This window comes from Myxococcales bacterium, assembly GCA_016717005.1.
In the GTDB taxonomy this organism is placed as follows: Bacteria; Myxococcota_A; Polyangia; order Haliangiales; family Haliangiaceae; genus UBA2376.
In genome coordinates, this window is record JADJUF010000049.1 from 1 (window position 1) to 56,287 (window position 56,287).

Genomic DNA, 56,287 nt, shown 5'->3' on the forward strand with positions numbered 1-56,287 from the left:
GCTTGCTCATCTCCTCCATCATTCTCCTCGCCCGAGCGTCGCCCACCGGTCGCATCCCACCAGCCTCGCACCCCTGGGTGCAGGCTGCGCAGGCCGGCGAGTCACGCCTTCGAGGATGGGGCGATGTAACTGTCGTCGCTGGGGAGATGTAATTGTCGCTCAACAGCATGGTTGGTGATATCCGTGGAACAGGTTCGAGGGAGGATGAGATGGACCCCAGCGCTCGCCTGGTGTGCCCACGACGAGGGTGTTCACCGAAGCCGAGTAACGCGCCGACGCCGGCATGGTGATCGCGCACACGCGGTGGCGACGGGTAGCGCGATGGTCACGCGTGACGACGGCACCCCTGCTTCACGATCGCGATCCGCCGGCCGAGCCGACCGGCGCGAACGACTGAGAACAGCGCCCGACCGGGCCGTCGCGGAGGAGGAGGGCGTGTGAAGGAGGCGGTCGACGCTTCTCGTCGTGGCTCCCGCAGGTCGACTCAGTGCCGGTTCGCCGCGCATCTGGTGGCGGCCGGACAGGGTCGCCACAGGCCGCGCACGTCGATGTCCCCAACGTCGACGACCTCAACACCGGCCCGACGTCCACGGCGCCGGGGCGCGTTCCGCGATCATGCTTGCCGGGCCTCTTCGCGAGCGAGGCCGCACCCGTCGAGGTGCGACCGCGCTGCAGGCCGGATCACCACGATGGCGCGGTCGCGACCGCGGCCGGTCGCCGCAGGGTGCGTCCTCGTCGGCCTCGACTGGACGACGTCGACGGCAACGCGAGCGACGCCATGGGCTTCGGCCCCCTGCCATCGATGCCGGTTCCACGGGCGCGCCATACTTCGCGATCCGCTGTGGGCCCGGCGGGCGACCCAATCCTGAGCGCGGGGATCCCGCCCACGCCCAGGTCTCGACCACTGGTGTCCTTCCTCGACGCCGATCACGCGGTCGATCACGACCTACGTGAAGCTGTGGGCACAGACCGAGGAGACCGTCGCGGGTCTGATGGTCGCACCGCCGGACGACGCGAAGGTCCACCGCAAGGTCGCGTCCGTGCTGAGCGAAAGCTTCGGCGAGCGCGATCACATCCGCCGCGCCGTGAGGTGATGCGCCTGGTCACGAGCCGGCCGGCGATGTTCGTGTCCCGCATCGGCGTAGGCGGCTCGAGCAGCGGCGCCACGGCCTCGCCCGAGTGTGATCGGCGCGTCGGCGTCGTTCGGTTCTCCGCCCGGGGATGACGCCTTCTGGGCACACCCGCGCGCGGTCCCTCATGACCCATGCCAGTCGCGCGCGGGCCTGGTCCAGCTCGCGCGCGACGCGCTTCGGCGATCGATCGGCGCTTCTCCCGAACACGGCGTCCATCCGGCGCACGACCACCGAGGCGACCGCGTGGATCGCCCTCGTGACGAGTCGTGCCCGCGCTGACGAGGCGGCGGACGTCGCCGCCGTCTCTTCCGGGCTCGCCGGCGGCGACACGGTTCTCGACGATCACGTGCAGGGGCGGTGTAGAGGCCGGGCCGCGCCACCGTGTGCGTGATCGGTGAGCCCGGCATGGTATTGCGGGCCGCCTGTTCGCGCCGACGTCCTCGGCGGCGCTAACTAGGTGCGACGGCGCCGGCGCCTCGTCGGCGTCGTACACCAGGGCCGTCCTGGGCGCCTCGCGGACCGGCAGCCCGAGCTCGCGCCGGCCAATCGAAGAACCCGGGGGACGGCTCGGCATAGCGCGTGACAACCGCTCGCGTCATCACCAGCGCCGCGACGCGCCGCTTGCCGGCCGCGGTCCGCGTCGCTGCTGCAGGGGGCTTGCCATCGAGCGCCGGCACCGGCTCGTCCATCCAGCGGTGTAGTGGTCGCGCAGGCACGGTGACCGACGATCTCGGCCGCGACCTCGGGGGTACCCCCGCCGAGGTCGGCGCGGACGGCGATGTTGCGCGTCGGTCGCGCAGCGCCGCTCTCCGGGTCCTGGAACGTGTCGGCGCGGTGCGCCGCCAGCTCCCCGAGCGTCTCGATCAGGCGCGACAGGCGCGAGCCGCGCGCGCGAGTTCGTCTGAGCACCAGCTCGCCATCGGCGACGCGCAGCTGGCCCAGGACGGTCGGTCCGTGGGCGAGCGGGGGTTCGGCTCGCGATCGAAACCACGTCATCGAGAGATCGCAGCCGTCAGGTCGTCGTCGTCGATCTCAGCGACGACCAGCCGCGCCTGGACGGCCGCGCCGTCGCCGACCGTGTGAGTGCGCGGCGCAGAAGACGAGCGGCTCGCCGTGCGTCGTCACCAGGGGCTGGCGCTCGCAAGAATCGCGACGGCCTCCGCGAGCGCGTCGAGCGCGACGTCGGCGACTTCGGCAACATCGGCGGCCTGCGCTTCACCGCGCAGCGCGTCCAGTTCGTCGGCGAGCGCGGTCGCGACCGCGGCGACGTGCGCCGGCGGCACGCGCATCGACGCGCCGGTCAACTCGAGGTGGTCGCCCACCGCCATGACCCACGCGAAGATGACGTCCTCGCCGGGCCGGAGCGTGCTCGCCGTCAGCTCGCGCACCATGATCTCGCCGTCGCCGAGTCGATCGCGCGGGTAGGGCCAGCGCCGACTCCACCGCCACGACCTCCGAACAGGACGCCCGCGCCTGCCGGGAGCGCACCGAGTGCGGCGACCTCGCCGGAGGAGAGATCGCGCCCCGTGCGGCGATCAAGCGATCGACCGCACGCCGGCGGTCGCGATCGCGCGCGCCGTACCCGACGAAGCCATCGAGCACTGGGCCCATCCACTCCGGGATCCGCCGTCGTCGCGCGCGCCCCACCCTCCCGACTCCCGCGATCATGTCGCGCAGGAAGGCGAGCGACCCGCCGGGCCTCGAACTCGCGTGGCGCATGACGAACGCCATCAGCTTGTCGGTCGCCGCGGCGTAGTCGTCCGCGCGTGAAGGCGCGCGCTTGGTTCGCGCGCACCACCGCCAGCCCGCCGAGCCAACGGCAACCGGGTGGGCACGCGATCTCGCCGAGTCGGTGCCGGCCGCAACAGGGCGGGCAGATCATCCGCCGAGCGCTGGACAGTCGCGCTTGCCCTTCGCTCTGCGTCACAGTGGAGGCAGCTCGCCATCGCGGTGGCGTATGCCGGGACGGCAGGGACGTCAACACCGCCGGGATCGGCTCGCGGCCGGATCGTCGACGCCTTCGCGGCGGGGCTGGCGACGACGTGGTGCTGTTCGCGCCGCGCCTCCGCCGTGCGCGCCATCACGACCGTGGGAACTGCACAGCGCGCCATCGATGAGCCGTCACCACCGGCGCCCCTCCGTGCCCGCCTCCGCCGCGCGGCGGCCCACGGTCGCGGGGCACAGGCGTTGCACGTCCTCAGGCACCGCGCCTGTTCGACCGCGAACTGGACTCGATGATGGACCTGCGGAGCACCAACCGATGCTGGGCAGGCCAACCCGCCGCGATCGGTGGGCGACGTCCGCGTCGCGGTCCTGCATCGTAGCCGCTACCTCGTCGCCTACCGAGTCCACGAGGCCGAGCGAGAGGTCTGGATCGTCCGCGTCCGCCACGCGAGCCGCCGGCCACTCGCGCGGCGATAGGGTCGAGCGAACCGAGGTGGCAGCGGCGGAATGGCGGACGTCGCGCATCGCGGGCGGCACCCTCGGCCCGACGGGCGCGGCGACGCCGGCGGGCGGACGGCGCCGCGGTTCGCGACCGCGTGCGGCGCCACGGTCATGGGCCTGGGGGCGGACGGCCCGGTTACCCAGTGGGTAACCGCGCCTGTGTCCAGTCGCGGCCTTGCGCGCGCGCGTTTACCCAGTGGGTAACAACGGTGCGCGCATCCGCTCGACTTCGTTGACCGGCCCTTACCCACTGGGTAACGGCGCCGCGTGAGAACTGGCGCTCCGGACCGGGACCGTCCCGGACGGATCGTCGACGCGTCCACGGTGCCCGCCCCTCGGCCCGCCGGCCCACGCAACCGCCGGCGACAGCGGTCGATACCTGCGTCACGATGCCCACGGACTCCCGACGCCCGCCGCCCACCGGCTCGATCGCGCGGTTCGCCGACGCGTCCCGTCCATCACCACCGCCGCCTGTGGATGCAGGCGCCGCCGCCCCGAAGACGGGAGGATCGATGCTGCTGATCGCCGCGCTGATGGCCATCTTCACCGCGCTGTTCGTCACGTCGCTGGGACGGACGCGGCCGTGGAATTCGGTGGTGCTCGGCGTGCTGGCGCTCGGGTGCGTCGGGTGGACGGTGGCGGCGGTGATCGCCAGCCACGAGCCCTCGCCGTCGAGGCGGCCGAGCTGGGAGCCGCCCGCGTACCGGTCGCCGCCCCCCGGCGCGCAGCCCGCGCGCGACGACGCCCCGCTGATCGGGGCCTCGAACCAAGCCCGGCGCCGACCGAACCCGCGGATCGCGACGAGCTCGAGGCGGCGGATCCCGGGGACGTCACCGACCTCGGGCCGGCGAGCGCGGGCTGGGCCATGGCCCTCCCGGCACGGGCGACTGACGACGTCGCGGTCGCGGTCGCCGCCGATGGGCGCGTCGGCGTCGCGGTGGCGTTCGCCGCGAGCGACGTCGGGTGTCGCCGCTGGGCGCGGGGCCCGCCGAGCCGGCCAACGGCGACGGGCCGCTGTTCGCGGTCGTGGTCGGTGGCCCGGCGGCGCCGCCGGCCGTCGGCGTCGGCGCCGGCCTGACCACCATCCGCGGCGCCACCTTCGTCGGCGACGGATTCGTGCTCGGCGTCGGTGGCGCCGCGCGCGTGCGCTGGGCGGGCCGTGCGGTCCGGCTGCCACCGCAGACCCTCGCGGTGCGCGTCGATCCCGCCGGCGCCCGGCCGCTGGCCGCCGCCCCGCTCAACGACGCTCGGGTGGTCGGCGCCGTCGGGGACGTGCTCGTCGTCGCGGGTCGCCACGAGGCGCGACCACGGCTGATCGGCGCGCGCGGGCGCGCCGTGGCGTGGCACGTCGACGCCGACGTCGACACCGACACCGACACCGACACCGACACCGACACCGACACCGACACCGACGCCGACACCGACACCGACGCCGACACCGACACCGACGCCGACACCGTCGACCTCGCCGCCGCGCAGGTGTCAGCGGGGCAGCTCGTCGCCTGCCTGGTCGCGCGCGGCCCGACGCTGCGGCTCGGCGGGGCGCCGGCGATGGCGCTCGCCGACGCGGCGCCGCAGGAGGTGGCCGCGTGGATCGACGGCGCCAGCGGTGCGGTGGTCGCGACCCACCGGCTGGGCGCCGCCGGTGCCCAGCCGTGCGCTGGCTTCACCGCCGGGAGCGGGGGCGCGACGCGCCTCACGCGCGGCGACCACCTGCTCGAGGCCGTCGCGGCCACGGGCACCCGCGCGTCGATGGTCGAGCGGTTCTCGCTGTTCGAGTTGATCGGCGTGAGCTCCGATGGGGCCGGCGCGATCGCCGTGGTGACCCACGAGCGCCGCGCGGCCGTGCGCGTCGTCGACGTCACCCGTGGCGTGGTCGGTGGCGCTACCGGCTGCCTGACGGCGTCCGCGTCGATCGCGCCCTGCTGGCCGGGACCAGCGTCGTGCTGCTCGGCCGGTACCGCGGCGCGGTCACCCTCGCGACCGACGTCGCGCTGCCCGCGACCGCGGACGGGACCGCCTTCGTCGCCACCTTCACCGTGCCGTGAGCGGCCGCGACGCGCCGGCGAGGTCGAGCGTGGTCGACTGCGCCTTGCCCGTGGTGGACTTCAGGCGCTTGGCGTGGCGCGCCTGGATCTTGCTCAGCGTCTCCGGGTCCGGCATCGCGGTGCTGTTCGCGCCGCGCCTCCGCCGTGCGCCATCACGGCAGTGGGAACTGCACAGCGCGCCATCGATGAGCCTTCACCACCGGCGCCCCTCCGGCGCCGCCTCCGCCGCGTGGCGGCCCACCGTCGCGGGGCACAGGCGTTGCTACGGCCACCATGCGCGCCTCGTCCCCGCCTCCGCCCCCGCGCCTCCGCCTCCGCCCCCGTCCCCGCCCCCGTCCCCGCCTCCGCCCCCGCCTCCGCCTCCGCCCCCACCGCTGCCCTCGCCGCCCTCGCCCTCGCCGCCCTCGCCCTCGCCGCCCTCGCCCTCGCCGCCTGCGGCGAGGACCCGCTCGAGCCGCCCGAGCCGGCCCCGGCCCCGGCGCACTGCGTCCAGCCGGACGTCCGGCGCGCGATCACGGTGGAGGTCAGCGGGACGATCGTCGACTTCACGACCAGCCAGGCGGTGCCCGGCGCGACGGTCGCCATCACGACGGCGTGGGACACCGACGGCGACATCCCCGCGGACGACTGTCCGCTGCTGGCGACCGCGACGACCGACGCGGAGGGCCGGTTCGGGCCGGTCGCCGTCTACGCGGGGGCCGGGACGTTCTTCCCGATCATGCTGTTCCGCGTCGAGGGCGGCGGCCGCGCGCTGACCCTGTCGGACAACCGCGCGTGCTCCAACGGCGCGTCCGACCCCTGCCGCCTCGATCACACGATCGTCGCGCCGGCGGCGACGCTCGCCGCAGTGGCGCGCCGAGCTGGCCAGCGCGTTCATCACCCTGCGCCCCGGCGCCGACGTGCGCTTCGTCGACGCCAGCCGCGGCGGACTCACGCCGGCGACCGACCTGGTGACCAGCGCCGCCGGCGTCGCGGTCATCGGCACGATGGCGCTCGGGCCGGCCGGGCCGGCGACCGGGACGATCGGGATCGGTGGGGTGCGCGCCGCCGAGCAGTGGGTGTCCACCGGCTCGCTGATCGTGCCGGACGCCATCTTCGTCGAGGACCGGACCGCCTCGCCGCCGATGTGATGCGGCGCGGCGGCGCCGGGCCGGCAAGTACGTCACCGCGGCGGCGACCTGCCCGCGCGCCCAACCACGCCCTTGGCTCGCGCTTGGCCGTGCTGCCGTCGTCCCATGCACTCGGTGAGCGCCAAGGTGGTGGAGGGAAGGTGGTGACGCGCGCCAAGCTGCCGGAAGGCGCGAGGCTGACGGTGGTCGTCCGGGTCCGCCACGCGAGCCGCCGGCCACTCGCGCGGCGATAGGGTCGAGCGACCCGAGGTGGCCAGCGGCGGAATGGGGGACGTCGCGCATCGCGGGCGGCACCCTCGGCCGATGGGCGCGGCGACGCCGGCGGCGGACGGCGCCGCGGTTCGCGACCGCGTGCGGCGCCACGGTCATGGGCCTGGGGGCGGACGGCCCGGTTACCCAGTGGGTAACCGCGCCTGTGTCCAGTCGCGGCCTTGCGCGCGCGCGCGTACCCAGTGGGTAACAACGGTGCGCGCATCCGCTCGACTTCGTTGACCGGCGCTTACCCACTGGGTAACGACGCCGCGTGAACAGGGCCCTCTCCGGCCCAGGACCGCCCCAGCTCCGCCGATCAGCGCGGCGCTCGGGCGGCGGCGGCGCTGGAGCGCTCGCAAGCGGCGCAGGTGGACGCGCACGGTCTCACGGGCGATGCCGAGCCGCGCCGCCGTCTCGTCGAGCGTGGCGCCGTCTCGGAGGCACAGCGCGGCGACCGCGCGCAGCCGCGCGGGCAGCCGGGCCGCGCGCTCGACGAAGGCGAGGGCTCCGCGGTGTCGCGGCGGTTCGGCCGCACGGCGGGCGGCGTGGCCCCGACGTCGAGCATGCGCTCGCCGATGACGGCGATCACCTCGCGGTACCGGAGCTGGTGCTGACGGAGCCAGGCCTCCAACGCCTCGGGGTCATCGAAGAGCGCACGAGCCTGCCTGGGTGCCAACGCCGCCAACGCCGGATGCATGCACCCACCCTGGCATGGGGTCGCGGCGCGCGCCCGTCTCGAGGCGGCGCGGCGACCGGTCCACGCAGCGACGCGCGCCGCCTCAGGGTCCGCGCGGGGGCGCGCCCCGCACCATCGTGAAGCGGCCCTGCCACGGCGGCCCCTGGCGCAGGATGGGGCCGTGCGCGGTGAGCGTGGCGGTGCCGATCACCTGTCCGCCCTGCTCGTCACCCTCGAGCGTCAGGAACTCGTCGCCGCCCGCGCTGCGCCACGGCGAGCTGCACGTGCGCCCCGGTGCGCTTACCGGCCAGCGTCGCGCTGGCGCGCATGAACGTGTCGCCGTAGGCCCAGGTGCAGGTCCCGACGAGCTCGGCGGCGCTCAGATCGATCGCCACGTCCATGACGACCTCGGTCCAGACGAGGCCGTGCTGGCCCAGGCCACCCTCGGTCTCGAGCGGTGGATCGAACCGGAGGGTCCACGCCTCGGCGTGCGGGGCCGGCGGGCTCGACGGTTCGGTCGCGCGCGGCGCGTCGGCGCGCGACGCGCACGCGGCGAGCGTCACCAGGGCCGTGAGGAGCAGCGTGCGCATGATGGTTGGACACTACCGCACGCGTCGGCCATGGGGCGATCACGCGCGTGCACGCGACGCCCCCCGATCAAGGTCGTGGGGAGCAGGGGCTCAGCGCGGCCTCGACGTCGGCGACCCGCGCCTCGGCGACGAGCTCGCTCCAGCCCGCGCGCTCGGCGGGCGCGACGCCGGTCCTCGCCTGGGCGCGCTGGGCCTCGGGGCCGAGCTCCTCGCCGGTCCTCGCCCGGGCGCGCTGGGCCTCGGGGCCGAGCTCCTCGCCGACGCAGCGCACGTAGCGCTCGCCGCCTCGGCGGCGCCGGCGGTACCTCCAGATCCCAGCGTCCCGCCCAACGGCGGCGCTGGCGCGGTTCCGGAGCGGCACGGTGGTTGCTCTAGCCACGCAGGATGAACCTTCACATCTACCGGCTGCTGGTCCCGGCGGCGTTGCTCGGGGCGTGCGTGACCTCCGATGAGCTCGCGACGGACACCCTGTCCTCGGCCATCGTGGTCGCGCCCCTGTGCGCGGCGCCCTGCACGGTCACCGTCAACCTGGACGGCTCCTTCACGCCGCCCAACGTGACGGTCAATGAAGGCGAGAGCGTGACCTTCGTCGCGGCGAGCGGCACGCTGCGGACGACCGACGCGGTGGTGCGGGTGTCGCTCGCGGAGATCCTGGCGGCGACGACGACGGCGTGCTTGCAGACGAACCGAGCCTACGACATCTCGCACGTCCTGCCGGGCGACGACAACGAGCTGACGGGGCCACTTCGTCGCGGGACGTCTGGCATCTATGCGCTCGGTCCGGAAGAGGCCGAAGGTACTACGAAGGCACGACCGCGCAGACGTGCGATGACATCGCGCTGGCCGCCGGTGGCACGCTCCCCTCAGCCATCGAGACCTGGGATCAGGACGGCGACGGACTCGAAGACCCGGTCATCGTCGGCACCGGGAAGTTGTGCCGCAAGTTCCTCCGGCGCAACGGCAAGGTCGCGAGCTCCAACTCCCCCTACATCCTGCAGAGCACGTGGGACAACCCGGACGTGACCGGCGGCGTGGTCCGCATCAACTGGCGAGATCTCTACAAGGAGACGGCGCCGGGCCCTGGCGTCTACGTTCACGACTACACCAAGCTCGACACCGAGCTCGAGAATGCCGCCCAGCGCGGCAAGCTCGTCTTCCTCGAGCTGCTCGCCGGCGCCGGCACCCCTGACTGGCTGTTCAGCGAGACGCCGTCACAGGTGGCCGGCTCGCTGCCGACCATCGACAGCTCGCAGACCGAGCTGGTCGCGCGCTCGGTGCTCCCGATCGAGACCCAGGACTTCGGCACCTCGGGCAGCTACGTCGTCGACGCGACGCATTGTGGCTACCCGAAGACGATGGGCTCGCCGGGCGACGCGAACTACCAGGCCGCGATGATCGCCACCATCGACGACGTCACCGCGCACATCCGCGCCAGCGCGACGCACTTCCAGGCGCTCGGCAGCCTCAAGGTCACCGGCCTCAACTTCCTCACCGGCGAGATGCGGCTGCCCAAGCGGTGCCTCAGCCACGCCGACCCGGTCAACGCGAGCTGCTACTGCAATACGCGCATCTGGGCCACGCCCCAGGACTGGGCGAGCGCCGTCAAGACCACCGTCGACAACTACCGCTACGTCGGCAACGGCGACGCGCCGGCGACGCCGGTCTGGGCCGGCGGCTACACCGAGGCCAACGCGCAGGCGTTCATGACCGCGGTCGAGAACGCCATCTTCATCGGGCTCGGCCGCCGCACGACGATGCACTACATGTTGATCCAGGATGGGTTCCCGAAGGTCACCGATGCCACCCACTACGAGGAAGAAGACCCGCTCGCGCCGGTCGCCCCCAACCTGGGCTATCTCGAAGACTTCGACCACCAGACCAACCTCGCGCTCGAGAACGGACGAAACGGCCTCTTCCGCACCGGCGTCGACCCCGACGCGCCATCGCTCTTCTCGGCGATGAACGCCTCCCCTCGGGCCGCTGCCCGTCGACCCCATCACGGGGCTGCCCGACCCGTACAACCTGGCGACGGTCGGGTGCAAGCAGATGCTGGCGACCGCGCTCGTCAACAGCAAGCGCCGGGGCGTGCTCGCGGCGCCGGTCGCGAACCCGTCGCTGGGCGCCTTCAGCGGCGCCGCGGTGGGTGCCCGAACAAGTGGGCCAACGTCGAAGGTCGCCGCGGCGCAATCACGGGGTACCAGACGAAGAACGACATCGCGAACTCCGACGAGCTCTCCTCCGCGCTGTGGAACGAGACCCTCGACACCAACGCGGTGTTCCTCGAGGTCTACGAGCTCGCCCTCTGGCGCGCGCTCCAGGAGCGGGTCTCGCTGGGCCAGACCTACCTGAGCACGTCCGCGGCTGGATATGCCGACATCCCCGAACGGCAGAAGAGCCTCGCCGATTGGACCGCCGAGCTTCACGCGCGTCGGCGCACGATCGCCAACGACGTCAGCAACGCGAACAATCGCCACATGAAGGATCCGTTCCCCGACAGCTACACCTTCCACTTCAAGAAGAACCTGAACCCGGCGACGGTGCTCGCGGAGAGCTACTTCTTCATCAACCCGGCGGGACGCTGCACCCATCCCGGCGCGCCGCGAAGCGGCAATCTCAACTACGGCCAGGTGACGGTCCTGGCGCAATAGCCACGCCGCGCCGTGGGCGCCAGGCTCACCATGGCACCGCGCCGGCGTCGTCGAAAAGCCGCCCGTCGGGCCGCCGGCGGGCAGCGTCGCGAGCCGCGCGATGATGGCGGCGCCCTGCGCGACGGTGCGGAGGCCCTGGTAGGCGTTGAGGTCGGTGGCGACGTAGCCGTTCTGCGACCAGAGCCCGCTGCACCGGCACGTCGTGCGCGTGGTGGGCTGCACGCCGGGGACGTACGCCGGCAGCCGACGGCGCGCGCGCGGCCCGCGGGCGCTGCGCGACGGCACCACTGGCGCGGCCTGACGATCGTGATTACTGAGGCCGCATGTCCATCCTCTGGGTCCTGTTCATCGGTGTCATCGTGGGCGCGTTCGCGCGCCTGCTGATGCCGGGGCGTGGTCCGGCTGGCCTGCTGGTCACGTCGCTGCTCGGCGTGCTCGGCGCGGTGACCGCGCGCCTCATCGGCGTCGCGGGCGGCTGGTATCGCACGAACGAGACGGCGGGCTTCGTCGCCTCGGTGCTCGGCGCGATGCTGCTGCTGTGGATCTACCGCGGGTACGCGCGGCGCCGGGCTGCGCGAGAAGCGCGCGAAGCCCAGCGCGCCTGAGCGCGAGCAGCGCCGCGCGACGCGGGGCGAGGATCCGCGGCGCCGGCGCACCCATCGATCGTGCGTGAGCAAGCGAGCGTGTCGGTGGGCACGTAGATCCGCGTGAACCTGGACCGGGTGACCGGTGCCAAGACACTGGCTCAGGCCCGGCTGCGCGATCGGGGGGCCCGTAGCCACTCCTCAGCCCCCTGCCCCCCGCCGCGCCTCCAGCAGCGCCTCGAGGATCTCGGTACCGTGCGTCCATAGCACCGAGCCGCCGGCGCCCGCCACGACGGTGCGCGCGGCGCCGGGGATGCGGCGCGCGAGCGAGGCGCCGAAGTCCAGCGAGTGGAAGGGACTCGTATCGCAGCTGCCGTACCAGAGGTGCACGGGCTGGCGGAGCTCGTCCGGGTCGAACGGCCAGCGCTGCATCGCCAGGAGCGTGTCGCGCGCGTAGCCGTCCGGCCCTTGGGCGAAGCCCTCGTCGAGGGCGGACGCGAAGGCGGCGGCGAACGTCGGCTCGAGGTAGACCGCGCGGTCCACCTCGGGGCTGCGGCTGCTGACCATCTCCTGCAGCGTCGCCGGCGTCATCATGCCGCGGAACAGCGCCTCGGCGGCGAGTGGGTCCGCCTCCGCAAGCTCCACGAGCTGCCGGACCTCGGGCGGGAGCATGCCGCGCAGCACCGGCCCCGCCAGCTCGTCGGTCCCCGAGACCACCGCCACCGCCGAGACGGCGTCGGCCGCGGCGCACGCGAGCGCGAGCGGCGCGCCCTGCGAGAACCCGATGATCGCCGGCCGCGCGAGCGCGAGCGCCGCGGCGAGCGCGCGGACGTCCGCGGCGGTGTCGAGCAGCGTGCGGCCCGGGTCCGGATCCGAGCCGCCGAGGCCCGGGCCGGTCGAAGGCGATCAGCCGACACCCAGACGCTCGACCGCGCCGGCGGCAGCCTGAGCAACTGCTCGTGGCCGCGCCCGGTGAGAACAGCACCGGCGCGCCGTCCGCAGGGCCCCACTCAGACCACGCCATCTTCCGCTCCGGCGCCACACGAGCCGCGCCGCGCCGGGCCGGTGCGCTCGGGCTGCCAGGATCTTGCTCGGCCATGCGATGAGCCTAGCTTCGGGCGGGGCACGGTCGTCGCACGCGCGCACGAGATCGCCTACGCTGCCGCGATGCTCCGCTGCTCGATGCCGTTGTTCATGTTGCTGTTCGCCTGCGGCGGCGCTTCGTCGCCCGCGTCGTCGCCCGCCGCCAAGGCCCCGGAGGCCCCCACCGCGTCGCCCGCGGCAGCGCGCCCCGCCGCCAAGGCCCCGGAGGCTCCCGATCGCGACTATCAGGAGGCGCTGCGCTGCGACGAGGAGTGCGAGACCACGGAGGAAGGCGACGCCGACACCGTCGAGGCGTACTGCCGCGAGCAGTGCGGGCTGCCGCCGCGCGAGCCGTGATCCCGCGGGCGGCGTGATGGTCGCGCCTTCCCTCCCCGCCTCGTGCAGCTCGTACTAGTGCGCCGACCGGGTGACTGTGATCCGTCCACGGCGTCGAGGCGCCCCAAGGGCGAGGCGCAACGACGAAGGGCTACTGCCTGTAACTCGAGGAGTTGGAACGAAGCCCATGGGGATGGATCGGCAGGGTTCCCACAGGCGCGAAGCGACCTGAAGGGATCGTGGCGGGTTCAGAATCATCCGGTCGGAGCACTAGGCGTCGAGCACGGCCGGGAAGCCCCAGGCCGCGAACAGCTCGGGCAGCACGTAGGTCGTGAGCTCGACGATGCGGCCGTGGGCGTCGAGGGACAACGCGGTGAGGCAGACGGAGTGGTAGCGACCGTCGGGTGCGCGGACATACGCCAGCGCCGCGGGCTCGCCGTTCATCGGCGCGGGCACCATCTTGTAGCGGCCCGGGCGCGGCTCGCCGTCCCAGGTGCCGGGCGACCGCATCGTCGCGACCACCGCGTCCTTGCCGTCGAGCCAGTACTCCCAGGGCGGCATGTTCATGACCGCGTCGGTCGCGAGCAGGGCGACGAAGCCATCGAAGTCGCCGCTCTCCCACGCGCGCACGAAGCGCTCGACGACCTCCGCGTGGCTCGGCGCGAGCACCGACGTCGCCGGTGCCGCGCGCGCGATCGTGGCGCGGGCGCGCTGCAGGGCGCTGTTGATCGCGGCCTCGGTGGTCTCGAGCATGGCGGCGACCTCGACGACGCTCCAGTCGAGCACGTCGTGGAGGATCAGCGCGGCGCGCTGGCGCGGCGGCAGCACCTGCACGACCCGCACGAGCGCGAGCCGGACGCTCTCGCGCAGGCGCGCGGCCTGCTCAGGGCTGGGCGCCGTCGGCAGCAACGCGTCCGGGTACGGCTCGATCCACGCGATGTCGGCGCGCGGCGCGGTCGTGGGTGGCCCCGGCGCGATCGACGGGCTCACGTCCTGCGGGAGCACGCGGCGCGACCGCACCTTGAGCAGATCGAGGCAGGTGTTGGTGACGATCCGGTACATCCACGCGCGGAAGGTGCCGCGCGGCTCGTAGGTCGCGAGCGCGCGCCACGCCTTGAGCCGTGATTCCTGGAGGGCGTCGTCGGCGTCGTGGAAGCCGCCGAGCATGCGGTAGGCGTACGCGTGCAGCTCGCGGCCGAGCGGCTCGACGAGCGCACGAAACGCGCGCTCGTCGCCCCCGCGGGCGGCCTGGACCAGGGGATCGAATTCTTCGCTCATGGACCGATGACCGGCGGGCGCGCCCGTCGTTTCACGACCAGACTACACGGCGAAAGGCCCGTACAGATGAGCATCGCGTTCTTCAGCGTCAGCGTCTCCCTCGACGGATACCTCGCACCGCCCGGCATGGACCTGGCCCACGCCGGCGATCCGACCTTCGACGACTGGGCGGCCCAGTGGAGCAAGCTCCAGAGCTGGGTCTTCCCGCTGCGCTTCTTCCGCGAGCGGTTGAAGCTCGGCGACGGCGGCGAGACCGGCACGGACAACCAGATCGTCGAGCACACGTTCGCGCGCACCGGCGTCAGCATCATGGGCAAGCGCATGTTCGAGCTCGGCGAGGCGATGTGGCCCGAGGAGGCGCCGTTCCACACGCCGGTGTTCGTGCTGACCTCGCAGGTCCGTGCGCCGTGGGTGCGACCCGGCGGCACGACGTTTCACTTCGTCAACGACGGCATCGCGAGCGCGCTGCGCCAGGCGCGCGCGGTGGCCGGCGACCGCGACGTCCGCATCGCCGGCGGCGCCGACGTGATCCAGCAGTACCTGCGCGCGGGGCTCGTCGACGAGTTCGCGCTCGCGATCTCGCCGGTCATGCTCGGCGGCGGGCGCCGGCTCTTCGAAGGCATCGGCCGCGAGGTCGGGGTCGAGCTCGTGGAGACCATCCCATCGCCGCGCGTGACCCACGTGCGCTACGCGCGCGCGCGCGGTGAGCCGCGGCCGGACCTCGAGGTGCGCCCCGACCGGAACCGCGGCGGATCCACGTCGGCGGATCCCGCGGCCCGCTCGCGCGCTGCCGCCGCCGGGGTAGCGTCGGGAGGACGCGCCCCGGACGCGTCCGCGGCGTCGACGCGAGCGACCTGCGCGCACGACCAGCACGCCGACGCGGTCGCGGATCGCGCGGTCACGGAGGGCGTCCGCAGCGTCAGGCCCGACGCGCCCACCGACCGGCCCGCGCCTCAGAAAAACGAGGAAGGTCGACGCGCGCTGCCCCATCGGATGCCGTCGGACGGCCGCAAGAAACGTCTCACCGGGGCGGCGGCCAGGTACAATTCCACTGGGGTGTCCGAGGTCGCCGAGAATACTGCGCTCGCCGAGCTGCTCGGCGCGATCGCCGATCGCAAGATCCGGCGGAAGGTCCAGAAGTTGCTGCAGCTCGGCGAGGAGGCGGTCCGCGCGCTCGGCGAGCTCGACACCGCCATGTACGCCCACGAGGACGGTGAGGCGCAGATCCAGATCGTCGCGGACGCGGTCCTGAGCCACTTCCGCCGGCTCCTCGAGATGCTCGGCGTGCTGGCGGGCGAGGCGGCCGCGCCGGGGGCGCCCGACGGCGCCGCCCCCGAGGCGCCGGCCCGGACGTCGTCGCCGCGCATCATCGCCGTGCGCAGCATGACCGACGAGCAGAAGTGGCGCTCGCTCATCGGCGAGATCGACACGCTCCAGTACGGGCTGAGCTCGGAGCTGCGCGAGTTCGATCGCCGCTTCTCGGACGCGCTGACCCACGACCGCATGGAGCAGGCCCTCGTCGATCTCAACGACGCCACGTCCGCGCTGATGGACGGGGTCTTCGCGGTCATGGCGAGCGTGTACGAGTGCTTCCTCGGGCACGCCGAGCCCGAGCGCATGATCCCGGGGCACCGCGACACCCTCGGCAAGGGCCTGGCGGTGCGCCGCGCGGTCGCCGAGCTGCGGCGCACCGTCCGCCGTCTCAATCGCACGATCCAGGACCGCGCGACCGCGCCGGCCGCGGCCGAGGCGAACTACCGGAGCGTCGTCGCGGTGATGGTCGACTTCATCGAGCGCGACGTGTTCTTCTACCTGCGCTCCGACACCCGCAAGGAGTTCCTCCACGTCCGCGAGGTGCTCGAGGCTGGGGACGCCGCGCGCAATCGCAACGACTGCGAAGGCTTCGACAAGTATCTCGACTCGCTCGCGTTCCTGTCCCAGCGGGGCGTGCTCATCAAGCACGACACCGACCTCAAGGCCAAGATCGCCGCCGAGCTCGGGCGGGCCCTGGCCTACGCGGCGGTGCTGCCCGACCTGGTGTGCGAGGTGATGCAGGAGGCCTTCGTGAAGGCCGAGCGGCTCTTCGGCCTCAGCGACCAGATCGACGCGATCGTCCAGCGGTGGTCGGCGTTGCCCCCGGCGGCCCAGGGCGACGCCGGCGAGGTCGTGCCGCTGGCGCGCGAGCTGCTGGAGCTGGTGCGGCCCCCGGCGAGCCCGACCGCCCCCGCGAGCGGCGAGTTCTTCTGACCTGATCCGGCGGGGGGCGGTGTCGACCCAACGTGGTCAGGCCGTCGCGTCCGCGAGGGGGCCGGCGAACACCAGCAACGTGGCGATCCGGCCGTCGGTGTCGAGCTCGCCGGCGTCGAAGAACTCGACGCTGGGTCGTGCCGACGGCGTCGATGACGCTGGTCACGCGGAACCCGAGCACCTGCGGATCGGCGAGGACGCGCGCGATCATGGCCTCGACGCCGGCGCGCCCGCGGATCACGGACGACCGCGCGACGAGCCGGCCGTCCTCGGCGAAGCAGCCGAGCCCCGAAACGACCGAACCCCGCCGGGGGTGACCCGACGGGGCTGGAGGACGACCGTGGCGCTATGGGGCTAGCGCTGGTGGACCTCGCCGATGGCGGCGGTCCGGCCGGGGCCGTGGCAGATCACGCACTGCTCCTGCGTGCCACCGGCGGGGACCGACGAGCGCGGTCCGTAGAAGATGCCGCCCATCGCCTGCATGTGGTTGAGGGCCGGGGTCGAGTCGTGGCAGGCCGAGCACGCGCCGGTGATCGGCGACAGGACCAGCGTGGTCGGCGCCGCCTCGGTGGTCGCGCCCGTGCCCGCGTTGAACGAGAACCCGCCGCCGTAGTTGGTCACGCCGTCGGAGACCACGTACGGCGAGATCGTGTAGTAGGTCGAGTTGACCAGCGGGTCGGTGTTGTAGACGCCGGTCGCCACGGTGGTCAGCGGCTCGTTGGCCAGCGCGGTCAGGTTGGCGGCGTTGGAGAAGTCGTAGGTCCCGGGGACGTGGCAGGTCGTGCACGTGTTGAGGGTGCCGGGGAACTCGACCTCACCGAAGCCAGCGCCGACCGCGGCCGCGTGCCAGGTGAACGGGGTCGTGCGCTTGCGACCGGCGTGGATGGCGTGGAGGAAGTACTTCGAGCCAGCCGACCAGCCCGAGCTGGTGCGGTTCGGGTTGTGGCAGAACGAGCAGGTCGGCCCGTCGTTGCGCTGCCCGGCGTGGAAGTTCGGCTCGACGCCGAGGGTGCCGTGGCACGCCTTGCACTTGGCGTTGTCGACGATGGCGCGGCGGCCGGTGAAGCCGGTGGCGGTCTTCCAGACGTTGGGCGCCGGGACGCTCAGGCCGCCCTGGGCCTTGCCGTCGGCGGGGACGTTGGGCGTCCACGGGAAGCCCATGACGTTGGTCTGGACCAGCGGCGGCGTGCTCGACAGCGAGTAGGTGTACCCGACGCCGCCGGTCAGCATCTTCGCGGTCGCCGGGATCTGAACGCCGGTGAGCTTGATGGTGTAGTAGCCGGTCGCGTCCGGGCCGGCGATCGTGCCGGCGCCGGTGCCGGTGGCGCTGCCGTCCCAGATCTTCTTGATGTAGCCGCTGGCCGACGCGTTGAAGTCGGTCGGCGACGCGTTGCCGTCCTGCGGCACCGCGAACGCGAAGTACACGCTGGGCGAGCCGACGAAGTTGGGCATCAGCTCGGTGACCACGCCGGCGCTGTAGGTCTGGAACACCACGTCGGTGCCGTTGCGCTTCAGCTTGAACGTGATCTGCGGACGCTTGATCGCGCCGTCGAGCCAGGTGTCGACGCTCTTCAGGTCGTAGGTGATCGTGTCGGCGCCAGGCGGGACGTAGCCGCCCGCGGCCACGTACGACGCGTTGGTGTTGTTGTTGGTGCCGCCCGGGAGCCAGGCGTTGGCGGGGTCGGGCTTGGCGACCGGGACGTGGTACTTGGCGACCGGGAACGGGCCGGCCGGCCCGTGGCACGTCGCGCACGTGTTGTCGCCGGTCTGGGGGCCACCGAGGTGGTTGCACGGGAGCGGCTTGCCGTCCATGCCATACACGACCGCGCCGCCGGCGCCGCAGGTCTGCGCCGCCGCGCCGGTGAACGACACGTAGTCGTGGCAGCCCTGGCAGGCCAGCCGGTTCTGGACGGTGTGCGACTGGGTGCCTTGCGTGGCGCTGCCGTGGCAAGCGTCGCACTGGCGGATGTCGCGGGGGTAGGTCGCCTCGATGCCGTGGAACAGGTTGGCGGTGGCGACCTGCGCGCCGTTGTGGATGCGGTGGATGAACGACGCCGAGTCGGCCAGCGGGTTGCTGGTCCGCCCGGGGTTGTGGCAGGTGTTGCACATCGTCGGGTCGACGCGGCCGCCGCCGTGGAACGCCGCCGACGTCGTGGTCTCGGTCTTGAACTTGGCGTGGCACCCGCTGCACGAGTCCGGCGACACGATCTCGCGGACCGTCGGGGCGCCGGCGCCGCTCGGGACGAAGTAGTACGGCTCGTTGGCGGCGTAGTAGGTGTTGGCGTTGATCGTGTAGAACAGATCGGTCTGCCGGGTCACCTGGACCCAGACCACGTGGTTGTCGGCGAGGTGGGCGGCGTCGTAGGCGACGGCGCGCGGCCCGTTGGCCGTGTCGGTGGTCGGGAAGACGTACTGGTACTCACCGGCGCCGCGCCCGATCTCGGTCAGGGTGCCGTGGCCCGCGGCGGTCCCGGTCGGGTTGTACTGGCCGGGCGTGCCCGCCGGCACCGAGGTGCTCGCGGTCTTGGTGTACATCGTGAGCGGCGAGACGATGTCGCTGGCGCTCTTGGTGAAGTAGCCCATCGCGAAGCGCGGCTGCATCGCGGTGTTGATCGAGTAGACGCCCGCCTGGCCGCCGGCGCCGATATCGAGCGGGAAGCCGCGGTCGTCCCTCATGTTGAAGCGGACCGTGACAGGAGAGGTCGTGCTGACCGACTCGATCTCGACGTTGACGCCGGTGCTCGGCGACAGCGCGCCGCTCGGCCCGAAGTTACACACGTACGACGTCGCGGCGGCGTTGACCTCGCTGGGGTCGAGCGTGCCGTCGTCGTTGACGTCGACGCCGGTCTCGATGCGCACGCCGCCGAACGGGCAGTGCATGCCGGCCAGCTCCTCTGCGGTCGTGACCAGCGAGCTGTGGCCGCCACCGCCCGGGTCGCCGTCGCACACGTACGAGGTCGAGGTGACCTCGCTGGCGTCCAGCGTGCCGTTGTCGTTGGTGTCGACGCCGACCTGGACCACGACGCCGCCGTTGGCGCAGTTGGCCCCCGGAGGCTCGGCCGAGGTCGTGGCCAGCGCGGTGTGGCCGTCGCCGCCGTTGGGGCCAGGGTCGCCTGTACAGGCGAGTAGCCCGACAACCATCAATCCGAGTCCAAGTGGTCGCAAGCGCATGGCAAACCTCTCCACGATGTTTGCCCCGACGTGTGCAAAACCTACACCACCCAGGCGAACCCTTCTTAGGGCCGAAATTTCGCCGGTCCTTGGCCATGAACCGCGCCGCCGCACCAGATCGCCGGCAATTCGCCGCGCATGATCCGATGCGCGCGCAAGGTGTGCGGGCGATCCGGCGTGGTGCGTCAATGCACCGGCCGCCGCCGCGCCGGAATACGGCTCAAGGCTGGATGTCCCGGGCCACGATGGGGCCCGAAATCCTTTTGATTTCAGATGGAAGAACGTTCGCTGAGGGATCGCGCCGAGGCTGCGGACGAGCGCGTCACTGGTGGGAACTTGTGGCCGATCGCGCAGCTTTTTCGCTCCGGCGGGTGGCGCGAGCAGCCTGCGCGCGGCTTGGGTCCGCCGCGATCTCGGTGATCGGGACCGCGGTCGCGCTCCTCCTTATTCCCGTCGACGCGCTCGAGGAGCGGGGCAAGTCGACCCGTGCGGATGCGCACAATGTGGCAGCGCGCCCCACGTCAGCCGACGGAGAGCAACCGGCCGAGGGTCGCGGCCGCGAGGTCGAGCTCGTCGTCCGTGACGTACGGCGCCGGGCCGAGCCGGAGCCGGCTGCCGCGGGCGTCGGCGTAGATGCCCTCGGCGCGCAACGCGGGCACGAGGGCGCCGGCGCGTGGGGTCTCGATCGCGACGAAGCCGCCGCGACGGGCCGGGTCGAGCGGGGTGACGACCGTGAGCTCGAGCCGGAGCGCGGCGTCGATGAGGCGCTGGGTCTGGGTCAGCGACAGCGCGCGCAGCCGCGGACGTCGAGGCCGGCGTCCTGGGCGAAGCGGGCGACCGCGGCGGCCCGGTAGAAGCTGGCGGGATCGAAGGTGCTGCCGGCGAACGCCGCGGCGCCGTGGGCCTCATAGCCGATCGCCCGCGCGCGATCGCGCGGCCCCTCGAGCTCGGCGAAGCCCGCGAACCAGCCGGTGTAGACCGGCCGCAGCGCCGCGCCGCCGGGCGGCACCCGCAGGAAGCACGTGCCCTCGCCCCACTGCGCGTACTTGTAGCCGCCCGCGACGACGAACACGTCGTCGCCGAGCTCGGCCAGCGTGATCGGGACGACGTGCCACGCGTGGTAGGCGTCGATCAACACCTGGGCGCCGCGGCGCCGGGCCGCCGCCGCGACCGCGGCGAGGTCGGGCACGATCGTGGCGGTCTCGAACAGCACGCTCGACGCCAGCACCGCGGCGGTGTCGTCGCGCACCGCCGCCGCCAGCCGCTCGGCCAGGGTGTCGACCGGAGCGGCGTCGACCCAGGTCACCTCGACGCCGGCCTCGGCCAGGCGGCGCAGCTGGCGATCCATCGAGTGGAACTCGCCGGTCGTGGTCACCAGGTGCGGCCGCGCGCGCAGGTCGAGCGCGGACAGGAAGCGCGCGACCAGCTCGTGGGTGTTGGCGGCGAACGCCAGCTCGGCGGGCTGGGCGCCGATCCGCTCGGCGATGTAACGGCGCAGCTCGTCCTGCACCGCGAACACCCGCGCCCACTTGTCGTCGACGTGCAGCGCCGCGTCGGCGAACGCGGCGTCCTGCCCGGCCCGCGCGACGTCGGGCCACGCCTGGTGCGAGTGCCCGGTGAGCAGGACCCGGCGCGGCGCGCCGGCCGGGACCGCGAGGAACTGGCGGTAGTGCGCGCGCAGCGCGTGGGGATCGAGGGCGAGGGTCACGCGCCGACTGTCACCCGGGCGCGCCGCGCCAACAACCCGCCGCGGCGCCTGGCTGGGCGTCGCCGGCGCGGGCGCGGTCCGGAGGGCGGACGCCGCGGCCTGGCCACCCGATCGAGCGGCGTGCGCGGTCCATCGCGCGGCCGGGCGACCGTCCACCAGGCCCGCGTCGACGACGCCGCCATCGCGCCGTCGCGGTCGCGCCGCCGCGGTCACGCGCCGCGCAGGGCCGCGGCGATGCCGGCGACGATCGGCGCGGCGACGTCGTCGTCGACGCGGGCCTGGTGGACGGTGACGAAGTCGAGCATGGCGCGGCTGAGGTCGGCGAGCTTGGTCTCGACGGCGGCGAGCTGGCCGCGGGCGTGGAGCTCGCGGCGGGCGGCGGTGCAGAGGTAGTACACGCAGCGGCCAGGGCGGTGCGCGACGGCGAGCGTGCAGCCGCGCGCGCCGCGGAAGGCACAGCCGGCGTGGCCGTCGGCGCCGGGGGGCGGGACGAGGTCGCGCGGGCGCGTGCCGGCGTGGGCGAGCGCGGCGATCTCGCGATCCTCGAACAGCTCCTCGGTGACGCCGGCGCAGCAGTCGCCGCCGTCGTAGCCGCCGCGGGGCCAGGGCGCGCCGGCGGCGCAGGTGCGGCACCCGGCGATCGCCTCGACCTCGGCGGCGACGGCGAGCTTGCGCGCGCGCAGCTCGAGCGCGAGGGCCCGCTCGTCGTCGTCGATGGGGCGCGCGCGCTCCTCGCGCAGGCGCCGCCGGACCGCGACGACCTCGTCGGCCCGCGACGCCGGCTGGCGCAGCTTGATCAGGAGGCGCTCGACCGCGATGAGCACGGCGCACGGTAGCACCTCGGCGATCGCGCGGGCGCGCGACCTCACCACGGAGCGTCGGCGCGTCGCGAGTTGCGGACGCGATGCGGGTCCGTCACGCTTCGCGGCGATGACCACGCCCGCCGTTCCTCCCGACCCCGCCGACCTCGCGGCCCAGCTCAACGCGCACCTCGGAGGATGGAACCAGGCGATGGGGCTGCGGCTGATCCGGGCCTCGGTCGACGAGTGCGTCGGCGAGCTCACGGTCACCGACGTCCACCGCCAGCCCTACGGCATCGTCCACGGCGGCGTCCACGCCGGGATCATCGAGGCCGCGTGCTCGACCGGCGCGGCGGTGGTGGCGCTGGGGCGCGGCCAGACGGTGGTCGGGCTCGAGAACGCCACGTCGTTCATCGCCGCGGCGCGCGACGGGGTCTTGCGCGTCACGGCCACGCCGATCACGCGCGGCCGCCGGACCCAGGTCTGGCAGGCCCAGGTCACCGACGCCGCGGGCCGCACGTTGGCCACCGGCCGCGTGCGCTTGCTGTGCCTCGATCCTGGCGCCGACATCGCCGGCGCACGCGCGGGCGTGGGCTGACCCGCGACGCCGGCAGCGCGGCCATCGCCGTCGAGGGCCAGCGCCTCGGTCGGCCCCAGGCGCCGCGGCACCGCCGCGCCGCTACGCCACGCGCGCGACGATGGCGCCAGCGCGGGCCACGAGCAGCTCGCCCTCGGCGAGCGGGGCCCAGCCCTCGGTGCTGAGCGGCACGCTGGCGACGAGCACCACCCGCTGCTCGCCAGCGTGCGCGCCGGTGATCGCGAGGCCCGGCGCCTCGATCGGCGACGGCTCGACCGCGCACACGCGGGTCAGGACGTGGAGGCCGGGCGGGCCGAAGCCGCCGCCGGGGCGGGTGCGGATGTGGCCGTGCGCGAACAGCAGCTCGCCGTCGCTGTACAGGAAGTTGGCCGGGCCGAGCGGCCGCAGCGTCGCGGCGAACTCACCGACGATCGCGATCCGCTGCTCGACCGTCGGGGGCTCGTCGCCGAGCCACGGCTCGCGCAGCCGATCGAGCAGGACGCAGAACGCGTGCTCGGAGTCGGTGTCGCCGAGCGGGCGCGCGCCGGCGCGAGCCACCGCGGGCAACCGCGCGCGATCGAGATCGCCGTTGTGCGCGAACAGGTGCGTGCGGCCGCCGAGCTCCCGCGCGAACGGCTGACAGCTCGCCAGCGTGCGCGTGCCCTGGGTGAGCCGACGGACGTGCGCGAGCACGATCGAGCTGGCGAGCGGCTGGCGCTGCAGGAACTCGACCCAGGGGCTGTCGCTGGCGGCGGTCACGTCCTTGAACACGCGCGCGTCGGTGCCGTCGTAGAACCCGACGCCCCAGCCGTCCTTGTGCGGCCCGGTCAGGCCGCCGTGGCGCGCCAGCTCGCCCAGCGACAGCCGCACCGTCGCCGGGACCCGGCTCGACATCGCCAGCAGCTCGCACATGGTGGCAGCGTGCCGCGGACCGGCGCGCGCGGCAACCGCGCGCGCACCAGCGCCAGGCGCTCGGCCTGGAGCTCGGCCGACGCCGACGCCGACGTCGGCGAGAGATCGCGCTGCAGCCGGTAGAAGCCCTCGACCCAGGCCATGGGCGCCGACGGGGTCGGTCCTCCGATCGGCACGGCGCGATCCTGCCATCAGCGTCGGGCGGGCCCGCGCACGTTCGATCCGAGCGCGAGGTAGTCGCCGGCGGCGTAGGCCGCGCGGGCCGCCCGCCGCAGCGCCTTGCCGCTGCCGCCGATCGGGAGCGCGTCGAGCGCGCACCAGGCCCAGCGCCGCGGCAGCTTGTAGCCGGCGAGACGCCCGCGCAGGAACGTGGTGAGGTCGGCGGCCGACGGCGCCCGGGCCGCGGCCCGCGGCGCGACCAGCGCGGTCACGACCTGGCCCCACTCGGGATCGTCGCTGCCGAACACCACCGCGCCGGCCAGCGCCGGGTGCGCGGCGAGCGCGGCCTCGACCTCGGCCGGGTAGACGTTGCTGCCGCCCGAGATGATCGTGTCGTGCTTGCGATCGACCAGCGTGAGCCAGCCGTCGGCGTCGACCTGCCCGAGATCTCCGACGCTGACGTGGCCGTCGCGCGCGTCGAGCGGCGCCAGCGCGCCGGCCGCGTCGAGGTAGCCCGCCATCACCGCGGCCGAGCGGACGAACACCTCGCCGGCGACGCCGGGCGCGACCGGCGCGCCGTCGGGATCGAGCACGCGCACCGACACGCCCGGCGGCGGCCGGCCGACCGAGCCCGGGTGCGCGCGGTGGGCGTCGGGACCGATCACCGTGATCGTGCCGGTCTCCGACGAGCCGTAGAACTCGTAGAGCCGGTCGGGCCCGAGCCAGTCGAGGATGCGGTCCTTGACCGCCGGCGCCAGCGGCGCCCCGGCGACGATCGCGGCGCGGACCGAGGCAGGACGCGGACGCTCCGCGGCCGGCAGCTCGAGCACGCGGTACCACTGGGTCGGCACCAGGAAGAACACCGTCGCGGCGGTGTCGGCGACCGCGGCCAGGAACGCGGCCGGCCGGAACCGGTCGAGGATCACCGTGCGCGCGCCGGCGGCGTGCGCGGCCCGGACCAGGATGCCGGGCGCCGAGTGCGCGAGCGGACAGGCGACGAGGTGGACGTCGTCGGGCGCGAGCTGGTAGGTCGCGGTCAGCTCGGCGGCGCGCGCGGCCTCGGCGGCCGCGGGCCGGAAGCACGCCTTGGCCTGGCCGGTGGTGCCTGACGTGAACAGCACGGTCGCGCCGAGCCGCGCCGAGGGCTCGACCGCGGCGCCCGCGCCCGCCGCGGCGGCGGCGAGCTCGATCCGCGGACACGCGACGCCGGCGGCCTGGGCCGCGTGGGCGGCGTCGACCAAGAGCGCCCGCGGACGGACGAACGCGCACAGCGCCTCGACCTCGGCGGCCGCGAGGCGCGGGTTGAGCGGCGCGACCACCAGGTCGAGCGCGGTCGCCGCGGCGCGGGCCGCGATGAAGCCCGGGTGGTTGCCGGCGAGCACCGCGATCAGCTCGCCGGGTCGACAGCCGACCGCGGTGAGCGCGGCCGCGATCCCGGCGGCGGCCCGCGCGACCGCGGCGTCGTCGAGCAGGTAGCGCGTGACCGCGGCGTCGCTCATCGGCGGGAGCCTACCGCGCTCGCCGGGCCCAGCTGATCCATGGTGCGGACGATCGATCTGGCCGGCGCGACGTGGCGCTCGGGCGCGACCAGGACTGAGCTCGGACGCCGGCTTCTGGCGTACGCTCGGCGCATGCCGATGACCCTGCACGAGATGGCGAACACGAGCTGGACCGGATCGGCCGAGCTGTGGCTCGACCCCGCGGGCAACGCCGCCATCCTGTGCGACTGCACGATCGCGGTCGGCGCGGACGCGGTCACGTACGCCTGGACCTACGAGGGCGCGCCGCAGACCGGCCGCCTGGCGCTGCGCGCCGACGGCGCCGACTTCTCGGACACCTGGCACTCCCCGACGCCGATGCCGTGCGCCGCCGCGCCGGCGCCGTGGGCGCTGATCGATGTCTTCGGCACCTACGCCGCCGGCGATGGGCCGCCGTGGGGCTGGCGCATCACGCTGGCCCATCGCCCCGACAGCGACGAGCTGGTGCTGCAGATGACCAACGTCAAGCCGTCGGGCGAGCACGGCCGCGCGGTCCGGATGATCGCCCGCCGGCGCTAGCGCGGGTCAGCGCGACGTCCGCAGCCAGCGCGCGATCGCCGGCGCGACCGCGGCGGCGTCCCGGGCGATGCCGTAGAGGTACTGCGACGCGGCGCTGCGGGCGCACGGCGAGCCGACGAAGAACAGCCCGGGGTGCGAGGCGCTGAGGTTGCGGTCGCACCGGGGCGTGCCGCGCGGCCACCGCGCCACCGTCGCCGGCAGGAACGCGCTGGCGAAGCGATAGCCGGTGGCGAGCACGACCAGATCGACGTCGGCCCGGGTGCCGTCGGCGAAGGTCGCGCGCGCGCCGTCGAGCCGGGTCAGGTCGGCGCGCACGGTGATGGCCCCGCGGCGGCGGAGCTCCGCGAACCCGCGATCGGCGGCCGGCACGGTCTGGCCGCGCGCGCACCACCGACGCGGCCGCACTCGGGCCAGCAGCGGGAACAACGCGAACGCGGGATCGACGCCGAGGATCGTGGCCGGCGTCGCCGAGATCCGCCGCGCCGCGACCGTGACGCACGCGCCGCGCCGCGCGCACAGCTCGGCGATCTCGATCGCGCTCGACGCGCCGCCGACGACGACCACCCGACGGCCGGGCACCGCCAGGTCCGCGCGCCAGGCCGCGGCGTGGATCACCGGCACGGTGGCGGCGCCGGCCAGCACCGGCACCACCGGGAAGTCGAACATGCCGGTGGCGACGACCACGGCGCGGGCCGCGATCCGCTCGACGGTCGCGCGGGCACCACCTCCTGCGACCGCGAGCTCGTACGCGGCGCCGGCGGCGACGACCGCCGTGACCTCGCCGACCTCGGGCGTCACCGCGTGCGCCGCGGCGTAGTCGACCAGGTACGCGTGGTACGCGCCGGCGGTGGCGTACGGCCCGTCGATCGGCGGCGCCAGCCCGGGCAGGCCGACCAGCCGCGTCGGCGACGTCATCACCAGCGTCGGATCCATGCGGCCGTAGGCGCCGCCGATCGCGCCGGCGCGATCGAGCACGCGCACGCTGGCGCCGGTCGCGCGCAGCATGGCCGCGGTCGCCAGGCCGGCGGGGCCAGCGCCGATGATCGCGACGTCAGCCATCGACCTGCTCTCGGACCGACCGGCTCATCGCGGCGATGGTACCCCCGGCGCGCCCCGGCGCGCCCGTGGTAAACCGCGAGCGGTGACGGACCCAGGCAGCAGCGACGACGTGCGGGCCGCGTACGCGCGCCACGTCAACCCGACGTTCAGCAAGCTCCTCGGCGTGCTCGGCTACGGTCGGGTCTGGGTGCAGGGCGACGGCACCACGCTCGTCGACGACGCCGGCCAGCGCTACGTCGACTTCGTGGCCGGGTTCGGCGCCACCAGCCTCGGCCACAACCACCCGGCGGTGCGCGCCGCGCTGATCGACGCGCTGGCCGCGTCGCCGGTGCACGTGTGCCACCTGGGCCCGACGCCGCACGAGGCGGCGCTGGCGGCGCGCCTGGCCGCGTCGGTCGGCGGCGACCTCGAGATCGCCCTCCTGTCGTCGAGCGGCGCCGAGGCGGTCGAGGCGGCGATCAAGCTGGCCCGCGCCGCGACCGGGCGCCGACGGGTGGTCTACTGCCACGGCGGCTTCCACGGCCTGTCGCTGGGCACGCTGTCGATCATGGGCGCGCCGCGCCTGCGCGCGCCGTTCGAGCCGCTGGGCGCCGACACGGTCGCGGTCCGCTTCGGCGACGTCGACGGCCTGCGCCGGGCGCTCAAGGGCCAGCGCGCCGCGGCGTTCGTCGTCGAGCCGATCCAGGCCGAGGCCGGCGTGATCGAGGCGCCGCCGGGCTACCTGGCCGAGGCCCGGGCGCTGTGCACGCAGGCCGGCACCCAGCTCGTCCTCGACGAGGTCCAGACCGGGCTCGGCCGCACCGGCACCACCTACGCGTGCACCGCCGAGGGCGTCGTGCCCGACGCGCTGGTGCTGGCCAAGGCGCTCGGCGGCGGCATGGTGCCCGTCGGCGCGACCCTGTGCACGCGCGCGCTGCACCAGCGGGCCTACGGCGGCCTCGATCGGTTCGATCTGCACGGCTCGACCTTCGCCGGCAACGCGCTGGCGTGCGCCGCCGCGATCGCGACGCTCGACGTGCTCGAGCACGAGCGGCTGGCCGCGCGCAGCGCCACGCTCGGCGCGCTGCTGGTCGCGCTCTTGAACGATCGGATCGGCGGCCACCCGCTGGTGCGCGCGATCCGCGGCCGCGGCCTGCTGGTCGGCGTCGAGCTGGGCACCGCGGTGACCACGACGCTCCGGGCCGCGGGCGCGCGCCTCGGCGCGCTGGCGCCGGCGCTGGGCCGGCTGGCGCCGCCGCCGTTCCTGGGCCAGTGGATCGCGGTGCGGCTGCTCGAGGCCGGCTACGTGTGCCAGCCGACCGCGCACGCCTGGGACGTGCTCAAGCTCGAGCCGCCACTGACGATCACCGAGGCCGAGATCCGCGGGCTGGTCGCGACGCTCGGCGAGATCCTCGATGAGTACCGCGGCGCGGCGGCGGTGCTGCGCGACGTCGGCGTGCGCATGGCCACCCGCGGCGTCCGAGGCTGGGTGTGGTGACGCTGGCCGAGCTGCGCAAGGACGCGGCGTTCGCGCTCGGGGTCGCGCGCCGGCGCCGGTTCCAGGTGCTGGTGCAGGTCACCAACCGCTGCAACATGACCTGCGACTTCTGCGACTTCTGGCCCAACGGCGTCGCGCCGCAGCAGGAGCTCACGGTGGCCGACTTCGCGCGCCTCGCCGACGAGCTGGCCGCGCTCGGCACGATGTTCATCTCGGTCGAGGGCGGCGAGCCCCTGGTGCGCAAGGACATCGTCGAGGTGCTGCGCGTGCTGTCGCGCCAGCACCTGACCTGCCTGTACACCAACGGCTGGTTCGTCACGCCGACCCTGGCGCGGCAGATCTTCGACGCCGGCGTCACCCAGGTCGGCGTGTCGATCGACTACGCCGACGCCGCGGCCCACGATCGTCGCCGCGGCGTCGACGGCGCTACCGCCCGGGCCTGGCGCGCGCTGGCGCACCTGCGCGAGGCGGCGCCCGCCGGCGGCCGCGCGCTGCACGTGATGACCGTGCTGATGGACGACAACCTGCCCGACCTCGAGCGCCTGCTCGAGCAGAGCCAGGCCGCCGGCGTCGGCCACTGGGTCACGCTGGTCTCGGTCCGCGGCTACCGGCGCGGCACCGGCGGCGTGGCGCCGACGGCCCCGCTGTCGGCGCGGCTGCTCGAGCTGCGCCGCCGCTACGATCACCTGCGGGTGTTCCGCGACTACGTCACCGGCATCGACGCGTTCACCACCGGCGACACGGCCGCGCTGCCCCGGTGCCGCGCCGGCGAGCAGTCGTTCAACATCGATCACCAGGGCGGCGTGTCGCCGTGCATCGAGCGCATCGACTGGACCGCCGGATCGATCCGCGACACGCCGCTGACGACCTTGCTCGCGCGCATGCACGACGATCCGCGCGTGGCCGGCTGCCAGCAGTGCTGGACCGTGTGCCGCGGCTTCGCGCAGGCGCTCGGCGACGGCGGCACGGTCGCGGGCTGGGTCGATCTGGTCAGCCGCATGCGCTCGCGCTGAGCGCAGGGGCCCACCCGCCCGAAGCGGTCGCCCCTGGGAGCCCCCGCGAGCCCCGTGGGTGCGACATCCCGGATCGGTCCAGTGGTTGCAGCGCCTGCTACGGTCCCCACGTCCGTGAACAGGAGATGAACTGATATGTCGAACCTTCGTCGTGTCCTGATGGTGCTGTTGGTGGCGATGGTGGCGGTCCCGACCGCCGCCTCGGCCCAGCCGCGCGGTCGTCGCCGCCCGCCCGCCGTGAGCGCGCCGAACCGGCCGCCGCCGCCGGCGCAGCGCGAGCAGCGTGGCCAGCCGCGCCGCGGCCAGATCTGGATCGCGGGCCACTGGGCCTGGGAGCGCGGCGACTGGGCCTGGGTCGGCGGGCGCTGGGAGCCCGACCGCCCAGGCAAGCGACCGCAGCCGGCGCGCTGGGAGCAGCGCGGCAACCAGTGGTCCTGGGTCGCCGAGACCTGGCTCGACGTGGCGCCGCCGGCGCCGCAGGTCGACAACCGCGGGAATGGCCCGGCGGGACACGTGTGGGTCGAGGGCCGCTGGGACTGGAAGGACGGCAACTGGTCGTGGATGGCCGGTCAGTGGCAGCCGGCGCGCGCGGGCAAGCGCTGGCAGCAGGGCCAGTGGAAGCAAGGCACCGATCGCTGGGAGTGGCAGGCCGACGCGTGGGTCGATCTGCCGCTGCACCCGACCTCGGCGCCGCCGCCGCCGCAGGTCGAGAGCCCGGGTCGGGCCCGCCGCGGCCAGGTCTGGACCGCCGGCCACTGGGACTGGCGCGACGGCGCCTGGGCCTGGACCGCGGGGCAGTGGACCGCCGATCAGCCGGGCAAGCGCTGGCAGCCGGGGCAGTGGCGGCAGGGCGCCGATCACTGGGAGTGGACCGGCGACGCGTGGATCGATCCGAGCGGGCCGCCCTCGGTGGCGCCGCCGGAGACGCGGGTCGAGAACGCCGGCCGGCCGCGCCGCGGCTCGGTCTGGGTCGCGGGCCGCTGGGAGTGGAAGAAGGGCAAGTGGACCTGGACCCGCGGGCGCTGGGAGAAGGCGCGCAAGGGCAAGCGCTGGCAGCAAGGCCAGTGGGAGCAGCGCGGCGATCAGTGGCAGTACGCGGGCGAGGCCTGGGTCGACGTGCCCGAGTTCCCGAGCGCGGCGCCGCCGGCGCCGCCGATCGAGCAGCCGCAGCCGCCGCGGCGCGGGTACGTGTGGATCGCGGGCAACTACGCCTGGGTCGACGGCGCGTACGCGTGGACCCCGGGCCACTGGGAGCGCGCCAAGGCGCAGAAGGTCTGGGTCGCGGGGCAGTGGACGCTGCAGGGCGACCACTACGTGTGGACCGCGGGCCACTGGCAGTAGCGCGCGCGGCTACTCGCCGGTGAGCTCGCGGCGCCGGGCCTCGTAGGCCTCGTGTCGTCGGTCGATCATGCGCCGCCCCTACGACGCGCCGGCGCGCCGCGTGATGGCGACCCGGCGCCGTGACAGCGCGCCGCCGGGCGCCAGGTTCGCCAGCATCACCGCCGCCGCGTCGGCGTACGGCACCGTCATCGCCGGCAGCGCCGCCAGGAACGCCGGCACCCGCAGCGCGCGCGGCGGCCGCGCCGGGGTGATCGGCAGGCGATCGGCCGCGACGTGGATCGCGTCGGCGCCGAGCGCCGGGCCCTCGAGCATCGGGCCCGGACACAGGAGCCGCCAGTCGAGCGACGACGCCTCGAGCCGACGCCAGTTGGCCTCGTGGGGCCAGAACCCGCGCTTGACCAGCGGCAGATCGTTGCCGCGGACGCCGGTCGCGCCGAGATCGAGCACGCTGGCGCCAGCCAGGAACCAGGCCACCGGGCGTCGGGCTGGGGCGACGCCCTCGAGGCTGGCCACGACGTGCGCGACCAGCGCCACGAACCCCGCGCCGGCGGTGACCTGCCCCGCGGTGTTGATCACCGCGTCGTGCTCGGCCAGCGCGGCGGTCAGCGCGCCGGGCGTCAACGCGGCGATGTCGGCGGCGTGCACGCGCACGCGATCGCGCCACCCGACCGGCAGCTTCGCGGGCGTGCGCACCATCACCGTGACGTCGTGACCGAGCGCCACCGCCTGGGCGGCGACGTGCTTGCCGAGCGCGCCGGCGGCCCCGAGCACGATGATCCGCGCCATCGGGCGTGAGCGTACCAGCTGGATCGAGCGGCCAAGGCTCGTCAGGCGCGGGCGGAGCTGGCTGCGCCCCGTCAGCGCCGGCTGACTTGTGACCCGCGCGGCGGCCCGCGAAGATGCGCGGACATGACCGCCGATGACCTGATCGCACGCCTCGGCCTGACGCCGCACCCCGAGGGCGGCTACTACCGCGAGACCTGGCGCGACCACGGCCCCGACGGCGGCCGCGGCCACGGCACCGCGATCTACTTCCTCTTGCGCGCCGACGACCGGCACCGCTGGCACAAGGTCGACGCGGTCGAGATCTGGCACCACTACGCCGGCGCGCCGCTGACCCTGGCGATGTCCGACGGCGCGGCGCCGGTGACGACCGTCGAGCTGGGTGACGACCTCGCCGCGGGTCAGCGCCCGCAGGCGATCGTGCCGGCCGGGTGGTGGCAGCAGGCCCGCCCTCAGGGCGCGTGGTCGCTGGTCGGCTGCACGGTGGCGCCGGCGTTCGTGTTCGAGACGTTCGAGCTGGCGCCGCCGGACTGGACCCCGCCGGGCGGATGAGCGCGCCGATCAGCGCGGGGGCGGCGGCGTGCGGCGATCGTCGAGCTGGACCGTGACCGGCGGCGCGCCGACGAGCTCGAAGGTCGCGGACGCCAGCGCGACCGCGCCGCCGGTGGCGTCGATCTCGTCGAGGATGCGCGTGAACAAGCGATCCTTGGTGATCCGGCGGGCCTTGTAGTCGACGGCGTACCGGACCGTGAACTCGATCCAGTTGTCGTTCGCCACGATCGTCACCATCGGCTCGAGCTTCGCGTCCTCGATCCGGTACCGGCGCACCAGCTCGGCCCAGGACACCTTGGCGGTCGCGGCGTAGGCCCCGACCACCTCGGCCGCGACCCGCTCGAGGATGGCGCGGGCGGCCCGGTGGTCGCTGCCGTACTTGATCGGCACGGTGAGCTCGTCCCACAGGAACGGGAACTCGCCGCTGTAGTTGAAGACCGGCTCCTTGAACACGAAGCTGTTGGCGACCCGGACGATCCGGCCGCTGTAGAGGTCGCCCTTGACCCAGCCGCCGCACTCCATGACCGTGGTCCGCAGGATGCCGATGTCGATCACGTCGCCGAGGATCCCGCCGAGCTGGATCCGATCGCCGGGGCCGTAGAACCGCCCGAACGACAGCGCCAGCCACCCGGCCACGCTGGCGATGACCTCCTGCAGCGCGAACCCGATGCCGACGCTGAGCGCGCCCAGCACGACCGTCACGCGACCGAAGTCGCCGCTGAGGATCGACAGCCCGGCGATCGCGACCGCGAGGTAGCCGAGCGCGCCGATCAGCTTGCGCACGCGGTAGCGCGTGTCCTTGTCGTCGATCGCCCGCGCCGCCCCCGCCCGCAAGAGCCGCGTCACCACGACCACCACGACGACGGCGACCAGCAGCGCGCCGCCCTGGCGGGCGTAGGCGTTGGAGGTGAGCTCGTCGAGGGTCATCGGCCGTCGCCAGTGTACGCCATCGCCACGCGGCGGTCGGCCCTACCCCTTCACCGTCGCCAGCGGCCACAGCCGCGCCACGCGCCGCGCGACGCCGGCGCGCGCGACGGTGTCGACCACCGGCGTCACGTCCTTGTAGGCCCAGGGGCCCTCCTCCTTCAGGCGATCGTCGTGGCGGGCCATGACGTCGCGCCGGCGCCGCACGATCGGATCGTCGACGTCGACCGGCGTGATCACCCGCAGGCCGGCCCGCGCCGCGTCCCAGACCGCCGGCTCGACGTGGCGGGCGGCGCCGCGGGCGACCGACCGACCGGCGCCGTGACACGCGCTGCACAGCGTCGCGATCGCGCCGTCGCCCGCGAGCAACCAGCTGGCCGCGCCCATCGAGCCCGGGATGATCACCGGGTGCCCGGTCCACCCGAACGGCCCGGCCCCACCGTCGGGGCCGGGCGCCGGACACGCGCCCTTGCGGTGCAGGTGCAGATCGTCGTCGCCGGGCCAGATCAGGTTGTGGGGCGCGTCGTAGATCAGCCGCACGTCGACCGCGCGGCCCAGCACCCGGGCCAGCACCTGCGCCGCCAGCCGCACCAGCACCAGGCGGTTCACGAACGCGAAGTTGGCGGCGTTGGCCAGCGCGTCGAGGTAGCGCGCCGCCAGCGTCGCGTGCGGCCCGGCGGTCGGCAGCGGGTAGAAGCCGTGGGCCGGGTGCGGCACGCCGGCCGGGTAGATCGCGCGCGCCTGATCGGCGAACCAGCCGCCGACCAGGTGGCCGAGCCCGACCGAGCCCGAGTGGGCCATGATCGCGACCTGGCCGCGGCCGACGCCCCAGGCGTGCGCGATCCGACCGTCGCTGAGCTCGTCGACGACCTGCAGCTCGACGAAGTGGTTGCCGCCGCCGATCGAGCCGATCTGCGCGTCGCGGCCGTGGATCCCGCCCGACGAGCGGACCCAGTCGCCGAAGGTGTGCAGGTCGCGCGCGGGCAGGCCGCCGCCCAGGTGCGCGCGCGCCAGGTCGGCCGCGAGCCCGGCGGCGGTGAGCCCGCGCCAGACGCCGTGGTCGGCGTTGTCGGCGAAGGTGTCGACCAGGCCGGCGACGCCGCGGCGCAGGATCGCCTCGCGCTGCGCCGGCGACAGCGGCACGTCGCGCCCGCCCTCGAAGTACGCGTGGCGCAGCGGCCGCGCCAGCGCGTCGAGGTGCGGCGCCAGCTCGTCGGCGGTGACGTCGGTGACGGCGAGGCGCATGCCGCAGCACACGTCGTTGCCGACCGCCTGGGGCACGACGAAGCCGCGGCACGCCGCGACGGTGCCGACCGGGATGCCGCTGCCCTTGTGCAGATCGGGCGTGAGCACGACCTGCTCGAGGCGCCCGGGCTGGTCGCCCCAGTACGGCGCGATCGCGCCGCGCCGCTGGCGCTGCCACAGGTCGTCGAGGGTGCCGGCCAGGCGGGCGAAGTCGACGGCGGCGACGATGGCGTCGTCCTCGACCGGCACGTCGGCGCCGGCCAGGAGCGTCATCGGGACGCCGTCAGGGTGATCGATGGTGACGTGCGCGTCGTCGGTCCGACGGACGCGGTCGCGGACACGGAAGCTGCTGGACATGACGGGCTGACTCCGGCGCGGCGCAGGCCGCGCGGACGGGCGCGTCCTCGAGCGAGCGCGCACGGACGCGCCACGGCTCGAGGACCGAGGGAAGGAACGACGCGCCAGCAGCGACCGTGCGTCGTCCGGCCACACTACGGATCTGGCGCGCGAGGTCAAGCTCGAACTTCGCCGCCGGGGCCGCGCTACGCTGCCGCGCGATGCTCTGGATCCAGCAGGTCGACGTCATCTACACCAAGCGCGCGCGGGGCGCGCCGGCGGCGACGATGCGCAACCGGCTACCGCGCGCGTTCGCGATGGCGGCGCCGGCGGCGGCCTACGCCTTCGCGCACGTCCGTCAGCTCGAGCGCGGCGACCTCGAGGGCGTGCCGGTCGCCTTCGCGGTCGAGCGGGTCAGCGCGCGCACCGCCGCGGCCGCGCCTGAGGTCGAGGGCGACGTCGGGATCGCCCTCACCGCCGAGCGCGCGACGCTCGCGCTCCGCTGGAGCCCGGCCGTCGGCCAGCCGCCGCGGGCCGCGCGCACCGGCATCGCGCTCGAGCCCGGCCAGGTCGCGCGGCTGATCATCAACGGGCGGGTCTCGACCCACGACGAGCCGTACTACCTCGAGCGCACCATCAACGTGGCGCTGGGCGCCGCGCTGGCCCCGGACGTCTTCGTCGCGGCGCCGCCGACCACGATCGTCGATCTGCGCGCCGACCTGTTCTGATCACCGCTCGCGGTCACGCGCCCGTCATCGGTCGTCGTGCTCGGGCAACGGTCCGAACAGCTGCGCGCTCCACCGTTGCACCGGGTGCGCGGGCCGCCCGGTGATCATCGTGCGCCCGTCGGGGTAGGCCGCGGTCTCGGCCAGCGCCGCGGGCACGGCGACGCAGCGCCCGTCCCGGGCCAGCGCTGCGGCGGCGTCGATCGTGTCGGCGCGGTGGACGTCCTCGCGGCAGCCGTCGCAGTGCCGGACGCCAGCGCTGGCCGTGGGCGCGAGCTGCTCCCACGACCGCGGGCACGCGTACGCGAACCGGACCCCGGGGTGGCGCGCGCGCGCCTCGCCGCAGTTGAGCAGGTGTTGCGGCTCGCGGACCAGCGCCCACCACCCCGGGTCGACCTGGGGCACGAGCGCGGTCAGACGCGCGCGCGCGGCCGGTGCGTCGGCCGCCGTCGGCTCGGCCGAGAGGCGCGCCGTCAGCGCGACCACCTCGCCGCGGACGTCGCCGCGCGCCGTCAGGAAGTCCGCGTAGGCAACCCGCTCGGCGGCGGTGACCACGCGGCCGCTGAAGAACGGCCGCGCCACCGGACCCTCGTCGGGATCGTGCATGATCTCGAGCAGGCGGTAGCCGAAGTGCTGGTCGTCACCGATGAGCTCGACGGGCGTGGACGTCATGGCGCGACCACGGTAGCGCGAGCGCGGCGCGGATGCCCGCCGGCGCGCAGGATCGTGCGACGCTCGCCCGATGCTCACGGCCGAGATCGACCGCCTGCGCGGGCTGCTCGACGAGGATCTCGAGGGGTTCGTCGCCCGGGTCGTGGCCAGCCCGTGGTTCCGCGACGTGCTCCGCGGCGTGTTGCCGCAGCTCCAGGCCCGCCCCGACGCGGTCGCGGCGCTGCGCGCGCGCCTGCCCGACTACCGTCAGCGCGAGCTGACGACCTGGCTCAGGCGCACGCTCCTCCCGCTGCCCACCCCGCGCGGCGTCGCCGACTTCTGCGCGCTCGCCACCGCCCGAGCGCGGCGCCTCGACCCCGCGTTCCCGCTGCTCGATCCGACCGCGCTGGTGGTGACCTACCGCGGCTACTGCGCCGTGCGCGAGGAGCTCGATCGCCGGATCGACGGCCGCGGCTGGACCGCCGCGATCGAGGACCGCGACGTCGGCCCGGCCGAGGTCATCCACGAGGTCGAGTGGCGCGCGACCGCCCACGCGCCGACCTGGTCGCTGACCGTCGAGCTCGCCGAGGTGTCGTCGATGCCGTGGGCCTGGGAGGAGCTGGTCGCCGTCACACCCGCCGGCGCATGAGCCCGTAGTAGACCGCGGCGGCGACGCCCGACGACACGAACCAGGCCCAGGTGTAGAGGTGGTTGAACAGCGCTGGCACCGTCGCCGGCGCCGCGCCGCTGGCCGCGACCAGGAACCCGGGCAGGCACGGCAAGACGCCCAGGCCGAACGCCGCCATCGCCCGCCAGTTGACGCCGCCGCTGTACTCGTAGCGCCCGCCGCGGCGGTACAGGTCGTCGACCTCGAGGACGGTCCGGCGCAGCGCGAAGTAGTCGACGATCATGATCGCGCCGATCGGCCCGAGCAGCACGCCGTAGCCCACCAGCCACACGAAGATATAGTTGCCGGCCGACTTCAGGATCAGCCACGGGCAGATCACCATGCCGATGACCGCGGTGATGAGCCCGCCGGCGCGGTAGCTGATCTTCGACGGCGCCAGGTTGGCGAAGTCGTTGGCCGGCGACACGACGTTGGCGGCGATGTTGGTCGACAAGGTCGCGATCGCGAGGCCCAGCATCGACAGCCCGACGATCAGCGGGCTGCCGAACTTGGTCACGAGCTGATCGGGGTAGGCGATGGCCTCGCCGAACACCAGCACCGTGGCCGCGGTGGTCGCGACGCCGATGAACGCGAACAGGGTCATCGAGGTCGGCATCGCCAGCGCCTGGCCCAGGACCTGATCGCGCTGGCTCCGCGCGTAGCGCGAGAAGTCGGGGATGTTGAGCGCGAGCGTGGCCCAGAACGACACGCCCGAGGTCAGCGCCACCGCGAACGTCTCCGACAGCGGCTTGGTCGCCGGCTGCGACATGATCGTGCCGAGCCCGCCGCCGCGGACGATGGCCCAGCCGAGCAGGCCGGCGCCGCACAGGAGCAGGAACGGCGCCGCCAGGGTCTCGAGCCACTTGATCGACTCCATCCCGCGCCAGATGAAGAACACGTTGATCAACCAGAACACGACGAACCAGCACAGCGGCGCCACGTCGGCGCCGAGGAAGGTCACGTCGGGCAGCGACACCGACGGCGCGAGCGCCGAGGCGGTCGCCCACAGCCCGAGCCCGCCGAACCAGCACTGGATGCCGAACCAGCCGCAGGCGACCAGCGCCCGCAGCATCGCGGGCAGCTGGGCGCCGCGCACGCCGAACGACGCGCGCACGACCACCGGGAACGGGATGCCGTAGCGGGTGCCGGGGTGGCCGTTGGCCATGAGCGGCACCAGCACGATCAGGTTGGCCAGGGCGATCACCATGACCGCCTGCCACGCGCTCATGCCGCTGCCGACCCGCTCCGACGCCAGGGTGTAGGTCGGCACGCAGATGGCCATGCCGACCCACAAGGCCGCGATGTGGCCGGTGCGCCAGGTCCGCCTCTCGAGCGGGACCGGCGCCAGGTCTTCGTTGTAGAGCGCGGGGTCGTGCATCGCGGGCGATCATAGACCGCCCCGGCGCGGTCAGGTCGAGCGCGGCCGGCGCCGACCGCGCCCGATCACTGGACCGACTCGGGCCACTCCATCTGGCGATCGAGCGCCCACAGGTCGGCGTCCTCGAACTTCATCCCGTCGGCGGCGAGCACGCGCAGCGAGCTGGCGATGACCTCGGCCTTGGCCGCGGTCGCGGGGATCTCGAGGTGATCGAGCTCGAAGCTGCACCAGCTCCTGGGCTTGCACGCGTACTTCTTGCCCGACATCGACCAGAAGTCGAAGTCCTTCTCGAACGGGGTGCCGACCTTGACCTTGACCCGCTGCCCGTCCTTGTCGGCGTAGCGCATCAGGATGCCGTAGCCGGCGACGGTCTTGTCGGAGAAGTTGTAGGCCTTGACGTCGAGCGCGCCGCGCTCGCCCGGCGTCACCTTGGTGACCTGGAACGTGAGCGGGGCGCCGGTGGCGGGCTTGGGCGGAGGCGCGCCGCCGCCGCCGCTGCCGCCGGAGCAGGCGACGGCGGGGACGGTCAGGGCGAGGACGAATGAGGCGAGGAGGCGAGACATCGGGCGAGTCCTTTCGTGGATGGCGACCGTATATCCACGGCGCGTGCCAGGCGCGGGCGCGAGTGGGTCCAGGTAGTTGCGCTGACCGGCGCGCGGCGCCCTGCCATCGATGGCAGCGGCGCTGCCGGATCCGGCAGCAGCGCTACTCGAGGTATCGGTACAGCGAGCGCACCCCGATGCCCAGCGCCAGGGCCGCGGCCTCGCGATCGCCGCCGCAGCGCGCGAGCGCCGCGGTGACGTAGGCCTTCACGAACGCGTCGCGGGCCTCGGCCAGCGGCGCGTCACGGTCGACCGCGGCCGGCCCGGCGCCGGGCGTGGCCGGCGCGGCTGGGAGCTGCAGGTCCGCGACCGCGATCGTGCTGCCGTCGGCGAGGATCGCGGCCCGGCGCATCGCGGCCTTGAGCTCGCGCACGTTGCCCGGCCAGGCGTGGGCCCGGAGCGCCGCCTCGGCGGTGGGCGCCAGCGCGTGCGTCGGCAGCCCGAGCTGCTGCTCGATCTGGCGCAGGAACAGCCGCGCCAGCAAGAGCACGTCGTCGCCGCGGTCGCGCAGCGGCGGCACGTCGATCCGCACCTCCTGGATGCGGTAGAGCAGATCCTCGCGGAACCGCCCCGCGGCCACCTCGGCCGCGAGATCGCGGTGGGTGGCGGCGAACAACCGGAAGTCGACCGCGCGGGCCTCGGTGTCGCCGAGCCGACGGACCTCGCGCTGCTCGAGTACGCGTAGGAGTGCGGCCTGCATCGCCAGCGGCATGTCGCCGATCTCGTCGAGGAACAGCGCCCCGCCGGCGGCGGCCTCGATCAGGCCGGCGCGATCGCTGGCGGCGCCGGTGAACGCGCCCTTGCGGTACCCGAACAGCTCGGCGTCGAGCAAGGACGGCGACACCGCGGCGCAGTTGATCGCCACCAGCGGCCGACCGGCCCGGCGGCTGCGCGCGTGCAGGGCCCGGGCGACGACCTCCTTGCCGGCGCCCGACGGGCCGCCGATCAGCACCGACAGATCGGTGGGGCCGACCCGGGCGATCAGCCGGCGCACCGCCTCGATCGGCGCCGAGTCGCCGAGCACGTCGTCGGGGCCGGCCGCGGGCGCCTCCCGGCGGCGGACCTGGGCCAGGAACGGCAGCGCCAGCGCCGCGACCACCTTGAGGTCGGCGTGGACCCGCTCGGGCAAGACCAAGGGCCGCGCGCGGCCGCCGACGAAGATCGCGCCGAGCGTGCGCCCGCCCAGGCGCAGCGGCAGGCACACCACCGCGCGCAGGCCCAGGCGCACCACCGAGCGGACGTCGCGGTACGGCCCGGCCGCGACGTCGTCGGCGCGCACCGCGGCGCCGCTGCCGAGCACCTCGTCGACGATCGTGTCGCTGAGCAGCTGGTCGGCGTCGTCGAGGGTGCGGCCGCTGGCGTCGCGGGCGACCGCGACCGTGAAGCCGCCGCGCTCGGCCAGGATGACCGCCCCCAGGTCGGCGCCGGCCACGGCGATGACCCCGTCGACGATCGTGGTCAGGGCGTCGGCCGGACCGTCGGCGCCGGCCAGGCGCTCGGCCAGGACGTCGAGCGCCAGGGTCTCGCCCGCGGTGACCAGCCCGACCGAGTAGCCGTCGATCTGCACCACCTGATCGGCCACCAGCGTCAGGCGCTGGCCCCCGGCGAGCACGTGCACGTCGACCGCGCCGCCGACCCGGTGGATCGTGGCCCAGTGGGCCGGCAGCGCCGCGACCCGCAGATCGGCGGCCGGCGCCGATCCGACCGTGGTGATCTGCTTGACCAGCGGCGCTCGAACCGCTACCCCACTGCTCGAGGAGACGATCAGCTCGTACCCCGGCCGCGTGGACCGCTCCGCTTCCATACGCCTGGGTTCATACCAGGTTCGCGAACGCCTCGGCGAAGGGGGCAGCGGACAGGTGTATCGAGCCGACGGCCCCGACGGGCCCGTGGCCATCAAGGTGCTCGCGCCCGCGGCCGAGCTCGACCCCGCGGCCCGGACCCGGTTCGCCCACGAGGCCGCGGCCCTGGCGGCGCTGCGCCACCCGGCGCTGGTGACGCTGCTCGATCACGGCGTCGACGACGAGCTCGGGCCATACCTGGTGCTGCCGTTGCTGGCGGGCCCGACCTTGCGGGCCCTGGCCGCCGGCGCGGCGCTGCCGCCCGAGGCCGCCGCGCTCCTGGCCGCGCCGATCGCCGGCGCGGTCGCCGCGCTCCACGCGGCCGGCTACGTCCACCGCGATCTCAAGCCCGACAACGTGATCGCCAGCCCCGACGGCCGCGTCACGGTGATCGACCTGGGCCTGGCGTGGCGCGACGGCATGACCCGGCTGACCGAGACCGGCACGACGGTGGGCTCGATCGGCTACATGGCGCCCGAGCAACTCGAGGGCCGCGCCGTCGACGCCGCCGCCGACGTGTGGGCGATCGGCGTGATGCTCTACGAGTGGACCGCCGGGCGCCGGCCGTTCGCGCGGGCGCGCGGCGGCGAGGAGGCGGCCGCGACGCTGATCGGCACCTACCCGGCGCTGACGTCGATCGATCGCCGGGTCGACGCCGAGCTCGGCGCGCTGGTGGCGCGGTGCCTGGCGCCGGCGCCCGAGGCTCGCCCGACCGCGGCCGCGCTGGCGACCGCGCTCGCGACCTGGCTCGCGGCCCACGACCTCGACGGCGCCGACGACGACGAGCGCGCCGCGCTGATCGCCGCGCCCGCGGCCTACCAGGCCCGGGTGGCGCCGCGGCAGGTGCGCGCGGCGGCCGCGGCGGCGGGCGCGGCGCTGGCGGGCGGGGAGCCGTTCGCCGCGCTGGCCGCGTGCGATCGCGGCCTGGCCTACGCGCCCGACGACGCGGCCCTCGCCGCGCTGGTGCAGGCGGCCGAGCGCGCGACCGCGGTCGCCACCGCGCCCGCCCCGACCGCCGCGCCGATCGCGGCGACCGCGCCGACCACCGTCGCCACGCCGCGGCGACGACGCGGCCCGCTGCTCGTGGCGATCGCGGCCGCGCTGATCGCGCTGGTGGTGATCGCGATGCTCGCGGACGGGCGCCCGGCCACGACCTCGGACTGGCGCGCGGAGCCGGCGCGCGCGTCGGAGCCGAGCGGCTGGACGACCACCACGACCACGTCGCGGACCGAGCCGGCGACGCCCGAGGAGCGCGCCCTGGCGCGAGACTTCGTGGGGCTGTTCGGCAAGGTCCTCGACGCGTCGGCCGCCCAGCGCGCCGGCGAGGCCGACCCGACCAGCGCCCGCGGCTGGTTCGAGCGCTCGCGGCGCGAGCCGCCGGCCGACGCCGTCGCCAGCCTGCGCCAGGCGGTGGCGCTCGCGCCCGACTGGCCCGAGGCCTACCGCGATCTGTGCGTGCGCCTGCTCCAGACCGGCGCCGACGCCGGCGCGGCGTGCGCGCGGGCGCTCGAGCTGGCGCCGCGCGATCACGAGGTCCGCGGCCTGCGCGCGATCACGCTGCTGCAGGCCAAGGACTACCAGGCGGCGATCGCCGACCTCACCCAGGTGATCGCCGCCGACGACACCGCCGCCTGGCGGATCGGGCGCGGCAAGGCCTACGCCCGGCTCGGGCAGCGCAAGGCCGCGGTCGCTGACTTCGCGCGCGCGTGCAAGCTCGGCGACGCCGATGGCTGTACGCTGGCGGCCGAGGCCCCGGCCCCGCCCCGCTGACCCATGGCGACCAACCAGCGCAACAACCCGCTCCACGGCCTCACGCTCGAGGCGATCGTGACCGAGCTGGTCGCGACCTACGGCTGGGCCGACCTCGGGACCCGCGTGCGGATCCGGTGCTTCACCGACGATCCCAGCGTGCCGTCGAGCCTGAAGTTCCTGCGCAAGACCCCGTGGGCGCGCGCCAAGGTCGAGGACCTGTACCTGTTCATGCTGCGCGAACGGGCCCGGGCCGCGCGCGGCCAGCGCTGACCGACGGCGCCGTGATCGCGCCGCCGCCGGCTGACCCGCGCCGGCGGCGGTGGCATGGTCGGGCGATGCTCGACGCGCGCTGCCCGTGCGGCTCCGATCTGCCCGAGGCCGGGTGCTGCGCCGCGATCCTGGCCGGCGCGCCGGCGCCGACCGCGCTGGCGTTGATGCGGTCGCGCTACACCGCGTACGTGCGCGGCGCGGTCGACCACCTGATCGCCACGCACGATCCGGCCACGCGCCGCGGCGTCGATCGCGCCGGGCTGGTCGCCTGGACCGCCGCGACCACCTGGGCCGGGCTGACGATCGTCGCCACGGTCGCGGGCGGCGTCGACGACGCGACCGGCATCGTCGAGTTCGCCGCCGCGGGCGTGCACCGCGGCGCGCCGTTCACGCAGCGCGAGCGCTCGCGGTTCCGCCGCCTCGATCAGCGCTGGGTCTACGTCGACGGCGCCGTCGCCGCGCCCGAGCGCCCCGGGCCCAACGCGCCGTGTCCGTGCGGCAGCGGCACCAAGTACAAGCGCTGCCACGGCCGCGGCTGACGCCCGCGGGCGCGCGGCCACAAGTCGCGGCCGGCGCCCGTCGGCGCGACGCCGACCGGCTACACTGCCGCCATGCTCGGCCCGTCCCCCGCGCGCACCGCCCGATGACCCGCGCCAGCCCCCGCCCCCGCGCCGACGATCACGCCCTGGTCGGGCACCTCCTCGACGATCTGATCGGCGCCGCGCTGGTGCTCGACCGCGAGCTGCGCGTGCGCTTCGCGACGCCGGCGGCCGAGGCGATGCTCGGCTCGCAGGCGCCGCTGGGCACGTCGGCGGCGACGCTCTTGTGCGGCGATCGCGGCAAGCGCCCGTTCGCCGAGGCCCTGGCCGAGGGCGTGCCGTTCCAGGCGCTGATCGCCCACCCGGGCCGCGGCGACGCCCAGGTGCGGGTGAGGTCGATCCCGATCGTCGCCGACGTCGACGGGCCGCCGGTCGGCTGGACCGTGTACCTGGCCGACGCCGCCGAGGACGCGGGCGCGCCGGTGCTGTTCCACGGCATGTGGACCCGCGACGCGCGCATGAAGACGCTGTTCCGGATCGTCGAGCGCGTGGCCGACACCGACGAGACCGTGCTGGTCCGCGGCGAGACCGGCGCCGGCAAGGAGCTGGTCGCGCGGGCGCTGCACGCGCTGTCGCCGCGCCACGCCGGCCCGTTCCGCGCGCTCAACTGCGCGGCGCTGCCGGCCAACCTGCTCGAGAGCGAGCTGTTCGGCCACGCCAAGGGCGCGTTCACCGGCGCCATCAAGGACAACCCGGGGCACTTCCAGCTCGCCCACGGCGGCACGCTGTTCCTCGACGAGGTCGCCGAGCTGCCGCTCGAGCTCCAGGCCAAGCTCCTGCGCGTGCTCGAGACCCGCACGGTGCTGCCGGTCGGCGGGCGCGACCCGGTGCCGGTCGACGTGCGGGTGGTCTCGGCCACCCACCGCGCGCTGCGGGCCGAGGTCGAGGCCGGGCGGTTCCGCGCCGACCTGATGTTCCGCCTGCGCGTGATCCCGGTGCGGCTGCCGCCGCTGCGCGAGCGGCCCAGCGACGTCGAGCTCTTGACCGAGAAGCTGATCACCGAGTGGAACGGCCACGGCCGCCGCCAGGTCGTCAGCGTCGCGCCGGCGGCGGCGGTCGCGCTCGAGCGCCACGCCTGGCCCGGCAACGTGCGCGAGCTGCGCAACGTGATCGCCTACGCGTTCGCGATCGGCGACGGCCCGGTGCTCGAGCTGCGCGACCTGCCCGACGAGCTGGCGGCGCCGCTGCCGCTGGCGGCCGAGGTCACCGTGACGGCGGCGCCGCCGCTGGCCGACGTGGGGCCGCCCGAGGCCCGCCGCATCCGCGACGCGCTGGCCCGCACCGCCGGCAACCGCGACCGCGCCGCGCGCCTGCTCGGGCTGTCGCGCGTGACGCTGTGGCGCCGGATGCGCGCGCTCGGGATCGAGGAGTAGTCAGCGCCGGACCCAGCCGTGCTGGGCCAGCATCCCGACGAGCATCGCGACCACGAACAGCACGCCGGTGGTGCTGCCGGACGCCGCCGCGACCACGCCCGGGCCCGGGCACAGGCCGCCCAGGCCCCAGCCGACGCCGAAGATCGCCGCGCCGACCACCAGCCCGGCGTCGATGTCGCGCCGGCTCGGGAGGTGGAACGCGGTGTCGACCCACGGCGTCTTCCGCCAGCGCTGCACCAGGCGCATGAGCGGCGCGTAGACCAGGATCGCGCCGCCCATGACGAACGCCAGGCTGGGATCCCAGCTGCGGCTCACGTCGAGGAAGCCGACCACCTTGGCCGGATCGGTCATGCCGCTGAGGAGCAGGCCGGCGCCGAACAGGCCACCGATCACGGTCGCGAGCACGAACGACGCGACGCCGCAGCGGGTACCACACGCGGGTACGGCGGCGCTCACGCGGCACCTCCGGCGACGATCGCGGTGATCGCGCCGGTCACCATGAAGGTGACGACGGCGACCATCGAGCGCGGCGACAGGCGCGACAGCCCGCACACGCCGTGGCCGCTGGTGCAGCCGCTGCCCATGCGGGTGCCGAACCCGACCAGCAGGCCGGCCAGCAGCACCACCGTCGACGAGCGCACCGAGGCGCCGACCGCAGCCGGCGCCAGCGCGGCCGCGACCACGCCCGCGAGGACCAGGCCCAGCACGAAGCCGAACCGCCAGCCGCGATCGCTGGGCACCGGCGGCAAGAGCGAGCCGACCACGCCGCTGATCCCGGCGATCCGGCCATGGGTGAGGAACAGGAGCACGGCGGCGCTGCCGATCAGCGCGCCGCCGGCGAGTGCGTACGACCACGACAAGGACATGCCGGTCGCCCTTGCAGCGCGAGTGCCAGGGGCGCCCGCCGCCCCTGCGGCGATCTGGCGCCCCGGCGCGCGCGGCAGGTCCGGATCTGCATCGGCGTGAAACGTTTCGGGCCCGCACCGACGTTTCACCGCGTTTCGCGCGCGCTGCGGGCGCGCGTGGATGGCGCTGGGGCCCCGCGCACCGCTGGCATCATGCTTGAATTGGGTCCCGGGCATGCTGATCGTCGTCCTCGCCCTCGCCCTCTTGATCGGCGTCACCCTCGGCCTCCTCGGCGGCGGCGGTTCGATCCTGACCTTGCCCACGCTCACGTACGTCGCCGGCGTCGAGACCAAGGCGGCGATCGCGGCGTCGCTGTTCGTCGTCGCCGTCACCAGCGCCACCGGCGTCGTCGCCCACGCCCGCGCGGGCCGCGTGCGCTGGCGCACCGGGCTGGTGTTCGGCGCCGCCGGCATGGTCGGCGCGTACGCCGGGGGCAACATCGCCGGGCACCTCCCCGCGCGCGGCCTGATGCTGGGCTTCGCCGGCCTGATGATCGTGGCCGCGTTCGCGATGCTCCGCGGCCGACGCGCCGCCGCGACCACCGTGGTCGACCTGCCGATCGGCAAGGTCCTGGCGATCGGCACCGTGGTCGGGCTCGTGGTCGGCACCGTCGGCGCCGGCGGCGGCTTCGTCGTCGTGCCTGCGCTCGTGCTGCTGGGCGGGCTGGCGATGGAGTCGGCGGTCGGCACGTCGCTGCTGGTGATCGCGATGCAGTCGACCGCCGGGTTCCTCGGCCACCTCCAGCACGTCAAGCTCGACTGGCCGTTGACCCTCGCCGTGACCGCGGCCGCGATCGTCGGCTCGATCGCCGGCGGCGGCCTCGCGGGCAAGGTCTCGCCGACGTCGCTGCGGCGGGGCTTCGGCGTGTTCGTGCTGGTCATGGCCGCGGTCGTGCTCGCCAAAGAGCTGCTGTGATCGCGGCGTCCTGAACCGCGGCGCGGGGACGTCCGCGCCGGTGCCGGTGATCTTCGCCTCGGCCGGCAAGGGCATCTTCGGCGTCGAGCGCTACGCCCGGGCCCTGCGCAAGATCGTCGCCGCCACGGCCATTGACGGGGCACCGAGACGATCCTGCCGCACGGCCCGCTACGGTCTGCGGCAGCCCGGCGTGATCAAGCGCAGCGCGCCGGCCTGCCCGAGATGTACTGGAACGGCATGCTGCGCGGCCGCATGTAGCCGCGGCGGCGAGGGGCTCGAGCGCGGCGCCGGGTGGCGCCGCGCGGCGTTTTCGGCCCCCATCGGCTGCAACCGGTTGGCACGGCGCCGCGGCGCCGGGGGTGTTTCACCGTGTTTCACCCTGACCGCGGCCCCCCGAAACCGCCCCGGAGGCGACCGTCCCGGGCTGGCACCGTCCCTGCAATACCGATCGCCATGTTCCTCCGCCAGCTCTTCGACCCCGAGAGCTCGACCTACACGTACCTGGTCGCCGACCGCGCCGCTGGCGTGGCCGCGCTGATCGACCCCGTGGCCGAGCACGTCGAGCGCGATCTGCGCCTGCTCACCGAGCTCGACCTGCGCCTCACCTTCGTGCTCGACACGCACGTGCACGCCGACCACGTCACCGCGGCCGGCCTGTTGCGCGCGCGCACCGGCGCCGTGACCTGCGCCAGCGCGGCCGGGGCCCCGTGCGTCGACCGGCCGCTGGCCCACGGCGACGTCATCGAGCTCGGCGCGCTCGCGCTGACCGTGATCGCCACGCCCGGCCACACCGACGACAGCCTGACGTTCGCGGCCCCGGGCGCGGTCTTCACCGGCGACACGCTGCTCGTGCGCGGGTGCGGCCGCGCCGACTTCCAGAACGGCGACGCCGGCGCGCTCTACGACAGCATCACGACCCAGCTGTTCACGCTGCCGGCCGACACCGTCGTCTACCCCGGCCACGACTACCAGGGCCGGACCGCCTCGTCGATCGGCGAGGAGCAGCGCTGGAACCCGCGCCTGGCCGGCCGGTCGCGCGACGAGTTCATCGCGCTGATGGCCGCGCTCGGGCTGCCGCCGCCCAAGAAGCTCGCCACCGCCGTGCCCGCCAACCGCGCCTGCGGTCAGGTCGCCTGACCGCCCTCGAGGATCCCCATGACGACACCTGCCAGCCCCGACTCGATCCGCCCGGCCGCCGAGGCCGCGGCCCCTCCCGTCAGCCCGTTCGACCACGGCGTCGCGATGCGCGGCGGCTACCGCGACGTCAGCCCGGCGGCCACGATCGCCGCGCGCGGCGCGGTCCACCTCGTCGACGTCCGCGAGCCCCACGAGTTCACCGGCGAGCTCGGCCACATCGCCGGCTCCGAGCTGGTGCCGCTCGCGACCGTCATGGACGCGGCCCGCGCCTGGGACCGCGCCCGCGACCTGATCCTGATCTGTCGCTCGGGCAACCGCTCCGGGCGCGCCGCCGAGGCCCTGGTCGCCGCCGGGTTCGCGCGGGTCATGAACATGACGGGCGGCATGCTCGCCTACAACGCCGCCGGCCTGCCGGTCGAGCGCACCTGACACAGCCCCGGAGGAGCGCCCCATGTCCACGCTGATCCACGTCGAACCGTTCTACGACCCGGCCACGTTCACGCTGACGTTCGTGGTGTCCGACCCGACCACCAAGGACGCGGTGATCATCGATCCCGTGCTCGACTACGACCCCGCGTCGGGCTCGACCAGCACGACCTCGGTCGACAAGGTCAGCGCCTACGTGCGCGCCCACGCCCTGCGCGTCCACTACGTGATCGAGACCCACGCCCACGCCGACCACCTGTCGGCGTCGCAGCTGCTGCGCCGGCGCTTCGACGCCCGGGTCGTGATCGGCGAGCGCATCCGCGAGGTCCAGGACACGTTCAAGGGCATCTTCGACCTGCCGGCCAGCTTCGCGACCGACGGGAGCCAGTTCGACCGCCTGCTCGTCGACGGCGAGGTCGTGGCCGCGGGCGCGCTCGCGATCGAGGTCATCGCCACGCCCGGCCACACCCCGGCCTGCGTCACGCTCAAGATCGGCGACGCGCTGTTCACGGGCGACGCGCTGTTCACCGAGGACTACGGCACCGGCCGGTGCGACTTCCCGCGCGGCAGCGCCGCCGAGCTCTACGAGTCGATCCAGAAGCTCTACCGCCTGCCCGACGCGACGCGCGTGTTCGTCGGTCACGACTACCAGCCGGGCGGGCGCGAGGTCCGCTGGGAGACCACGATCGGCGCGTCGAAGGCGAAGAACCCGCAGCTCGACGGCACGACGTCGAAGGACACGTTCGTGCGCGCGCGCGAGGCCCGCGACGCCACGCTGGCCGCGCCGCGCCTGCTGCTGCCGAGCGTGCAGGTCAACGTCGACGCCGGCCGCCTGCCGGCGCCGCACGCCAACGGCCACCGCTACCTGATGGTGCCGCTCAACGTGCTGCGCCCGGCCGACGAGCTGGGCCAGCCGCTGCCGAGGAGCTGACCGTGGCCACGACCATCGCGCACACGACCGACCTGTCCGGCGACGATCGCGCCGCCTTCGTCCACGCCAGCGGCCTCGCGGCCGCGAGCGCCGCGCGGCTGATCACCGTCCACGGCAACGCGCCGGCGACGGCGAGCGATCGCCTGCCCGACGCCGCGCCCCTGGCCACCGCCTGGGGCCGCCCGATCGCCCACGAGCGCCTGTGCCACGAGTGCTGCGACGACGTCACCGACACGGTCCTGGACGCGCTCCGGCGGATCGCGCCGGGCCTGGTCGTCACGGGCACCCACGCCCGCCACGGCCTGGCCGCGCTGGTCCACGGCTCGGTCGGCATGGCCCTGGCGCGCAACCTCGACGTGCCGACCCTGGTGGTCCCCAACCGCGGGCGCCGGTTCGTCGACGAGGCCACCGGCGCGATCGATCTGCGGCGGGTGCTGATCCCGGCCGGCGACGCGCTCCAGCTGGCCCAGGGCCTGGCGGCCGCGGCGGCGCTGGCCGAGCTGGCCGGCGCGACGGCGATCGAGCGGATCGTGCTCCACGTCGGCGCGACGCCGCTGGAGGTGCCGCGCGAGCCCAACCTGCGGGTCCGCGCCGCGACCGGCGGGCTCGACGCCGCGATCCTGGCGGCGGTCGCGGCCGAGGATCCGTGCGTGATCGTGATGACCACCGCCGGCCACGACGGCGTCCTCGACGCGCTGTTCGGCACCCACACCGAGCACATCATGCGCGACGCTGGCTGCCCGGTCCTCGCGGTGCCGACCGGCTGGAACGGCCGGCTCGCGCCGACCTGACCTGGGCGCGCCCGCGGTACGCTGCGGCCGCGATGGACGACGACGACGACGAGCTGCGCGCGCTGCGCCAGCAGGTGGCCGACGCGCCCGACGCGCCCGGCGCCCACGCCGCGCTCGCGACGGCGCTGCAGGCCCGCGGCGCGCTCGACGACGCGATCGGCGCGCACCGGGCGGCGGTCGACGCCGCGCACCAGCAGGCCGCGATCGCCAGCTACAACCTCGGCGCCGCGCTGGTCGCCGCCGGGCGCCTCGACGACGCCGCCGCCGCGTTCGCGACCGCGACGACGCTCGCGCCGCGCTGGCTGCCGCCGCTCGACAACCTGACGGCGATGCGCGCGCTGCTGGGGCAGTGGCCCGAGGCCGAGGCCGCCGCCCGCGCCGCCCTGGCGCTCGCGCCCGATCACGCCCTGGCCCACCACCACCTCGGGCTGGTGTGCGGCCAGACCGCCCGGCTCGACGAGGCGGCGGCCCACCACCGCGCGGCGCTCGCCGCCGATCCGACGCTGGCCGACGCCGCGCTCGCGCTCGGCGCGACGCTGACCGCGCAGGGCGACCACGCCGCGGCCCGGGCGGCCTACCGCCAGGCCCGCGCGCTCGCGCCGACCCGCGCCGACGCCGCGCTGGCGCTGGCGCTGGCCGAGCTGGCCCACGGCACGGTCGCCGACGCGGTCACCACCGCCGCCGCCGCCCGCGCGCTCGCGCCGACCGATCCGCGCGGCCACGCCGTCCACGGCAGCGCGCTGACCCGGGCCGGCGACCACGCCGCGGCCGCGGCGGCCTACGCCGCAGCTCGCGACCTGACGCCCGACGATCCCGACGCGCACTACAACTGCGCGCTCGCGGCCGAGGCCGCCGACCAGCCCGACCTGGCGATCGCGCACTATCGGGCGGCGCTGGCGCGGGCGCCGCGGCACCTGCCGTCGCTGCTCAACCTGTCCCGGGTCCTGGTCGACCTGCGCCGGCTCGACGAGCTCGAGCCGCTGTACCAGGAGATCGAGGCGCTGGTGCCGGCCAACACGATGACGCCGCACCTGCGGGCCGCGCTGCGCGGCGAGCTGACCGCGGCCGCGCCGCGCGCCTACGTCGTCGATCTGTTCGACGCGCTGGCGCCGCGGTTCGACGACCTGATGGTGGGGACGCTCCGCTACGCCGGCCACCGCCGCCTGGCGGCGCTGATCGCCGACCGCGCGGCCGGCCGCCGGTTCGCGCGCGCGCTCGACCTCGGCTGCGGCTCGGGCCTGGTGGCGCCGCTGGTCCGCGATCACGTCGCGTGGCTGGCGGGCGTCGATCTGGCGCCGCGGATGATCGAGGTCGCGCGCGCCCGCGGGCTGTACGACGAGCTGACCGTCGCCGACGTCGTCGATCACCTGGCCACCGTGCCGGCCGCGACGCTGGCGTTGGTGACCGCCGCCGACGTGCTGATCTACCTGGGCGACCTGGCCCCGCTGTTCGCCGCGGTCGCGCGGGCGCTGACCGACGCCGGCTGGTTCGCGTTCACCGTCGAGCGCAGCGACGCCGACGACGTCGTGCTCCAGGCCACCGGCCGCTACGCCCACGGCCGCGCGTACGTCGCGCGCCTGGCCGCGGCCCACGGCCTGACGGTGCTCGCGCTCGAGGCGTTCGAGGTCCGCCACGAGGCCGACCTGCCGGTGCCGGGCTGGCTCGTGCTGCTGGCGCGCGCGCCGTGACCGCGCGCGCGGGTCAGCCGACGACGTGGACGTTGCGGACCAGCTGCGCCAGCAGATCGTAGCCGTCCCAGAACCGCGCCAGGTGCAGGGCCTGCCCGACCGGCACCAGGCGATCGATCCCGCGGCCGGCCAGGCGCTGCGCCAGCTCGATCAGCTCGTGGCGCGCGAACCCGAAGTGGGTCAGCGTCTGATCGCGGCGTGTGACCCAGCGATCGAGGCTGGCCAGCGACGGCGCGATCGCCTCGAACAGCAGCCCGCCGCCCGGGTGCGCGCGCGACAGGCCGTCGAGCCGATCGACCCGCGCCACCGTCAGCGCCGCGCCGTAGTCGGTGCGCCCGACCACCGGCCCGTCGAGCACCGCCTGGTGCACGAACAGCTCCCGGGCCATGCGCAGCGCCACCTCGGGCCGCAGCCCGCGCGCGGTCGCGACGTCGGCCACCGCCGACCACAGCCGGTCGCGCACCGTCGCGACCAGCGCGCCGGTGCCGATCCACAGGCACAGCCGCGGCGACGAGCACGCCGCCTGATCGAACCAGAAGATGTCGTTGAAGAGCTGTTCGGCCAGCGCGACCAGCTCGGCCGGCGCCAGCGCCGCGACCGTGGCCGCGTCGAGCGCCATCAGCGACCAGCGGTCGGCGAAGGTCAGGTCGCGCCCGTACGGCGGCAGCGGCGCGCGCCGGATCGTGGCGACGGTGGCGTCGCCGCCCCAGATCACCCGGATCGCCGCGTGGGCCGAGATCGCCGCGGTGATCGCGTCGTCGTGGCCGTACTGGATCATCGCGACCCGCGCGCGGGCGTCGGCGTGGCGCGGCGCCGCCAGCAGCTCGTCGAGCAGCGCGCACAGGTGATCGACCACCGGCGCCGACCGGCTCGACAGCCGCACGACGTTGGTGTTGCCGGCCAGCACCGACAGCAGCCACGAGTACATGAAGATCGTGTCGACGTTGGCCGGCGGCACGTGGAACACCAGCCCGGCCGGCACCTGCACCAGGTCCTGGCGCGCCGCGGCCTCGTGCTCGCGCTTGCCCCGGGCCAGCTCGGCCTTGCGCATGAAGAACCCGAGCGTCATCAGCTCGGGGTGGACCCGCGCGACCGGGTCGGCCATCAGCCGGGCGCCGAACTGCTGGCACAGCTCGACGACGTCGTCGGCGTAGGGCTGCCCCGGCGGCGCCGCGACCAGCCCGCGCAGCAGCTCGGCCAGCTCGACCTCGCCGCGGTCCGGCACCCGGCACACCACCTTCACGGCGTCACCGCCGCGGCGTGGGTGTCGCTGCAGCCGCGCAGCTCGGCCCGCGGCACCCGCCCCAGCATGCGCAGCGCGTGGCCGCGCCGATCGCCGTCGTCGACGCGCTCGATCACGCCGAGGTCCTCGGTCAAGACCGAGTGGCCGGGGTAGCTGGTCGGCAGCGCGCTCACGGTCTGGATCACGCCGGGCGTGCCGATCGGCGCCGGCGCCAGCGTCAGCGGATCGCGGATGAGCACGTCGGCGAAGGTCGGCGGGTAGAGCAGGCCGTCGTCGCCCTCGAGGAACACCGAGCCGATCTGCTCGACCATGCCGTAGAAGTTGTAGATCCGCGTCAGCCCGGTCGCCGCCGTCAGGGCCGACCGGAAGGTGGCGTTGTCGACCGCGCGCTCGGCCAGCACCTTCCAGCCGCCCGAGTGGATCAGCGTCGCGTTGCGCAGATCGAGCCCGAGGTCGCGCACCTGCTCGTAGAAGTACGCCCAGATCATGTACGTGAAGCCGAAGATCAGGAACGGCGCGTCGCCGTGGCGCGCGAGGAAGTCGGCGAGCCCGGCGCGATCGAGCGCGTGGTCGGCGTCGAGCACGAACCGCGGCTGCGCGCCGAACGTCATCATGCCGAGCACGCCGGCGCCGCGGGCCGAGAACGCGGCGCGATCGCGCAGCACGCCGCCGTGGTCGACGATGATCATCGGCACGCGGCGCGGCCCGAGGACGTGGGTCAGGACCCGGGCCAGCGCGCGGGCCTGGCGGCGCGCGGTGTCGTGATCGAGGTAGACGCGGCTGGGCACCTGGCCGGTGGTGCCGCTCGAGGTCAGGGTCGTCGTGATCTGGTCGTCGGGCACCGACACCAGCCGGTGGCTCTTCCACAGCCCGACCGGCAGCCACGGCACCTCGGCCAGCGTGGTCGCGGGGCGATCGCCGCGGCCGAGCACGTCGGTGAGCCGGCGGTAGGCCGGGCACGACGCGCGGTGGTGCCGGGTCAGGGCGTCGAGCACCGGCACCAGCCGCGCGGCCTTGTCGGCCTGGGCCAGGCCGAACGGCGGCGCGTCGAGCAGCGCGTCGATCGCGGCGGTCAGCGGTGCGGGCGCGGGCGCGGTGGTCACGGTCCCTCGAGGGTACGGTAGTCCGGCTTGCCGCTGGGCAACCGCGGCAGCGCCGCGACCGCGATCAGCGCGAACCCGCTGGGGTGGATGCCGGTGCGCGCGCTGACCGCCGCCCGGACCGCCGCCAGGTCGGCCGGGCCCTCGACCACGATCTTGATCCGGTCGCCGTCCGCCACCGCGGCGAGGACCGTGCCCGCCGGCGCCGCCGCGGTCGCGATCGCCTCGATCTCGTCGAGGCTGACCCGCAGGCCGAACACCTTGGCGTAGCGCCGGGCGCGGCCGGTGATCCACAGCCAGCCGTCGGCGTCGAGGTAGCCGAGGTCGCCGGTCGCGAGCGCGCCGCCGAGGTCGTCGCCGCGGGCCAGATCGGCCCGGTCCTCGGCGTAGCCCAGCATCACGCTCGGGCCGCGGCACCAGACCTCGCCGACCTCGCCCGGCGCGGCCGGCCGACCGTCGACCTCGATCCAAACCTCGCCGCCGTCGAGCGCGCGCCCGACCGAGCCGGCCCGCGCCGGCAGCTCGCCCGGCGGCAAGATCGCGATCCGCGCGCACGCCTCGGTCTGCCCGTACATCACGTACAGGCCGCCGCCGCGCGCGCCCGCGATCTCGTGGAACCGCCGCACCTGCGCCGGCGCCAGCGCGCCGCCGGCCTGGGTCAACCACCGCAGGCTCGGCGGCGCGATCGTCGCGAGCTCGAGCCGGCGCAGCAGCTCGAACGAGTACGGCACGCCCGCCAGCGAGGTCGCGCCGTGGCGCCGACACGCCGCCCAGAAGCCGTCGGTGACGAGCCCGTCGCCGGTGACCAGCACGGTCGCGCCGGCCGCGAGGTGGCTGGTGACCACCGACAGCCCGAACGAGTAGTGGATCGGCAGCGTCGTCGGCGCCACCGCGCCCGGCCCGAGCGCGAGCGCCGCCGCGATCGCGCGCGCGTTGGCCTCGACCGCCGCCGCCGACAGCCGCACCAGCTTGCGGCTGCCGGTCGAGCCCGAGGTCGACAGCAGCAGCGCCAGCGCCGGATCCGGCGCGACGCCGCCGCGCCGGCCGACCCACGCCCGCCCGCGCACCACCTCGGGCCGGTAGCGGTCGAGCACGGCGTCGGCCAGCTCGGCGTCGAGGGCGCGATCGAGCAACAGCACCGGCAGGCCGGCCGCCCACGCCCCGAGCAGCTCGACGATCGACGCGACGTCGTTGCCGGCGAACAGCGCCACCAGGCCGCCGCCGTCGGCGCGCAGCCGCGCCGCGGCCACGGCCACCAGGGCGTCGAGCTCGGCGTAGCTGATCCGGCGATCGGTGGTCGCGTCGATCAGCGCGATCGCGGCGGGCGCGCCGACGGCCAGGCGCGCCATCAGGCCGCGAGCCCGCCGTCGACGCCGATCACCTGCCCGGTCACGTACGCCCCCAGCTCCGAGGCCAGGAACAGCACGACGCCGGCGACGTCGGCCGGCGTCCCGACCCGGCCCAGGCCGATGGCCGCGGTCCGCTCGGCCTGCACCGCCGGCGGCAGCGCCCGCACCAGCTCGGTGTCGATGTAGCCGGGCGCGATCGCGTTGACGCGGATGCCCTGGGGCGCCAGCTCCTTGGCCGCCGACCAGGTCAGGCCCAGGAGCGCGGCCTTGCTCGCGGCGTAGACCGCCTGGCCGGCGCCGCCGTGGGTGCCGAGGATCGAGCTGACGTTGATGATCGCGCCGTGGCGGTGCCGCGCCATCAGCCGGGCGCCGGCCTGGAGCACGTGGATCGCGCCCTTGGTGTTGACGTCGATCACCCGATCGATCAGCTCGGCGCTGGCCATCCCCAGCAGCGCGCCCTCGAGCACGCCGGCGTTGTTGACCAGCACGTCGAGCCGCTTCCACTGCGCGAACAGCGTCGCGAACCAGCCCTTGACCACCGCCGGATCGGCGACGTCGCCGGCCAGCGCCAGCGTGCGTACGCCGAACTCGGCCGCCAGCGCCGCCGCCTGCTCGGCCAGCGCGGTCGGATCTTGACGACCGTGGACGGCGACGTCGGCGCCGTGGGCGGCCAGCGTGCGCGCGACCTCGCGGCCGATGCCGCGCGACGAGCCGGTCACGAACGCGGTGCGCCCGGCCAGCAGCGGTGGGTCAGAGCGCCACGCCATGTTTCCCGACGATCGCACAGGCCGCGGCGAAGCTCGACATCCCGATCACGTCGTCGGTATCGAGCATCAGCTCGAACGCGCTCTCGATGCTCGCGACCAGCTGCATGTGCGCGACCGAGTCCCACTCCTTGACCGCGCGGTAGGCCAGCTCGTCCACCGGCGCCTCGGCGGGCAAGCCTAGCGCCTCGCGGAAGGTGGCCCGCAACTTGTCGCGGTTGTCGCTCATGGCGGCGGACGTTAGGGGCTCGGCGTCCGACGGTCAACCGGCGCCGCTCACCGGCCACCGACGCCGTAGCTCAGCTCGGCGACCACCAGGACCGCCGGGTCGGCGCCGCGCCGGACCGCGAGCCCGACGAACCCGGGCAGCGCCCGCGCGCGGTCGTGCGCGGCCAGCGCCAGGCCGAGCCCGACGGTCACGGTCAGGTCGCGGCGGTCGAGGTCGTCGGCGTGGTACCGGCGCAGGCGCACGCGCACCTCGCCGCGGGTCGCGGCCGCCGCCGGCCACGCGGCGCTGCCGCTGATCGCCACGTCGTCGGTCAAGGTCCGCGGCGTCCGCGCGCGCGCCATCACGGCGGCGCCGGCGGCGATCACCTCGGCGCGCACGACCAGGCC

Annotated in this window: 51 protein-coding genes and 3 pseudogenes (1 of these 54 cut by a window edge); 26 read left to right on the forward strand and 28 right to left on the reverse strand. The window is 74.9% G+C overall.

The window, feature by feature from the left end:
- Positions 1-950 precede the first annotated feature (950 nt).
- Positions 951-1,094: a hypothetical protein gene (locus tag IPL61_39145; GenBank protein MBK9037200.1), complete on the forward strand. Its 144-nt coding sequence runs from the start codon at positions 951-953 to the stop codon at positions 1,092-1,094.
- Between the two features lie 488 nt (positions 1,095-1,582).
- On the opposite strand, the gene IPL61_39150 is transcribed toward IPL61_39145, so the two are convergent.
- Positions 1,583-1,822, reverse strand: coding sequence for a hypothetical protein (locus IPL61_39150; protein MBK9037201.1), 240 nt, complete (start codon positions 1,820-1,822; stop codon positions 1,583-1,585).
- 28 nt (positions 1,823-1,850) lie between these two features.
- Between IPL61_39150 and IPL61_39155 the strand changes: the two genes are divergently transcribed.
- Positions 1,851-2,216, forward strand: a complete 366-nt coding sequence (locus tag IPL61_39155) for a hypothetical protein (GenBank protein MBK9037202.1) — start codon at positions 1,851-1,853, stop codon at positions 2,214-2,216.
- Between the two features lie 38 nt (positions 2,217-2,254).
- On the opposite strand, the gene IPL61_39160 is transcribed toward IPL61_39155, so the two are convergent.
- Positions 2,255-2,524: a hypothetical protein gene (locus tag IPL61_39160; protein ID MBK9037203.1), complete on the reverse strand. Its 270-nt coding sequence runs from the start codon at positions 2,522-2,524 to the stop codon at positions 2,255-2,257.
- Between the two features lie 898 nt (positions 2,525-3,422).
- Here IPL61_39160 and IPL61_39165 point away from each other — a divergent pair.
- On the forward strand, positions 3,423-3,554 hold the full coding sequence (locus IPL61_39165; GenBank protein ID MBK9037204.1) for a type II toxin-antitoxin system RelE/ParE family toxin: 132 nt from the start codon (positions 3,423-3,425) through the stop codon (positions 3,552-3,554).
- A gap of 2,971 nt (positions 3,555-6,525) precedes the next feature.
- On the forward strand, positions 6,526-6,756 hold the full coding sequence (locus tag IPL61_39170) for a hypothetical protein (GenBank protein ID MBK9037205.1): 231 nt from the start codon (positions 6,526-6,528) through the stop codon (positions 6,754-6,756).
- A 392-nt stretch (positions 6,757-7,148) separates the two neighbouring features.
- Here the strand turns inward: IPL61_39170 and IPL61_39175 are convergent, their stop codons facing one another.
- From IPL61_39175 to IPL61_39185, 3 genes are all read right to left on the reverse strand, one after another.
- Entirely contained in the window at positions 7,149-7,631 is a 483-nt protein-coding gene (locus tag IPL61_39175) for a helix-turn-helix domain-containing protein (GenBank protein ID MBK9037206.1), read from the reverse strand.
- 280 nt (positions 7,632-7,911) lie between these two features.
- Positions 7,912-8,274 carry a hypothetical protein gene (locus IPL61_39180; protein ID MBK9037207.1) on the reverse strand — a complete coding sequence of 121 codons (363 nt, stop codon included), beginning with the start codon at positions 8,272-8,274 and terminating at the stop codon, positions 7,912-7,914.
- Between the two features lie 67 nt (positions 8,275-8,341).
- Positions 8,342-8,545: a hypothetical protein gene (locus IPL61_39185; GenBank protein MBK9037208.1), complete on the reverse strand. Its 204-nt coding sequence runs from the start codon at positions 8,543-8,545 to the stop codon at positions 8,342-8,344.
- Positions 8,546-9,206: 661 nt separating this feature from the next.
- Here IPL61_39185 and IPL61_39190 point away from each other — a divergent pair.
- A complete protein-coding gene (locus IPL61_39190) occupies positions 9,207-10,922 on the forward strand; it encodes a hypothetical protein (protein ID MBK9037209.1) in 1,716 nt (571 codons plus the stop codon).
- Between the two features lie 323 nt (positions 10,923-11,245).
- Positions 11,246-11,527, forward strand: coding sequence for a GlsB/YeaQ/YmgE family stress response membrane protein (locus IPL61_39195; protein ID MBK9037210.1), 282 nt, complete (start codon positions 11,246-11,248; stop codon positions 11,525-11,527).
- 180 nt (positions 11,528-11,707) lie between these two features.
- On the opposite strand, the pseudogene IPL61_39200 reads toward IPL61_39195, so the two are convergent.
- Positions 11,708-12,605 (reverse strand): annotated as a pseudogene (locus IPL61_39200) (alpha/beta hydrolase).
- Between the two features lie 68 nt (positions 12,606-12,673).
- On the opposite strand from IPL61_39200, the gene IPL61_39205 reads away from it, so the two are divergent.
- A complete protein-coding gene (locus IPL61_39205; protein MBK9037211.1) occupies positions 12,674-12,946 on the forward strand; it encodes a hypothetical protein in 273 nt (90 codons plus the stop codon).
- 249 nt (positions 12,947-13,195) lie between these two features.
- On the opposite strand, the gene IPL61_39210 is transcribed toward IPL61_39205, so the two are convergent.
- Positions 13,196-14,203, reverse strand: a complete 1,008-nt coding sequence (locus IPL61_39210; protein MBK9037212.1) for an RNA polymerase subunit sigma-70 — start codon at positions 14,201-14,203, stop codon at positions 13,196-13,198.
- Positions 14,204-14,269: 66 nt separating this feature from the next.
- Here IPL61_39210 and IPL61_39215 point away from each other — a divergent pair.
- Positions 14,270-14,893: pseudogene (locus tag IPL61_39215) on the forward strand (dihydrofolate reductase).
- A 1,911-nt stretch (positions 14,894-16,804) separates the two neighbouring features.
- Here the strand turns inward: IPL61_39215 and IPL61_39220 are convergent.
- The 3 genes and pseudogenes from IPL61_39220 to IPL61_39230 all read right to left on the reverse strand — a co-directional run bounded on the left by IPL61_39220 (position 16,805) and on the right by IPL61_39230 (position 22,153).
- On the reverse strand, positions 16,805-19,591 hold the full coding sequence (locus IPL61_39220) for an OmcA/MtrC family decaheme c-type cytochrome (protein MBK9037213.1): 2,787 nt from the start codon (positions 19,589-19,591) through the stop codon (positions 16,805-16,807).
- A 551-nt stretch (positions 19,592-20,142) separates the two neighbouring features.
- Positions 20,143-21,329: pseudogene (locus tag IPL61_39225) on the reverse strand (aminotransferase class V-fold PLP-dependent enzyme).
- Positions 21,330-21,538: 209 nt separating this feature from the next.
- The gene (locus IPL61_39230; GenBank protein MBK9037214.1) at positions 21,539-22,153 is read right to left on the reverse strand and encodes a hypothetical protein; all 615 of its coding nucleotides are present in this window, start codon (positions 22,151-22,153) and stop codon (positions 21,539-21,541) included.
- Between the two features lie 106 nt (positions 22,154-22,259).
- Here IPL61_39230 and IPL61_39235 point away from each other — a divergent pair, with 106 nt between their 5' ends.
- Positions 22,260-22,727, forward strand: coding sequence for a PaaI family thioesterase (locus IPL61_39235; GenBank protein MBK9037215.1), 468 nt, complete (start codon positions 22,260-22,262; stop codon positions 22,725-22,727).
- 81 nt (positions 22,728-22,808) lie between these two features.
- Here IPL61_39235 and IPL61_39240 read toward each other — a convergent pair whose 3' ends face one another.
- Positions 22,809-23,618 carry a class II glutamine amidotransferase gene (locus tag IPL61_39240; protein MBK9037216.1) on the reverse strand — a complete coding sequence of 270 codons (810 nt, stop codon included), beginning with the start codon at positions 23,616-23,618 and terminating at the stop codon, positions 22,809-22,811.
- A gap of 191 nt (positions 23,619-23,809) precedes the next feature.
- The gene (locus IPL61_39245) at positions 23,810-25,276 is read right to left on the reverse strand and encodes an AMP-binding protein (GenBank protein ID MBK9037217.1); all 1,467 of its coding nucleotides are present in this window, start codon (positions 25,274-25,276) and stop codon (positions 23,810-23,812) included.
- Positions 25,277-25,408: 132 nt separating this feature from the next.
- On the opposite strand from IPL61_39245, the gene IPL61_39250 reads away from it, so the two are divergent.
- Entirely contained in the window at positions 25,409-25,834 is a 426-nt protein-coding gene (locus IPL61_39250) for a hypothetical protein (protein ID MBK9037218.1), read from the forward strand.
- Positions 25,835-25,840: 6 nt separating this feature from the next.
- On the opposite strand, the gene IPL61_39255 is transcribed toward IPL61_39250, so the two are convergent.
- Positions 25,841-26,893, reverse strand: coding sequence for an NAD(P)/FAD-dependent oxidoreductase (locus tag IPL61_39255; GenBank protein MBK9037219.1), 1,053 nt, complete (start codon positions 26,891-26,893; stop codon positions 25,841-25,843).
- A gap of 82 nt (positions 26,894-26,975) precedes the next feature.
- Between IPL61_39255 and IPL61_39260 the strand changes: the two genes are divergently transcribed.
- The 3 genes from IPL61_39260 to IPL61_39270 all read left to right on the forward strand — a co-directional run bounded on the left by IPL61_39260 (position 26,976) and on the right by IPL61_39270 (position 30,724).
- The gene (locus IPL61_39260; GenBank protein MBK9037220.1) at positions 26,976-28,370 is read left to right on the forward strand and encodes an aspartate aminotransferase family protein; all 1,395 of its coding nucleotides are present in this window, start codon (positions 26,976-26,978) and stop codon (positions 28,368-28,370) included.
- Positions 28,367-29,383 carry a radical SAM protein gene (locus IPL61_39265; GenBank protein ID MBK9037221.1) on the forward strand — a complete coding sequence of 339 codons (1,017 nt, stop codon included), beginning with the start codon at positions 28,367-28,369 and terminating at the stop codon, positions 29,381-29,383. Before IPL61_39260 ends, IPL61_39265 begins: the two co-directional genes overlap by 4 nt.
- Before the next feature lie 159 nt (positions 29,384-29,542).
- Positions 29,543-30,724, forward strand: coding sequence for a YXWGXW repeat-containing protein (locus IPL61_39270; protein MBK9037222.1), 1,182 nt, complete (start codon positions 29,543-29,545; stop codon positions 30,722-30,724).
- A 78-nt stretch (positions 30,725-30,802) separates the two neighbouring features.
- Here the strand turns inward: IPL61_39270 and IPL61_39275 are convergent, their stop codons facing one another.
- Complete coding sequence (locus IPL61_39275; GenBank protein ID MBK9037223.1) at positions 30,803-31,510, reverse strand: NAD(P)H-binding protein; 708 nt, start codon at positions 31,508-31,510, stop codon at positions 30,803-30,805.
- 123 nt (positions 31,511-31,633) lie between these two features.
- Between IPL61_39275 and IPL61_39280 the strand changes: the two genes are divergently transcribed.
- On the forward strand, positions 31,634-32,059 hold the full coding sequence (locus IPL61_39280) for a cupin domain-containing protein (protein MBK9037224.1): 426 nt from the start codon (positions 31,634-31,636) through the stop codon (positions 32,057-32,059).
- A 9-nt stretch (positions 32,060-32,068) separates the two neighbouring features.
- Here the strand turns inward: IPL61_39280 and IPL61_39285 are convergent, their stop codons facing one another.
- Entirely contained in the window at positions 32,069-32,986 is a 918-nt protein-coding gene (locus tag IPL61_39285; protein MBK9037225.1) for a mechanosensitive ion channel, read from the reverse strand.
- Positions 32,987-33,028: 42 nt separating this feature from the next.
- Positions 33,029-34,585 (reverse strand): RtcB family protein, encoded by a 1,557-nt coding sequence (locus IPL61_39290; protein MBK9037226.1) that lies wholly within the window; start codon positions 34,583-34,585, stop codon positions 33,029-33,031.
- A gap of 200 nt (positions 34,586-34,785) precedes the next feature.
- Here IPL61_39290 and IPL61_39295 point away from each other — a divergent pair, with 200 nt between their 5' ends.
- A complete protein-coding gene (locus IPL61_39295) occupies positions 34,786-35,292 on the forward strand; it encodes a hypothetical protein (GenBank protein ID MBK9037227.1) in 507 nt (168 codons plus the stop codon).
- 24 nt (positions 35,293-35,316) lie between these two features.
- Here the strand turns inward: IPL61_39295 and IPL61_39300 are convergent, their stop codons facing one another.
- Positions 35,317-35,961, reverse strand: coding sequence for a hypothetical protein (locus IPL61_39300; protein ID MBK9037228.1), 645 nt, complete (start codon positions 35,959-35,961; stop codon positions 35,317-35,319).
- A 70-nt stretch (positions 35,962-36,031) separates the two neighbouring features.
- Here IPL61_39300 and IPL61_39305 point away from each other — a divergent pair, with 70 nt between their 5' ends.
- Positions 36,032-36,589 (forward strand): hypothetical protein, encoded by a 558-nt coding sequence (locus IPL61_39305; GenBank protein ID MBK9037229.1) that lies wholly within the window; start codon positions 36,032-36,034, stop codon positions 36,587-36,589.
- Here the strand turns inward: IPL61_39305 and IPL61_39310 are convergent.
- From IPL61_39310 to IPL61_39320, 3 genes are all read right to left on the reverse strand, one after another.
- A complete protein-coding gene (locus IPL61_39310; protein ID MBK9037230.1) occupies positions 36,570-37,985 on the reverse strand; it encodes an NCS1 family nucleobase:cation symporter-1 in 1,416 nt (471 codons plus the stop codon). The genes IPL61_39305 and IPL61_39310 overlap by 20 nt on opposite strands.
- A 65-nt stretch (positions 37,986-38,050) precedes the next feature.
- Positions 38,051-38,548: a hypothetical protein gene (locus IPL61_39315; protein ID MBK9037231.1), complete on the reverse strand. Its 498-nt coding sequence runs from the start codon at positions 38,546-38,548 to the stop codon at positions 38,051-38,053.
- 142 nt (positions 38,549-38,690) lie between these two features.
- Positions 38,691-40,391 carry a sigma-54-dependent Fis family transcriptional regulator gene (locus IPL61_39320; GenBank protein MBK9037232.1) on the reverse strand — a complete coding sequence of 567 codons (1,701 nt, stop codon included), beginning with the start codon at positions 40,389-40,391 and terminating at the stop codon, positions 38,691-38,693.
- 55 nt (positions 40,392-40,446) lie between these two features.
- On the opposite strand from IPL61_39320, the gene IPL61_39325 reads away from it, so the two are divergent.
- The 4 genes from IPL61_39325 (at position 40,447) to IPL61_39340 (ending at position 44,422) form a co-directional block, all read left to right on the forward strand.
- Positions 40,447-42,198 carry a protein kinase gene (locus tag IPL61_39325; protein MBK9037233.1) on the forward strand — a complete coding sequence of 584 codons (1,752 nt, stop codon included), beginning with the start codon at positions 40,447-40,449 and terminating at the stop codon, positions 42,196-42,198.
- Between the two features lie 3 nt (positions 42,199-42,201).
- Positions 42,202-42,450, forward strand: coding sequence for a DUF2132 domain-containing protein (locus tag IPL61_39330; protein MBK9037234.1), 249 nt, complete (start codon positions 42,202-42,204; stop codon positions 42,448-42,450).
- Positions 42,451-42,515: 65 nt separating this feature from the next.
- Entirely contained in the window at positions 42,516-42,989 is a 474-nt protein-coding gene (locus IPL61_39335; GenBank protein ID MBK9037235.1) for an SEC-C domain-containing protein, read from the forward strand.
- A gap of 104 nt (positions 42,990-43,093) precedes the next feature.
- Complete coding sequence (locus IPL61_39340; protein MBK9037236.1) at positions 43,094-44,422, forward strand: sigma 54-interacting transcriptional regulator; 1,329 nt, start codon at positions 43,094-43,096, stop codon at positions 44,420-44,422.
- On the opposite strand, the gene IPL61_39345 is transcribed toward IPL61_39340, so the two are convergent.
- Together IPL61_39345 and IPL61_39350 are read right to left on the reverse strand one after the other, a co-directional pair.
- Entirely contained in the window at positions 44,423-44,827 is a 405-nt protein-coding gene (locus tag IPL61_39345; protein MBK9037237.1) for a hypothetical protein, read from the reverse strand.
- Between the two features lie 47 nt (positions 44,828-44,874).
- Complete coding sequence (locus IPL61_39350) at positions 44,875-45,288, reverse strand: YeeE/YedE family protein (GenBank protein ID MBK9037238.1); 414 nt, start codon at positions 45,286-45,288, stop codon at positions 44,875-44,877.
- A 214-nt stretch (positions 45,289-45,502) separates the two neighbouring features.
- Between IPL61_39350 and IPL61_39355 the strand changes: the two genes are divergently transcribed.
- The 6 genes from IPL61_39355 to IPL61_39380 all read left to right on the forward strand — a co-directional run bounded on the left by IPL61_39355 (position 45,503) and on the right by IPL61_39380 (position 51,216).
- Positions 45,503-46,243: a sulfite exporter TauE/SafE family protein gene (locus tag IPL61_39355; GenBank protein ID MBK9037239.1), complete on the forward strand. Its 741-nt coding sequence runs from the start codon at positions 45,503-45,505 to the stop codon at positions 46,241-46,243.
- Between the two features lie 453 nt (positions 46,244-46,696).
- Complete coding sequence (locus tag IPL61_39360) at positions 46,697-47,380, forward strand: MBL fold metallo-hydrolase (GenBank protein ID MBK9037240.1); 684 nt, start codon at positions 46,697-46,699, stop codon at positions 47,378-47,380.
- A gap of 105 nt (positions 47,381-47,485) precedes the next feature.
- Positions 47,486-47,809: a rhodanese-like domain-containing protein gene (locus IPL61_39365; GenBank protein ID MBK9037241.1), complete on the forward strand. Its 324-nt coding sequence runs from the start codon at positions 47,486-47,488 to the stop codon at positions 47,807-47,809.
- 22 nt (positions 47,810-47,831) lie between these two features.
- Positions 47,832-48,737: an MBL fold metallo-hydrolase gene (locus IPL61_39370; protein MBK9037242.1), complete on the forward strand. Its 906-nt coding sequence runs from the start codon at positions 47,832-47,834 to the stop codon at positions 48,735-48,737.
- A 2-nt stretch (positions 48,738-48,739) separates the two neighbouring features.
- Positions 48,740-49,528: a universal stress protein gene (locus IPL61_39375; protein MBK9037243.1), complete on the forward strand. Its 789-nt coding sequence runs from the start codon at positions 48,740-48,742 to the stop codon at positions 49,526-49,528.
- A 32-nt stretch (positions 49,529-49,560) separates the two neighbouring features.
- Positions 49,561-51,216 (forward strand): tetratricopeptide repeat protein, encoded by a 1,656-nt coding sequence (locus tag IPL61_39380; protein ID MBK9037244.1) that lies wholly within the window; start codon positions 49,561-49,563, stop codon positions 51,214-51,216.
- Between the two features lie 13 nt (positions 51,217-51,229).
- On the opposite strand, the gene IPL61_39385 is transcribed toward IPL61_39380, so the two are convergent.
- The 6 genes in view from IPL61_39385 to IPL61_39410 are tightly spaced (at most 47 nt apart) and all read right to left on the reverse strand, a layout consistent with a single transcriptional unit that may run on beyond the window.
- Positions 51,230-52,459, reverse strand: a complete 1,230-nt coding sequence (locus IPL61_39385; GenBank protein MBK9037245.1) for a gamma-glutamyl phosphate reductase — start codon at positions 52,457-52,459, stop codon at positions 51,230-51,232.
- Positions 52,456-53,514 carry an acyl-protein synthetase gene (locus tag IPL61_39390; protein MBK9037246.1) on the reverse strand — a complete coding sequence of 353 codons (1,059 nt, stop codon included), beginning with the start codon at positions 53,512-53,514 and terminating at the stop codon, positions 52,456-52,458. Before IPL61_39390 ends, IPL61_39385 begins: the two co-directional genes overlap by 4 nt.
- A 44-nt stretch (positions 53,515-53,558) precedes the next feature.
- Complete coding sequence (locus IPL61_39395; protein MBK9037247.1) at positions 53,559-54,908, reverse strand: AMP-binding protein; 1,350 nt, start codon at positions 54,906-54,908, stop codon at positions 53,559-53,561.
- On the reverse strand, positions 54,908-55,675 hold the full coding sequence (locus IPL61_39400; GenBank protein MBK9037248.1) for a 3-oxoacyl-ACP reductase FabG: 768 nt from the start codon (positions 55,673-55,675) through the stop codon (positions 54,908-54,910). Before IPL61_39400 ends, IPL61_39395 begins: the two co-directional genes overlap by 1 nt.
- Positions 55,659-55,901: an acyl carrier protein gene (locus tag IPL61_39405; GenBank protein MBK9037249.1), complete on the reverse strand. Its 243-nt coding sequence runs from the start codon at positions 55,899-55,901 to the stop codon at positions 55,659-55,661. Before IPL61_39405 ends, IPL61_39400 begins: the two co-directional genes overlap by 17 nt.
- Before the next feature lie 47 nt (positions 55,902-55,948).
- A protein-coding gene (locus IPL61_39410) for a hypothetical protein (GenBank protein MBK9037250.1) crosses the window boundary here: on the reverse strand, positions 55,949-56,287 show its end. Its footprint extends 414 nt past the window's final position; only the last 339 of its 753 coding nucleotides appear in the window; its start codon lies beyond the right edge, outside the window; its stop codon occupies positions 55,949-55,951.

What these genes read in the sequence shown, in the direction of transcription:
- IPL61_39195 (MBK9037210.1), top strand. Translation starts at nt 11,246, where the DNA reads ATGTCCATCCTCTGGGTCCTGTTCATCGGTGTCATCGTGGGCGCGTTC.
- IPL61_39400 (MBK9037248.1), bottom strand. Translation starts at nt 55,675, where the DNA reads ATGGCGTGGCGCTCTGACCCACCGCTGCTGGCCGGGCGCACCGCGTTC.
- IPL61_39380 (MBK9037244.1), top strand. Translation starts at nt 49,561, where the DNA reads ATGGACGACGACGACGACGAGCTGCGCGCGCTGCGCCAGCAGGTGGCC.
- IPL61_39285 (MBK9037225.1), bottom strand. Translation starts at nt 32,986, where the DNA reads ATGACCCTCGACGAGCTCACCTCCAACGCCTACGCCCGCCAGGGCGGC.
- IPL61_39320 (MBK9037232.1), bottom strand. Translation starts at nt 40,391, where the DNA reads ATGGAAGCGGAGCGGTCCACGCGGCCGGGGTACGAGCTGATCGTCTCC.
- IPL61_39365 (MBK9037241.1), top strand. Translation starts at nt 47,486, where the DNA reads ATGCGCGGCGGCTACCGCGACGTCAGCCCGGCGGCCACGATCGCCGCG.
- IPL61_39220 (MBK9037213.1), bottom strand. Translation starts at nt 19,591, where the DNA reads ATGGTTGTCGGGCTACTCGCCTGTACAGGCGACCCTGGCCCCAACGGC.
- IPL61_39180 (MBK9037207.1), bottom strand. Translation starts at nt 8,274, where the DNA reads ATGCGCACGCTGCTCCTCACGGCCCTGGTGACGCTCGCCGCGTGCGCG.
- IPL61_39340 (MBK9037236.1), top strand. Translation starts at nt 43,094, where the DNA reads ATGACCCGCGCCAGCCCCCGCCCCCGCGCCGACGATCACGCCCTGGTC.
- IPL61_39300 (MBK9037228.1), bottom strand. Translation starts at nt 35,961, where the DNA reads ATGACGTCCACGCCCGTCGAGCTCATCGGTGACGACCAGCACTTCGGC.
- IPL61_39355 (MBK9037239.1), top strand. Translation starts at nt 45,503, where the DNA reads ATGCTGATCGTCGTCCTCGCCCTCGCCCTCTTGATCGGCGTCACCCTC.
- IPL61_39360 (MBK9037240.1), top strand. Translation starts at nt 46,697, where the DNA reads ATGTTCCTCCGCCAGCTCTTCGACCCCGAGAGCTCGACCTACACGTAC.
- IPL61_39150 (MBK9037201.1), bottom strand. Translation starts at nt 1,822, where the DNA reads ATGGACGAGCCGGTGCCGGCGCTCGATGGCAAGCCCCCTGCAGCAGCG.
- IPL61_39330 (MBK9037234.1), top strand. Translation starts at nt 42,202, where the DNA reads ATGGCGACCAACCAGCGCAACAACCCGCTCCACGGCCTCACGCTCGAG.
- IPL61_39305 (MBK9037229.1), top strand. Translation starts at nt 36,032, where the DNA reads ATGCTCACGGCCGAGATCGACCGCCTGCGCGGGCTGCTCGACGAGGAT.
- IPL61_39160 (MBK9037203.1), bottom strand. Translation starts at nt 2,524, where the DNA reads ATGGTGCGCGAGCTGACGGCGAGCACGCTCCGGCCCGGCGAGGACGTC.
- IPL61_39205 (MBK9037211.1), top strand. Translation starts at nt 12,674, where the DNA reads ATGCTCCGCTGCTCGATGCCGTTGTTCATGTTGCTGTTCGCCTGCGGC.
- IPL61_39280 (MBK9037224.1), top strand. Translation starts at nt 31,634, where the DNA reads ATGACCGCCGATGACCTGATCGCACGCCTCGGCCTGACGCCGCACCCC.
- IPL61_39350 (MBK9037238.1), bottom strand. Translation starts at nt 45,288, where the DNA reads ATGTCCTTGTCGTGGTCGTACGCACTCGCCGGCGGCGCGCTGATCGGC.
- IPL61_39370 (MBK9037242.1), top strand. Translation starts at nt 47,832, where the DNA reads ATGTCCACGCTGATCCACGTCGAACCGTTCTACGACCCGGCCACGTTC.
- IPL61_39240 (MBK9037216.1), bottom strand. Translation starts at nt 23,618, where the DNA reads ATGTGCGAGCTGCTGGCGATGTCGAGCCGGGTCCCGGCGACGGTGCGG.
- IPL61_39255 (MBK9037219.1), bottom strand. Translation starts at nt 26,893, where the DNA reads ATGGCTGACGTCGCGATCATCGGCGCTGGCCCCGCCGGCCTGGCGACC.
- IPL61_39405 (MBK9037249.1), bottom strand. Translation starts at nt 55,901, where the DNA reads ATGAGCGACAACCGCGACAAGTTGCGGGCCACCTTCCGCGAGGCGCTA.
- IPL61_39310 (MBK9037230.1), bottom strand. Translation starts at nt 37,985, where the DNA reads ATGCACGACCCCGCGCTCTACAACGAAGACCTGGCGCCGGTCCCGCTC.
- IPL61_39210 (MBK9037212.1), bottom strand. Translation starts at nt 14,203, where the DNA reads ATGAGCGAAGAATTCGATCCCCTGGTCCAGGCCGCCCGCGGGGGCGAC.
- IPL61_39275 (MBK9037223.1), bottom strand. Translation starts at nt 31,510, where the DNA reads ATGGCGCGGATCATCGTGCTCGGGGCCGCCGGCGCGCTCGGCAAGCAC.
- IPL61_39270 (MBK9037222.1), top strand. Translation starts at nt 29,543, where the DNA reads ATGGTGCTGTTGGTGGCGATGGTGGCGGTCCCGACCGCCGCCTCGGCC.
- IPL61_39315 (MBK9037231.1), bottom strand. Translation starts at nt 38,548, where the DNA reads ATGTCTCGCCTCCTCGCCTCATTCGTCCTCGCCCTGACCGTCCCCGCC.
- IPL61_39335 (MBK9037235.1), top strand. Translation starts at nt 42,516, where the DNA reads ATGCTCGACGCGCGCTGCCCGTGCGGCTCCGATCTGCCCGAGGCCGGG.
- IPL61_39295 (MBK9037227.1), top strand. Translation starts at nt 34,786, where the DNA reads ATGCTCTGGATCCAGCAGGTCGACGTCATCTACACCAAGCGCGCGCGG.
- IPL61_39290 (MBK9037226.1), bottom strand. Translation starts at nt 34,585, where the DNA reads ATGTCCAGCAGCTTCCGTGTCCGCGACCGCGTCCGTCGGACCGACGAC.
- IPL61_39245 (MBK9037217.1), bottom strand. Translation starts at nt 25,276, where the DNA reads ATGAGCGACGCCGCGGTCACGCGCTACCTGCTCGACGACGCCGCGGTC.
- IPL61_39235 (MBK9037215.1), top strand. Translation starts at nt 22,260, where the DNA reads ATGACCACGCCCGCCGTTCCTCCCGACCCCGCCGACCTCGCGGCCCAG.
- IPL61_39250 (MBK9037218.1), top strand. Translation starts at nt 25,409, where the DNA reads ATGCCGATGACCCTGCACGAGATGGCGAACACGAGCTGGACCGGATCG.
- IPL61_39395 (MBK9037247.1), bottom strand. Translation starts at nt 54,908, where the DNA reads ATGGCGCGCCTGGCCGTCGGCGCGCCCGCCGCGATCGCGCTGATCGAC.